This is a genomic window from Streptomyces sp. SP18CS02 (genome assembly GCF_036322365.1).
Lineage (GTDB): Bacteria > Actinomycetota > Actinomycetes > Streptomycetales > Streptomycetaceae > Streptomyces.
The window spans coordinates 226,378-284,048 of sequence record NZ_JAQYXC010000289.1 but is presented as its reverse complement, the minus strand read 5'-3'; the positions used below and the strand labels follow the sequence as shown (position 1 = coordinate 284,048).

39 protein-coding genes, 1 tRNA gene and 1 pseudogene (1 of these 41 running past the window's edge) are annotated in these 57,671 nt (G+C 72.6%); 24 read left to right on the top strand and 17 right to left on the bottom strand.

The window, feature by feature from the left end:
* The 5 genes from rbsK to PUR26_RS21585 form a co-directional block, all read right to left on the bottom strand.
* Nucleotides 1-600, bottom strand: the 5' portion of a protein-coding gene (gene rbsK / locus PUR26_RS21605) for a ribokinase (protein ID WP_329874090.1). The gene continues 282 nt to the left of window position 1, outside the view; the window shows 600 of its 882 coding nt (coding positions 1-600); the start codon lies at nucleotides 598-600; the stop codon falls past the left edge of the window.
* Nucleotides 597-2,231, bottom strand: a complete 1,635-nt coding sequence (locus tag PUR26_RS21600) for an ADP-ribosylglycohydrolase family protein (protein ID WP_329874089.1) — start codon at nucleotides 2,229-2,231, stop codon at nucleotides 597-599. The genes rbsK and PUR26_RS21600 overlap by 4 nt, the downstream gene beginning before the upstream one ends.
* Nucleotides 2,228-3,400 carry an ADP-ribosylglycohydrolase family protein gene (locus tag PUR26_RS21595; protein WP_329874088.1) on the bottom strand — a complete coding sequence of 391 codons (1,173 nt, stop codon included), beginning with the start codon at nucleotides 3,398-3,400 and terminating at the stop codon, nucleotides 2,228-2,230. Before PUR26_RS21595 ends, PUR26_RS21600 begins: the two co-directional genes overlap by 4 nt.
* Nucleotides 3,330-4,667, bottom strand: a complete 1,338-nt coding sequence (locus PUR26_RS21590; protein WP_443077129.1) for an ADP-ribosylglycohydrolase family protein — start codon at nucleotides 4,665-4,667, stop codon at nucleotides 3,330-3,332. Before PUR26_RS21590 ends, PUR26_RS21595 begins: the two co-directional genes overlap by 71 nt.
* Nucleotides 4,668-5,077: 410 nt before the next feature.
* A complete protein-coding gene (locus tag PUR26_RS21585) occupies nucleotides 5,078-6,181 on the bottom strand; it encodes an ADP-ribosylglycohydrolase family protein (protein ID WP_329874087.1) in 1,104 nt (367 codons plus the stop codon).
* 235 nt (nucleotides 6,182-6,416) lie between these two features.
* Between PUR26_RS21585 and PUR26_RS21580 the strand changes: the two genes are divergently transcribed.
* The 6 genes from PUR26_RS21580 to PUR26_RS21555 all read left to right on the top strand — a co-directional run bounded on the left by PUR26_RS21580 (nucleotide 6,417) and on the right by PUR26_RS21555 (nucleotide 16,822).
* Nucleotides 6,417-7,145, top strand: coding sequence for a VIT1/CCC1 transporter family protein (locus PUR26_RS21580; RefSeq protein ID WP_329874086.1), 729 nt, complete (start codon nucleotides 6,417-6,419; stop codon nucleotides 7,143-7,145).
* A gap of 820 nt (nucleotides 7,146-7,965) precedes the next feature.
* Nucleotides 7,966-12,525, top strand: coding sequence for a glutamate synthase large subunit (gene gltB / locus PUR26_RS21575; protein ID WP_329874085.1), 4,560 nt, complete (start codon nucleotides 7,966-7,968; stop codon nucleotides 12,523-12,525).
* Nucleotides 12,518-13,978: a glutamate synthase subunit beta gene (locus PUR26_RS21570; protein WP_329874084.1), complete on the top strand. Its 1,461-nt coding sequence runs from the start codon at nucleotides 12,518-12,520 to the stop codon at nucleotides 13,976-13,978. The genes gltB and PUR26_RS21570 overlap by 8 nt, the downstream gene beginning before the upstream one ends.
* Nucleotides 13,979-14,168: 190 nt before the next feature.
* Nucleotides 14,169-15,122: a hypothetical protein gene (locus PUR26_RS21565; protein WP_329874083.1), complete on the top strand. Its 954-nt coding sequence runs from the start codon at nucleotides 14,169-14,171 to the stop codon at nucleotides 15,120-15,122.
* Between the two features lie 10 nt (nucleotides 15,123-15,132).
* Entirely contained in the window at nucleotides 15,133-15,933 is an 801-nt protein-coding gene (locus PUR26_RS21560) for a hypothetical protein (RefSeq protein ID WP_329874082.1), read from the top strand.
* Complete coding sequence (locus PUR26_RS21555) at nucleotides 15,914-16,822, top strand: inositol monophosphatase family protein (protein ID WP_329874081.1); 909 nt, start codon at nucleotides 15,914-15,916, stop codon at nucleotides 16,820-16,822. The genes PUR26_RS21560 and PUR26_RS21555 overlap by 20 nt, the downstream gene beginning before the upstream one ends.
* 129 nt (nucleotides 16,823-16,951) lie before the next feature.
* On the opposite strand, the gene PUR26_RS21550 is transcribed toward PUR26_RS21555, so the two are convergent.
* Nucleotides 16,952-18,154, bottom strand: coding sequence for an SLC13 family permease (locus PUR26_RS21550; protein ID WP_443077128.1), 1,203 nt, complete (start codon nucleotides 18,152-18,154; stop codon nucleotides 16,952-16,954).
* A 46-nt stretch (nucleotides 18,155-18,200) separates the two neighbouring features.
* Between PUR26_RS21550 and PUR26_RS21545 the strand changes: the two genes are divergently transcribed.
* The 8 genes from PUR26_RS21545 (at nucleotide 18,201) to PUR26_RS21510 (ending at nucleotide 29,883) form a co-directional block, all read left to right on the top strand.
* Complete coding sequence (locus PUR26_RS21545; protein WP_329874079.1) at nucleotides 18,201-24,182, top strand: TIR domain-containing protein; 5,982 nt, start codon at nucleotides 18,201-18,203, stop codon at nucleotides 24,180-24,182.
* Nucleotides 24,183-24,278: 96 nt separating this feature from the next.
* Complete coding sequence (locus PUR26_RS21540; protein WP_329874078.1) at nucleotides 24,279-24,995, top strand: vWA domain-containing protein; 717 nt, start codon at nucleotides 24,279-24,281, stop codon at nucleotides 24,993-24,995.
* Nucleotides 24,992-25,549 carry a HutD/Ves family protein gene (locus PUR26_RS21535; protein ID WP_329874077.1) on the top strand — a complete coding sequence of 186 codons (558 nt, stop codon included), beginning with the start codon at nucleotides 24,992-24,994 and terminating at the stop codon, nucleotides 25,547-25,549. The genes PUR26_RS21540 and PUR26_RS21535 overlap by 4 nt, the downstream gene beginning before the upstream one ends.
* Before the next feature lie 473 nt (nucleotides 25,550-26,022).
* Nucleotides 26,023-26,226 (top strand): cold-shock protein, encoded by a 204-nt coding sequence (locus tag PUR26_RS21530; protein ID WP_003969786.1) that lies wholly within the window; start codon nucleotides 26,023-26,025, stop codon nucleotides 26,224-26,226.
* Between the two features lie 91 nt (nucleotides 26,227-26,317).
* Nucleotides 26,318-27,940, top strand: a complete 1,623-nt coding sequence (locus tag PUR26_RS21525) for a DEAD/DEAH box helicase (RefSeq protein WP_329874076.1) — start codon at nucleotides 26,318-26,320, stop codon at nucleotides 27,938-27,940.
* Between the two features lie 294 nt (nucleotides 27,941-28,234).
* Nucleotides 28,235-28,993 carry an MBL fold metallo-hydrolase gene (locus PUR26_RS21520; RefSeq protein WP_329874075.1) on the top strand — a complete coding sequence of 253 codons (759 nt, stop codon included), beginning with the start codon at nucleotides 28,235-28,237 and terminating at the stop codon, nucleotides 28,991-28,993.
* A gap of 83 nt (nucleotides 28,994-29,076) precedes the next feature.
* Nucleotides 29,077-29,466, top strand: a complete 390-nt coding sequence (locus PUR26_RS21515; protein WP_329874074.1) for a ribonuclease domain-containing protein — start codon at nucleotides 29,077-29,079, stop codon at nucleotides 29,464-29,466.
* Nucleotides 29,467-29,496: 30 nt separating this feature from the next.
* The gene (locus tag PUR26_RS21510; protein WP_329874073.1) at nucleotides 29,497-29,883 is read left to right on the top strand and encodes a barstar family protein; all 387 of its coding nucleotides are present in this window, start codon (nucleotides 29,497-29,499) and stop codon (nucleotides 29,881-29,883) included.
* 66 nt (nucleotides 29,884-29,949) lie between these two features.
* Here the strand turns inward: PUR26_RS21510 and PUR26_RS21505 are convergent, their stop codons facing one another.
* Together PUR26_RS21505 and PUR26_RS21500 are read right to left on the bottom strand one after the other, a co-directional pair.
* Nucleotides 29,950-31,449: an ankyrin repeat domain-containing protein gene (locus PUR26_RS21505; protein WP_329874072.1), complete on the bottom strand. Its 1,500-nt coding sequence runs from the start codon at nucleotides 31,447-31,449 to the stop codon at nucleotides 29,950-29,952.
* A gap of 143 nt (nucleotides 31,450-31,592) precedes the next feature.
* The gene (locus tag PUR26_RS21500) at nucleotides 31,593-32,486 is read right to left on the bottom strand and encodes a hypothetical protein (RefSeq protein WP_329874071.1); all 894 of its coding nucleotides are present in this window, start codon (nucleotides 32,484-32,486) and stop codon (nucleotides 31,593-31,595) included.
* A 234-nt stretch (nucleotides 32,487-32,720) separates the two neighbouring features.
* Between PUR26_RS21500 and PUR26_RS21495 the strand changes: the two genes are divergently transcribed.
* The gene (locus PUR26_RS21495) at nucleotides 32,721-33,494 is read left to right on the top strand and encodes a S1 family peptidase (RefSeq protein ID WP_329874070.1); all 774 of its coding nucleotides are present in this window, start codon (nucleotides 32,721-32,723) and stop codon (nucleotides 33,492-33,494) included.
* A gap of 106 nt (nucleotides 33,495-33,600) precedes the next feature.
* On the opposite strand, the gene PUR26_RS21490 is transcribed toward PUR26_RS21495, so the two are convergent.
* The gene (locus PUR26_RS21490) at nucleotides 33,601-35,340 is read right to left on the bottom strand and encodes a glycoside hydrolase family 35 protein (RefSeq protein ID WP_329874069.1); all 1,740 of its coding nucleotides are present in this window, start codon (nucleotides 35,338-35,340) and stop codon (nucleotides 33,601-33,603) included.
* A 141-nt stretch (nucleotides 35,341-35,481) separates the two neighbouring features.
* Here PUR26_RS21490 and PUR26_RS21485 point away from each other — a divergent pair, with 141 nt between their 5' ends.
* The 5 genes from PUR26_RS21485 to PUR26_RS21465 all read left to right on the top strand — a co-directional run bounded on the left by PUR26_RS21485 (nucleotide 35,482) and on the right by PUR26_RS21465 (nucleotide 42,020).
* Nucleotides 35,482-36,369, top strand: a complete 888-nt coding sequence (locus PUR26_RS21485) for a helix-turn-helix domain-containing protein (RefSeq protein WP_329874068.1) — start codon at nucleotides 35,482-35,484, stop codon at nucleotides 36,367-36,369.
* Between the two features lie 11 nt (nucleotides 36,370-36,380).
* Nucleotides 36,381-36,707 carry a chorismate mutase gene (locus PUR26_RS21480; RefSeq protein ID WP_329874067.1) on the top strand — a complete coding sequence of 109 codons (327 nt, stop codon included), beginning with the start codon at nucleotides 36,381-36,383 and terminating at the stop codon, nucleotides 36,705-36,707.
* A complete protein-coding gene (locus PUR26_RS21475; RefSeq protein WP_329874066.1) occupies nucleotides 36,704-37,687 on the top strand; it encodes an asparaginase in 984 nt (327 codons plus the stop codon). Before PUR26_RS21480 ends, PUR26_RS21475 begins: the two co-directional genes overlap by 4 nt.
* A 227-nt stretch (nucleotides 37,688-37,914) precedes the next feature.
* Nucleotides 37,915-40,398 (top strand): aminopeptidase N, encoded by a 2,484-nt coding sequence (gene pepN / locus PUR26_RS21470; protein WP_329874065.1) that lies wholly within the window; start codon nucleotides 37,915-37,917, stop codon nucleotides 40,396-40,398.
* Between the two features lie 185 nt (nucleotides 40,399-40,583).
* Nucleotides 40,584-42,020: a lysine N(6)-hydroxylase/L-ornithine N(5)-oxygenase family protein gene (locus PUR26_RS21465; protein WP_329874064.1), complete on the top strand. Its 1,437-nt coding sequence runs from the start codon at nucleotides 40,584-40,586 to the stop codon at nucleotides 42,018-42,020.
* A gap of 136 nt (nucleotides 42,021-42,156) precedes the next feature.
* Here the strand turns inward: PUR26_RS21465 and PUR26_RS21460 are convergent, their stop codons facing one another.
* Nucleotides 42,157-43,947, bottom strand: a complete 1,791-nt coding sequence (locus PUR26_RS21460; RefSeq protein WP_329874063.1) for a bifunctional metallophosphatase/5'-nucleotidase — start codon at nucleotides 43,945-43,947, stop codon at nucleotides 42,157-42,159.
* Between the two features lie 120 nt (nucleotides 43,948-44,067).
* Between PUR26_RS21460 and PUR26_RS21455 the strand changes: the two genes are divergently transcribed.
* A complete protein-coding gene (locus PUR26_RS21455; protein WP_329874062.1) occupies nucleotides 44,068-44,763 on the top strand; it encodes an SIMPL domain-containing protein in 696 nt (231 codons plus the stop codon).
* Between the two features lie 333 nt (nucleotides 44,764-45,096).
* Nucleotides 45,097-46,524 carry a pyruvate kinase gene (gene pyk / locus PUR26_RS21450; RefSeq protein ID WP_329874061.1) on the top strand — a complete coding sequence of 476 codons (1,428 nt, stop codon included), beginning with the start codon at nucleotides 45,097-45,099 and terminating at the stop codon, nucleotides 46,522-46,524.
* A 4-nt stretch (nucleotides 46,525-46,528) separates the two neighbouring features.
* Here pyk and PUR26_RS21445 read toward each other — a convergent pair whose 3' ends face one another.
* Together PUR26_RS21445 and PUR26_RS21440 are read right to left on the bottom strand one after the other, a co-directional pair.
* Nucleotides 46,529-47,317: a helix-turn-helix domain-containing protein gene (locus PUR26_RS21445; protein WP_329874060.1), complete on the bottom strand. Its 789-nt coding sequence runs from the start codon at nucleotides 47,315-47,317 to the stop codon at nucleotides 46,529-46,531.
* 82 nt (nucleotides 47,318-47,399) lie between these two features.
* A tRNA-Leu gene (locus PUR26_RS21440) sits at nucleotides 47,400-47,486 on the bottom strand.
* 93 nt (nucleotides 47,487-47,579) lie between these two features.
* On the opposite strand from PUR26_RS21440, the gene PUR26_RS21435 reads away from it, so the two are divergent.
* The gene (locus PUR26_RS21435; protein ID WP_329874059.1) at nucleotides 47,580-48,236 is read left to right on the top strand and encodes an ANTAR domain-containing response regulator; all 657 of its coding nucleotides are present in this window, start codon (nucleotides 47,580-47,582) and stop codon (nucleotides 48,234-48,236) included.
* A gap of 99 nt (nucleotides 48,237-48,335) precedes the next feature.
* Here PUR26_RS21435 and PUR26_RS21430 read toward each other — a convergent pair whose 3' ends face one another.
* From PUR26_RS21430 to PUR26_RS21410, 5 genes and pseudogenes are all read right to left on the bottom strand, one after another.
* Nucleotides 48,336-49,052, bottom strand: coding sequence for an ABC transporter ATP-binding protein (locus PUR26_RS21430; RefSeq protein WP_329874058.1), 717 nt, complete (start codon nucleotides 49,050-49,052; stop codon nucleotides 48,336-48,338).
* A gap of 197 nt (nucleotides 49,053-49,249) precedes the next feature.
* Nucleotides 49,250-50,338: pseudogene (locus tag PUR26_RS21425) on the bottom strand (ABC transporter ATP-binding protein); the annotation flags it as partial.
* Nucleotides 50,339-50,343: 5 nt separating this feature from the next.
* Nucleotides 50,344-52,074: a branched-chain amino acid ABC transporter permease gene (locus PUR26_RS21420; RefSeq protein ID WP_329874287.1), complete on the bottom strand. Its 1,731-nt coding sequence runs from the start codon at nucleotides 52,072-52,074 to the stop codon at nucleotides 50,344-50,346.
* Nucleotides 52,075-52,079: 5 nt separating this feature from the next.
* Nucleotides 52,080-53,012 (bottom strand): branched-chain amino acid ABC transporter permease, encoded by a 933-nt coding sequence (locus PUR26_RS21415; protein ID WP_329874057.1) that lies wholly within the window; start codon nucleotides 53,010-53,012, stop codon nucleotides 52,080-52,082.
* A gap of 135 nt (nucleotides 53,013-53,147) precedes the next feature.
* Nucleotides 53,148-54,383 (bottom strand): branched-chain amino acid ABC transporter substrate-binding protein, encoded by a 1,236-nt coding sequence (locus tag PUR26_RS21410; RefSeq protein WP_329874056.1) that lies wholly within the window; start codon nucleotides 54,381-54,383, stop codon nucleotides 53,148-53,150.
* Nucleotides 54,384-55,472: 1,089 nt separating this feature from the next.
* On the opposite strand from PUR26_RS21410, the gene PUR26_RS21405 reads away from it, so the two are divergent.
* Nucleotides 55,473-57,473: a Xaa-Pro dipeptidyl-peptidase gene (locus PUR26_RS21405; RefSeq protein ID WP_329874055.1), complete on the top strand. Its 2,001-nt coding sequence runs from the start codon at nucleotides 55,473-55,475 to the stop codon at nucleotides 57,471-57,473.
* The last annotated feature ends 198 nt before the right edge of the window (nucleotides 57,474-57,671 follow it).

Below are 57,671 nucleotides of genomic sequence, written 5' to 3'. Positions count from 1 at the left end.
CTCGGCCGCCGACAGCGGGTCGGCGAGACCGGTGAGGACGGCGGCCTCGTGCTCGTTGGGCACCAGCAGATCCGTCGCGGCGAGGAGCTCGCGGGGCAGGGGCCGCGCGGGCGCGGGGGTCAGGATCGTACGGACGCCGTGGCGGCGGGCGGCTTCCGCACCCGCCGTGACGGCCGAGAGGGGGAGTTCGAGCTGGAGCAGCAGGGCGTCGGCGGTGGCGATGAGGGCTTCGTCGCCGGGGGAGAGGGAGGTGACGGTGCCGTTCGCTCCGGGGATGACGACGATCGCGTTGCCGCCCTCGTCGTCGACCACGATGTGGGCCGTACCGGACGGCCCTTCGGTGGTGCGCAGGAAGTCGGTGTCCACGCCGGCGCTGTCGAGACCGGCGCGCAGCCGCGAGCCGAACTCGTCGGAGCCGACGGCGCCGATCATCGTGACGTCGGCGCCGGCGCGTGCGGCCGCGACGGCCTGGTTGGCCCCCTTGCCGCCGGGCACGGTCCGGAACTTGCGTCCGGTGACGGTCTCGCCGAGCTTGGGAGCCCGGCTCACATAGGCGACGAGATCCATGTTGGTGCTGCCGAGCACCGCGATATGGGTCATGAGCGGAGTGCCTCCTGAAGGGTGAGCGCGGCGAGGGTGTCGAAGCCGATGCCGTCGAAGGTGTGGACGGAGGTGGTGAGCCGGTTCTTGAGGGGTGAGGTCCAGCGCTCGGGCATCGCTTCGGGGTGGCCGGCCAGCAGGCCGGCCACGGAACCGGCGGTGGCGCCGTTGGAGTCGGTGTCCCAGCCTCCCGACACGGCGCGGCAGATGGAGTGGGTGAAGTCGCCGTCGGCGTGGGTGAGCGCGGCGGAGAGGAGGGCGGTGTTCGGGACGGCGTGCACCCAGTGGTAGGCGCGGTAGGCGGCATGGAGACGGTCGGCCACGGCGTCGAAGTCGGCGTGGGCGCGGGCCGTGGCGATGCCGAAGCGGACGGCCCGGGCGAGCCTGGAATCCGGGGGGACGACCGTGAGGCCGGCCGCGAGCGACTCGTGCACATCGGCGGTGCCGGAGCTCGCGGTGGCGATGACGGCCGCGGTGAACATCGCCCCGTAGACGCCGTTCGCCGTGTGGGTGAGGGCCGCGTCGCGGTACGCCTGTTCCGCGGCGGCGGCCGGGTCGCCCGGGTGGGTCCAGCCGTGGACGTCGGCGCGGATCCGGGCCCCGATCCACTCACGGAAGGGGTTGCGGCGGGTGGCGGTCAGTGGTGGTTCGAGGCCGGAGAGGAGGTTGCGGTAGGCGATCCGCTCGGCGGTGAAGGTACGGCCGGCGGGGAGCTCGTCCAGCCATAGGCGGGCGACGTCGTCGGTGCCGAACCCCGGGCCGTAGCGCTGGAGGAGCAGCAGATTGAGAAGGGGGTAGTTGAGGTCGTCGTCCTCGGGCATGCCGTCGATGTTCTCGGCGAGCGAGGTGGCGGCGGACCGGCGGTTCCAGGGATGCGCCGCGGCGAGCGCGGGCGGTACGCCCCTGGCGGTGAACCAGTCGTTCAGGGGCCAGTTCCCGGTGGCCCGGGCGAGGGCGCGGATGGCGGGGAGGGGGAGTTTTTCGACGGGTTTGCCGAGGAGGCACCCGGCGGCGCGGCCGAGCCAGGAGGCGTGCAGGCGCTCGGCGAGTCCGGGCGCGGACACCGTGCCCGATGGCGTGGAAGAGCAGGGGAGTGCCGGGGCGGGCGGGAGGGCGGGGCCGGCCCGGAAGGCCGGGGTCTCCTCGGCTTCCGCGGTCCGCCCGCTCCGTCGGGTCCGTCGGGTGGGGCCGGGGGGATGCGTGTGTCCCTGTGGGCCGGGGGGACCGGTCCGCGTGGACGGTCCCGCCGAGGCGGAGCCGGGATCCGGTCCGGGGCTGCGGGGCGGCTGCCCGGTGTCCTCGGACTGCCCGCCGTACGAGGTGGAGCGCCCTGCGGGGGAGGAGCCCGGCCAGTGGGGGCAGGCGCGCTTGATCTGCGCCAGGAGGGTGGGCTCGGCCGGGGCCAACGGGCTGGGTAGAGCGGCCAGTTCGTCCAGCAGGCGCTCGGCGAGGCCGCGCAGGTGCGGGGGCGCGGGGGTGGCCGACGCCCCGGTCGAGACGGGGGCCGGGGCGCCGCCGGCGGCGAGCCAGCGCGCCTCGACGGCGGCGGCGTTGCGGCCGTCCTCGGCGGCCTGGCGCAGTTCGTGCCCGATCAGGTCCTCCGGCTGGACCCAGGTGAGGCGCACGTTCACCGTGTCCCCCCGGCCCGCGGCGCCAGGGTGGCGAACGCCGCCTCATGGGCGCGGCGGCGGGTGGCGTCCCGGGTGAAGACCTCACGCGTCACCCCGGCCAGTACGGCCGCGGGGCCGTGCAGATCGAGGCGGCTCGCCTCGGCGACCCGCTTGGGCCAGTCGGCGGGGATCGGGCCCTCGCCGTGCAGCGCGCCCGCCATGGCACCGGCCATCGTGGCGATCGAGTCGCAGTCCCGTCCGTAGTTGACGGCGGTCAGCACGGTACGGCGGTAGTCGCCCCGGCCGACGAGCAGGGCGCCGAGGGCGATGGGGAGTTCCTCGATGGAGTGCAGCCGGGAGGGACGGCGGGCGGCGAGGGACGGCGCGCGGTAGTCGGGTCCCACCGTGTCGAAGGGGGCCACCGCGTCCCGCAGCGGTCCGAGGGCCGACTCGAAGTCGGTGTGCCGGGAGGCGACTTCGCAGACCGCCTCGATCGCGGCGCGCGTGCCGTCCTTGGCGAGCGCGAGGGCCGCGTCGACGACGGTGTCCGGGGTGGCGCCCGGCAGGCAGGCGGCGGCGACCGCCGCCGCGAACACCCCCGCGGCCTCGCGGCCGTACGAGGACTGGTGGGCGCCGGCGATGTCGAGGGCCTCGGCGTACGCGGCGGGCGGGTTGGCCGCGTTGACCAGTCCGACCGGTGCCATGTACATCGCGGCGCCGCAGTTGACGATGTTCCCGCAGCCCGCCTCGCGGGGGTCCACATGGCCGTAGTGGAGGCGGGCGACCAGCCACTTCTCGGCGAGGAAGACGCGCTGGAGGGGGAGGGCCTCGGCTTCGAGTTCCGGGATCCAGCGAGGGGTGGAGATCAGGTCCGGGACGAGGTGGTCGGCGACGGCGTAGGCGTCGAGGTGATCACGGACCCGGTCGTAGACCCGGATCAGCGCATGGGTCATCAGGGTGTCGTCGGTGACGTGCCCGTCGCCCTTGTGGTAGGGGGCGATGGGGCGGGCGGTGCGCCAGGCGTCACCGTTCCAGGGTCCGACGATGCCGGTGACGCGGCCGCCGTGGCGTTCCGTGATCTGTTCCGGCGTGTAGCCCTCGACCGGACCGCCGAGGGCGTCACCGACGGCGGCTCCGATGAGGCTGCCGGTGATCCGGTCCTCGAGTGTGAGGGTGGTAGGGGTGGTCATGTCGGAATTGTCCACCCGGGGTGGCGAGTTCCGTGTGTGCCAGCCGCTCGGCGAGTTCCACCAGATCGGTGCCCGCGAGGCGGGGGAGCGCACAGCCGGCGAGGGTCCGGCAGGCGTCGCGCCAGGTGGCGGGCACTCCGCCGCCACCGCTCAGCGCACCGGTCAGCGCGCCGGCCAGCGCGGGCGCGGAGTCCGCGACCCGGGAGAGACAGGCGGCGGCGGGCACCGCGTCACCCACCTTGCCGCGGGCGGCGGTGGCGAGCGCGAGGGCGACCGGGACGGTCTCGGCCGCGGCGATGCCGTAGCTGTAGACGTGGTCGACGATCTGGTGTTCCAGCAGCGGGACGATCTCGAAGGCGCTGGAGGTCCCGGCGCCGAAACTGCGGGCGAGCCTGACGGCGTGCTGGGCGTTGCGGCCGATCTCGGTGGCGGGCGGGAGCTGGTCGAGCGCGGCGTCCACGGCGTCGTCGACCGGTGCGCCGCCGAGGGCCGCGGCGACGGCGGAGGCCATGGCGCGGGCGCCGTGGACGCCGTCACCGTCCTGGGTGTAGCGGGCGTCGAACTCGGCGAGTTCCGCGGCGGCACGGGGATCGCCGGAGTGGGCGACCGCGAGAACCGCCGCTCTGACGCAGGCGGCGTCGTCGAAGTAGTGCGGGTTGTCGTGGCCGGTGGCGGGCGGGCGCAGTCCGGTGGCGAGGTTGCCGAGGCCGGCGCGTACGGAGATGCGGGCGCGCAGCGGCAGGACGGCCGACTCGACCTCGGGGGCGCGCTCGGCGGCAGCGGCGATCCCGGCCGCGAGGGAGTTCCAGGCGAGGTCGACGGCGGCGCACATGCGGCGCCCGGCGGGGAGCCCCCGGAACAGGCCGCCCGCCGCGCGGAGCACCGTCTCCGCGGTGAAGGCGGCCCATTCGGCGTCGTCCGACGGGCCCAGGCGCAGGGGCTCGGGCGGCTGGTTGAGAGCGATGGGGACGGGGAGGGTGGTCGTGGCGTTCTGCTCGGCGAACGTGTCGAGCTCGCGGGTGAGCCGCCGGGTCCACTCGGGCATCCGCGCGGCGCGGTGGCGGGCGGCGGGCCAGCCGGAGGCGTCGCCCGCGGCGAGTCCGAGCAGCAGTCCCTCGATCCGGTCGGCGTCCCGCCGGCGCGCGGCCGGCGGGGGCCCTCCGAGGGGGCCGCCCCCCTGCGGGGTGCTGCTGGTGGGGGAGGTGGGGCCGTAGGTCCGTACGGTGGTTCTCTCGCCGGGCGGGTCCGCTTGCGGCGGTGGTGGCACGGCTTGCGCCGTACTCCCCGGACCACGCGCCTCGCCGCCGGGGCGCGTGGTCCGGGCGCCACCGGAGCCCCGCTCGGGCGGCGCTCCCGTGGTGCCCGGGCGGGGGTCGGTCCCTGCGGGCCCGGACAGGGGCCCGGGAGCGGGTCCGGGTGCGGTGGTGCCGGACGGCGATGCGGGCCCCGGGCGTCCCGGTTCCGGGTCCCCGGGCCGCGGGCGGCATGCCGAGTGAGGGGGCCGAGCTGGCTGGAAGGCGTGGGGCTCCGGGCCGGATGCGCGAGGGGGTGACGGCGAGGCGGGGTGCTCTGGTACGGGGTCGGGCGCTCCGGGCTCCGCGGTGCCGGGCCCGCGGGGGCGGCCCGGCGTGGGCGGGGGAGGGCCGGTGGTACGGCGCGCGGGGGGCGTGTCGTGGCTCATGAGGTACCCCTTTTATCGCCTGTGCCGCCTGTGCCGCCCGTGCCACCGGGGTCGTCCGTCCCGCCCGTGCCGCCGGGGCCGTCCGCGTCCTCGTCGTACGGGGTGAGCAGGTCGGCGATGTCCAGTACGTGATAGCCGCGCATCGAGGGCAGGCAGCTGCCGCGCACCGGCCCGATGGAGGCGGCCCACTCCGGGGGGATCGCCGCCGCGCCCGACATCGCACCGGCCAGGGCGCCGGCCACCGCGGCCGTCGTGTCGGCGTCGCGTCCCATGTTGACGGCGGTCAGTACCGAGGTGCGGAAATCGCCGCGTGCCGCCGCGAACGCGCCGAAGGCGAGCCCGACCGCCTCGGGGGCCAGGTCGGTCCACGGGTAGCCGCCGATGACCACCGCCGAGCGGACGGTGCGTTCCCGGGTGAGCGGATCGGGCTGGATCCGCTGGGCCGCGACGACCGCGCGCCGCATCGAGCGGGCCGTCCAGGAGTCCATGGGGACGACCGACAGGGCGGCGCCGATGATCGAGGCCGGTCCCGCGCCGGACATGGCCGCCGCCACGCCCGCCGCGACGGCCTGACCGCCGTAGATGCCCTCGCCGTCGTGGCTCACCGTGCCGTCGATGGCGACCAGCCGCGCCGCCTCGGCGGGACGGCCCGCGGCGAAGACGCCGAAGGGGGCCGCGCGCATGGCCAGGCCGTCGCTCCAGGCGTGCCGGTGCTGCGCCGAGATGGGAGCCGCGAGGCCCCGCCGCAGATTCTCCAAGGTGCCGCGTTCGCTGAAGCCGGCCCCCCGGAACGGCCCCTCGTCGAGATCGGCGATCCAGTGGTGCCACGCCTTCTCGACATGGGGGACGGTCAGGGCCGAGCCGTGCCGGGCGAGCAGCAGTCCGGAGAAGATCGCGTACTCGGTGTCGTCCGTGCCCGCCGGGCTGTCCGTGACGAACCCTTCGATCCGGCCCCATCTCCGGCGGATCTCCGAGGGGCGCATGTTCTCGGCCGGCGCGCCGAGGGCGTCCCCGACCGCCAGGCCGAGCAGCGCGCCCCGCGCACGGTCGCGCAGGACCGCCGTGTCACCAGGGGCGGGACCGCATGCGGTCGACTCCATCGTGTCGCCCTTCCTGAGCACCGGTCCGGTTCCTGCTTCCTGAGCACCGGTCCGGTTCCTGGATCTGTGCCACGCGGGGCGCGGGGGATGTCCCGATCGGCGCGCCTGTCACCCGGCTGACACCAGGTAAGTAAAGCCTGCCTTGCTGGCGAGACCCTTACATCGAGCGTATTTTCGAGGGTGTTGAAGGGGGCGGCTCCCCTCGGGGCCGCCGCCGAGGAGCAAGGGGAGAGCCGTGTCCATCATCGAGACCGAAGCCGCGCTTCACGAGGCGCACCGCGACAACCACACCCACCGTGACGTGAACGGCGGCTGGCTGCGCCCGGCGGTGTTCGGTGCGATGGACGGGCTCGTGTCCAACCTGGCCCTGATGACGGGTGTGGCGGGCGGGGCCGTCTCGCAGCAGACCATCGTCATCACGGGCCTCGCCGGCCTGGCGGCCGGTGCCTTCTCCATGGCGGCGGGCGAGTACACCTCGGTCGCCTCGCAGCGGGAGCTCGTCCAGGCGGAACTGGACGTCGAACGGCGTGAGTTGCGCAAGCACCCCGTCGACGAGATGGAGGAGCTGGCCGCGCTGTACGTGGCGCGTGGAGTGGAGCCCGCGCTCGCCCGCGAGGTGGCCATGCAGCTGTCCAGGGACCCGGAGCGGGCGCTGGAGATCCACGCCCGCGAGGAGCTCGGCATCGACCCCGACGACCTGCCCTCCCCGACGGTCGCCGCCGTCTCGTCCTTCGGATCGTTCGCGCTCGGCGCGCTCCTGCCCGTACTGCCGTATCTGCTCGGCGCGACCGCGCTGTGGCCGGCGGTGCTGCTGGCCCTGGTGGGGCTGTTCGCATGCGGTGCGCTCGTGGCCCGCGTGACCGCGCGCAGCTGGTGGTACAGCGGTCTGCGGCAGCTGGCCCTGGGCGGCGCGGCGGCCGCCGTCACCTACGCCCTGGGCGTGCTGTTCGGCGCCGCGCTCTGATGGTGCGGTGACCCCGCCCGTACGGGCTCCGGTCGCCCGGTCCCGCGCTCCTCGGCCCCCTCGGCCCTTCGCCGCAGGGGGCTTCGGCGCGGGAGGGAACGGCCCGGGGGAGCCGGGGTGCCCGCGCCGGGAGGCCGCGGACCGGGGAGCCGGGCCCGTGCGGGCCGGGCCCCTGCACGCCCGGGCCCCTGCACGCCTGGGCCCCTGTACGCCCGGAAGCCTGCCCGGGTGCGTAGTCCGGCGGCCCGGCGCGTCCACGCCCCGACGGGCTCCGGGAGCCCCCTGCCCGGGGAGCCCGGGTCGTGAAGGCTCCGCGCCTTCGGTCGCCTGCACCCCAGGAGTCCCGGCCTCCCCGGCTTCCCCAGGCGCCCCGGGCCGGCCGGGGAAGCCGGAGGGCAGGGGATGCCGGGACGGCCGGGGATGCCGGGGAAGCCCGGAAGGCGCATCGTTGTTGTGCGCGGTGTTGTGACGAACGTCCAATGGCACGATCCCGCTGCCGGTGAGACACTATGCAACGCGGCACATATATAGCCGTTACTCGGCGGTTTCAATTCCCTGACCACAGGGCATGAGCCGTTAACGCTGTGGGCAACGAAGCCCGCTTCCCATGAGCCGTCGGACGCCGATCCGTCCGCTTGTGACCACACTCCACCGCTACGAGCGGTGTCCGCATGCTGGAATGTGCTATCCGCTTTTCGAGAAGCACCCCATCATGTAACCTGCACGAAATTTCGCGGAGGGCCAACGTCGTCCCTTCGGCAGTGCTCCCCCGGACTCCGTCTGGGAGGTGCCCCCAGCCACGACGACGACGGGAGAGCCGATGCGTTCCGACGCCTGGTCGCCCATGGACGGTCGCCCCGCCCCGCAGGGTATGTACGACCCCCGCAACGAGCACGACGCCTGTGGTGTCGGGTTCGTGGCCACCCTTACCGGTGTAGCCAGCCACGCGCTGGTCGAGCAGGCGCTGACCGTTCTGCGCAACCTTGAGCACCGCGGCGCCACCGGCTCCGAGCCCGACTCCGGCGACGGCGCGGGCATCCTGCTCCAGGTGCCGGACGCCTTCCTGCGCGAGGTCACCGACTTCGAGCTGCCCGAGGCCGGCGCGTACGCCGTCGGCACCGGCTTCCTGCCGACCGGCGACAGCGGGGAGATCGTCTCGCGCATCGAGACGATCGCGTCCGAGGAGGGCCTGAACGTCCTCGGCTGGCGCGAGGTCCCCGTCGCCCCCGAGCTGCTCGGCGCCACCGCCCGCGCCACCATGCCGGCGTTCCACCAGCTCTTCGTCGCCGACGGCGAGAGCACGGGCATCGCCCTGGACCGCAAGGCGTTCCTGCTGCGCAAGCGTGCCGAGCGCGAGGCCGGCGTGTACTTCCCGTCGCTCTCCGCCCGCACCATCGTCTACAAGGGCATGCTCACCACCGGGCAGCTGGAGCCCTTCTTCCCGGACCTGTCGGACCGCCGCTTCGCCACCGCCGTCGCGCTCGTCCACTCCCGGTTCTCCACCAACACCTTCCCGAGCTGGCCGCTCGCCCACCCGTACCGCTTCGTCGCGCACAACGGCGAGATCAACACGGTCAAGGGCAACCGCAACTGGATGCGCGCCCGGGAGTCGCAGCTCGCCAGCGACCTCTTCGGCGGCGACAGGCTGGAGCGGATCTTCCCGGTCTGCACCCCGGACGCCTCCGACTCGGCCTCCTTCGACGAGGTCCTGGAGCTCCTCCACCTCGGCGGTCGTTCGCTGCCGCACAGCGTCCTGATGATGGTCCCCGAGGCGTGGGAGAACCACGACTCCATGGACCCGGCCCGGCGCGCCTTCTACCAGTACCACTCCACGATGATGGAGCCCTGGGACGGCCCGGCCTGTGTCACCTTCACCGACGGCGTCCAGGTCGGAGCGGTTCTCGACCGCAACGGTCTGCGTCCCGGCCGCTACTGGGTCACCGACGAGGGCCTCGTCGTCCTCTCCTCCGAGGTCGGCGTCCTCGACATCGACCCCGCCAAGGTCGTCCGCAAGGGCCGCCTGCAGCCGGGCCGGATGTTCCTCGTCGACACCGCCGAGCACCGGATCATCGAGGACGACGAGATCAAGGCCGGTCTCGCCGCCGAGAAGCCGTACGCCGAGTGGCTGGAGGCCGGTGAGATCGAGCTGGAGGACCTTCCCGAGCGCGAGCACATCGTCCACACCCACGCCTCGGTCACCCGCCGCCAGCAGACCTTCGGCTACACCGAGGAGGAGCTGCGCGTCATCCTGGCGCCGATGGCCCGCACCGGCGGCGAGCCGCTGGGCTCCATGGGCACGGACTCCCCGATCGCGGCCCTCTCCGAGCGCCCCCGGCTACTCTTCGACTACTTCACCCAGCTCTTCGCGCAGGTCACCAACCCGCCGCTGGACGCCATCCGCGAGGAGCTCGTCACCTCGCTGTACTCCTCGCTCGGCCCCCAGGGCAACCTCCTGGACCCGACCGCCGCGTCCTGTCGCAGCGTCACGCTGCCGTTCCCGGTGATCGACAACGACGAGCTGGCCAAGCTCATCCACATCAACGCCGACGGCGACATGCCCGGCATGACGGCCGCCACGCTCTCCGGGCTCTACCGGGTCTCCGGCGGCGGCGACGCGCTGGCCGCCCGGATCGAGGAGATCTGCGCCGAGGCCGACGCCGCCATCGAGGGCGGCGCCCGCCTGATCGTGCTCTCCGACCGGCACTCCGACGCCGAGCACGCGCCGATTCCGTCGCTGCTGCTCACCGCCGCCGTGCACCACCACCTCATCCGCACCAAGCAGCGCACCCAGGTCGGCCTGCTGGTCGAGGCCGGCGACGTGCGCGAGGTGCACCACGTCGCGCTCCTCATCGGCTACGGGGCGGCCGCCGTCAACCCGTACCTGGCCATGGAGTCCGTCGAGGACCTGGTCCGCGCCGGCACCTTCATCGAGGGCCTGGAGCCCGAGCAGGCCATCCGCAACCTGATCCACGCCCTCGGCAAGGGCGTCCTGAAGGTCATGTCCAAGATGGGCATCTCGACCGTCGCGTCCTACCGGGGCGCCCAGGTCTTCGAGGCCGTCGGCCTCGACGAGGCCTTCGTCGAGAAGTACTTCAACGGCACCGCCACCAAGATCGGCGGCGCCGGCCTGGACGTCGTCGCCACGGAGGTCGCCGCCCGCCACGCCAAGGCGTACCCCGCCTCCGGCGTCCCCTCCGCGCACCGCGCGCTGGAGATCGGCGGCGAGTACCAGTGGCGCCGCGAGGGCGAGCCGCACCTGTTCGACCCGGAGACGGTCTTCCGCCTCCAGCACGCCACGCGCTCGGGCCGCTACGACATCTTCAAGAAGTACACGGACCGGGTGAACGAGCAGTCCGAGCGCCTGATGACGCTCCGCGGCCTGTTCGGCTTCACGTCCGACCGCCCCTCGATCCCCATCGACGAGGTCGAGCCGGCGTCCGAGATCGTCAAGCGCTTCTCCACCGGCGCCATGTCGTACGGCTCCATCTCCCAGGAGGCGCACGAGACCCTCGCCATCGCCATGAACCAGCTGGGCGGCAAGTCCAACACCGGTGAGGGCGGCGAGGACCCGGACCGCCTGTACGACCCGGCCCGCCGTTCCTCCATCAAGCAGGTCGCCTCCGGCCGCTTCGGTGTGACGAGCGAGTACCTGGTCAACGCCGACGACATCCAGATCAAGATGGCCCAGGGCGCCAAGCCCGGCGAGGGCGGCCAGCTGCCCGGCCACAAGGTCTACCCGTGGGTCGCCAGGACCCGGCACTCCACCCCGGGTGTCGGCCTGATCTCCCCGCCGCCGCACCACGACATCTACTCCATCGAGGACCTGGCTCAGCTGATCCACGACCTCAAGAACGCCAACCCGGCGGCCCGCATCCACGTGAAGCTGGTCTCCGAGGTCGGCGTCGGCACGGTCGCCGCGGGTGTCTCCAAGGCCCACGCGGACGTCGTCCTCATCTCCGGCCACGACGGCGGCACCGGCGCCTCGCCGCTCACCTCGCTCAAGCACGCGGGCGGCCCCTGGGAGCTCGGCCTCGCCGAGACGCAGCAGACCCTGCTGCTCAACGGCCTGCGCGACCGCATCGTCGTGCAGACCGACGGCCAGCTGAAGACCGGCCGTGACGTCGTCATCGCCGCGCTGCTCGGCGCCGAGGAGTTCGGTTTCGCGACCGCGCCGCTCGTCGTCTCCGGCTGCGTCATGATGCGCGTCTGCCACCTGGACACCTGCCCGGTCGGTATCGCCACGCAGAACCCGGTCCTGCGCGACCGGTTCTCCGGCAAGGCCGAGTACATCGTCAACTTCTTCCGGTTCATCGCGGAGGAGGTGCGCGAACTGCTCGCCGAGCTCGGCTTCCGTACGCTGCAGGAGGCCGTCGGCCACGCCGAGCTGCTCGACACCACCCAGGCCGTCACCCACTGGAAGGCCCAGGGCCTCGACCTGGAGCCGCTGTTCCACGTGCCGGAGCTGCCCGAGGGCGCGGTCCGCCACCAGGTCGCCGAGCAGGACCACGGCCTGGAGAAGGCGCTGGACAAGCAGCTGATCCAGCTCGCGGCCGAGGCGCTCGGCGCCTCCACCGCGGAGGACGCCCAGCCGGTCCGCGGCCAGGTCGCGATCCGTAACATCAACCGGACCGTCGGCACCATGCTCGGTCACGAGGTGACGAAGAAGTTCGGTGGCGCGGGCCTGCCCGACGACACCATCGACATCACCTTCACCGGCTCGGCCGGCCAGTCCTTCGGCGCGTTCGTGCCGCGCGGTGTGACGCTGCGCCTGGAGGGCGACGCCAACGACTACGTCGGCAAGGGCCTGTCCGGCGGCCGCGTGATCGTCCGTCCCGACCGGGGCGCCGACCACCTGGCCGAGTACTCGACCATCGCGGGCAACACCATCGCGTACGGCGCGACCGGCGGCGAGCTGTTCCTGCGGGGCCGCACGGGCGAGCGGTTCTGCGTCCGCAACTCCGGTGCGCTGGTGGTCTCCGAGGGCGTGGGCGACCACGGCTGCGAGTACATGACCGGTGGCCACGCGGTGGTGCTCGGCGAGACGGGCCGCAACTTCGCGGCCGGCATGTCGGGCGGTGTCGCGTACGTCGTCGACCTCGACCGGGACAACGTCAACTCCGGCAACCTGGGCGCCGTGGAGGCGCTGGACGAGAACGACAAGGTGTGGCTGCACGACGTCGTGCGCCGCCACCTGGAGGAGACGGGCTCGACCGTCGCGGAGAAGCTCCTGGCCGACTGGGCCGGATCGGTGGACCGTTTCAGCAAGATCATCCCGACCACGTACAAGGCAGTGCTCGCCGCCAAGGACGCCGCTGAGCTCGCCGGTCTCTCCGAGCAGGAGACCACCGAGAAGATGATGGAGGCGGCGACCAATGGCTGACCCCAAGGGCTTTCTCACCACCGGCCGCGAGGTCGCCAGGACCCGTCCGGTGGGCGAGCGGCTGAAGGACTGGAACGAGGTCTACGTTCCCGGCTCCCTGCTGCCGATCATCAGCAAGCAGGCCGGGCGCTGCATGGACTGCGGCATCCCCTTCTGCCACAACGGCTGTCCGCTGGGAAACCTCATCCCCGAGTGGAACGACTACGCCTACCGCGAGGACTGGCAGGCCGCCTCCGAGCGGCTGCACGCCACCAACAACTTCCCGGAGTTCACCGGCCGTCTGTGCCCGGCTCCTTGCGAGTCGGCGTGCGTCCTCGGCATCAACCAGCCGGCCGTCACCATCAAGAACGTCGAAGTCTCCATCATCGACAAGGCGTGGGACTCCGGTGACGTCACCCCGCAGCCGCCCGAGCGGCTGTCCGGCAAGACCGTCGCCGTCATCGGCTCGGGCCCGGCCGGACTCGCCGCCGCCCAGCAGCTGACCCGGGCCGGTCACACGGTCGCCGTGTACGAGCGCGCCGACCGCATCGGCGGCCTGCTGCGCTACGGCATCCCCGAGTTCAAGATGGAGAAGGTGCACATCAACCGGCGCATCGAGCAGATGCGCGCGGAGGGCACCAAGTTCCGCACCGAGGTCGAGATCGGCCGTGACATCGACGCCGCCAAGCTGCGCCGCCGCTACGACGCGGTGGTCGTCGCCGCCGGTGCGACCGTCTCGCGCGACCTTCCCGTCCCGGGCCGGGAGCTGAACGGCATCCACTTCGCGATGGAGTACCTGCCGCTCGCCAACAAGGTGCAGGAGGGCGACTTCGTGGCGCCCCCCATCACCGCCGAGGGCAAGCACGTCGTCGTGATCGGCGGCGGTGACACCGGCGCGGACTGCGTGGGCACCGCCCACCGCCAGGGCGCGGCCTCCGTCACCCAGCTGGAGATCATGCCCCGGCCGGGCGAGGAGCGGAACGCCAACCAGCCGTGGCCGACCTTCCCCATGCTCTACAAGGTCACCTCGGCCCACGAGGAGGGCGGCGAGCGGGTCTACTCCGTCTCCACCACCCACTTCGAAGGCGACGAGGACGGCAACGTCCAGTTCCTCCACCTCGTGGAAGTGGAGTTCAAGGACGGCAGGCTGGAGCAGAAGGCCGGCACCGAGCGGAAGATCCCCGCCCAGCTGGTCACCCTCGCCATGGGCTTCACCGGCACCGACCAGGCCAACGGTCTGGTCCAGCAGTTCGGCCTGGAGCTCGACGAGCGGGGTAATGTGGCCCGCGACGCGGACTTCGCGACCAATGTCGAGGGCGTCTTCGTCGCCGGTGACGCCGGCCGCGGCCAGTCGCTCATCGTCTGGGCGATCGCGGAGGGCCGCTCGGCCGCCCGCGGAGTGGACCGGTTCCTCACGGGCGCCAGCGAGCTCCCCGCGCCGATCCGCCCGACGGACCGCGCCCTGACGGTCTGACCCAGCGGCCCCCGGGGCCCCCATACGTCCCGTACAACGGCGTGCGGAACACAGCAGCGCCTGCCAAGTCCCCGACCGGACCCATGGCAGGCGCTGCGCCCTTTCCCGGCGACCGTGCGCGTCCGTGCGCCCTGTCGGTACGGCTCCGCGTCTCCTACGATCGGTTGGCCGACCGGGAGGGGGTGCGCCCATGACAGCGGCGCGGGCGGGCCGGATCGAACGCGCTGTGGCCTTCGCGCTGCGCAACTTCGAAGTGGTCTTCGCGGCAGGCATCGGCCTGACCGTCGGTGTGCTGGACATCTTCGGCGACAGGCTCATCGAATCCGACTTCGCCTCCGGCGCCACCCTGGTGGTCCTCGGCGCGCTCGCCGTCGGCTCCCTGTCCGAACGCACCCGGCGCCCGCTCGCCATCCAGGAGGCCATGGCCGGCACCCGCCGGGCCATCGAGGACCTCACCATGGTCCGCTCGCTGTCCGGCAACGAGGTCCGCGACGCGCTGCGCGAGGCCCGGCAGGGCACCAACCTCTGGTACTTCAAGGGCGGCACGGGCACCTATCTGCGCGCCGTCACCCTGCCCCAGTGCGTCCGCGCGGCCAAGGAGAACCGCTCCCAGCTCAATGTGAAGATCGAGATCCTCAACCCGGCCGACGAGCGCGCCTGCAACGCCTACGCCCAGTTCCGCCAGATGTTCTCCGGCTCGCGTCCGCCCGGCACGGCGGCCTGGACCGCCGGGCGTGCCCGCAAGGAGTCGTACGCGACCGTCCTCGCGGCCTGCTGGTACCGCATGCAGCTGAGCACCCTGGACATCGGCGTCCATCTGTCGTCGATCGTGCCCACCCTGCGCTTCGATCTCTCCGACTCCAGCCTGATCATCACCCAGGACGACCCCGCGCGGGTCAACCTCCAGGTCAGGCGCGGGCAGCCGCTCTACGACTACTACCTGACCGAGCTGCACCAGAGCCGGGAGCAGGCCACCACGCTCGATCTGCGCAACGCCACCCTGCTCAGTCTCTCCCCCACCGTCGACGAGACGCGCACGCTCTTCGACGCGCTGGGGCTGCCGCTGCCCCGCACCTTCACCGAGGGAGACGTGGGCGAGATCATCGAGAAGGCCCTGCACGCCGAGGATCCCTACGGGAGGTGAGTCGTCCGCCATGGACCCGTCCGTCCCCGACCCGTTCTTCACCGACCCGTCAGCCGCCGACCTGTCCGTCCCCGACCCGCTCTTCGCCGACCCGTCAGCCGCCGACCTGTCCGTCCCCGACCCGCTCTTCGCCGAGCCCTTCGGCGCCGGCCCGTCCACCGAGGTCCCCACGGACCGGCACAGCGCAGGACTCGCCCTGGCGGACATCGCCTCGGGGAAGCGGCGTCTTCCGGCCGTGCGCCACCCGCTCGGCTTCCTGTGCCTGCCGCTGGTCAGACGAGGTCCGCACGGCATCTGCGTCCACCTCTTCGGCGAGGACCCCGAGGGCCCGGAGGACCCCGAGGACCCCGGCGCCGACGAGCGGTCCGCGGTCCCGCCGTGGCACGCGCACAGCTGGGACCTGCACAGCACGGTCCTGTACGGCGAGGTGGGCAATGTGGGCGTGCGGGTGCTGGACGACCCCGTCGCCCCCACCCACCGCGTCTTCGCGGTGCACAGCGCCCCGGACGGCGTCGACGAGATACGGCCCACCGGACGGCTCGTGCGGGGCGAGCCGGGGCGCATGCGGGTGAGTCCCGCGGGCGAGACGTACACCTTGCGCGCGGGGGAGTTCCACACCACGGTGGTCCCGCCCGGGCGCGCGGCGGCCACCCTCGTACGGGGGCGCTCCCTGACCGGCGGCCGGGACCTGTCCCTGGGCCCGCTCGACGGGCCGCCGCGCCGCACGACCCGCCGCCTGTGCGGCACCGAGGAAACGATGCGGGCCGTGCGGACGGCCCTCGGGAGGATCCATGCCGAACGGTGTGCCTGACCGGGCCGGCCCGGCCGACACCACCCGCCCCGCCGTCGGCCGCGTCGACGGTCCCGCCCCGCCCCACCGATCCCCCTACACGGCCGAGCGGCGGGTCGCCGTCGCGGCCGCCGAAGCCACCGGACAGCTGCTGCGCGGCCACTTCACCGACGCCAGGGCCATCCGCACCAAGGGCGCGCACGGAGACGTCGTCACCGACCTCGACCTCGCCGCCGAGGAGCTCATCCTCGCCCGGCTGCGCCGCCACTTCCCGCAGGACCGGATCCTTTCCGAGGAGGCGGGACTCCTGGACACGGGCACCCGCCGCACCTGGCTCGTCGACCCGCTGGACGGCAGCAACAACGTGGCCATCGGGCTGCCCGCCTATGTCGTGGGCATCGGGCTGTGCGTCGGCGACACCCCGGTCCTCGGCGTCGTCCACGAACCCGTCACCGGCCGCACCTGGCACGCCGTCGCGGGGCAGGGCGCCCACGGGGACGACGGCGCCCGGCTGCCCGGGCCGCGCGGCGAACTGCCGCAGAGCGGACCGGTGCTGGCCTGGACGCAGGGGCACGCGGTGGACCGGGACGACGGCACGGCGGCGGCGCTGCGCGGCGCGCTGGAGCGCCGCTGCCGGCGCGTCCTGCAATTGTGGGCGCCGCTGCTCGGCTGGAGCCTGCTGGCCCGCGGGACCATCGACGGGTTCGTCGGCTACCGCGCCGAGGCCGTCGACCTGCCCGCCGGGGCGCTGCTGGCGGCCGAGGCCGGCGCGGAGCTGCGCACCCTGGACGGGGCCAGGTTCCGCCCGGGTTTCACGGGGCCGGACGCGGGGCGCAGTTATGTCGCCGCCCGCGCGGAGACCCTCACCTACGTACTGGAGGAGGTCGCCGCGGCCCTCGAACGCCGCTGAGCGGGCGCGGCAGGCAGGATCCGGCGGGACCGGAAGGAACCGGAAGGGCGCGCAGGACCGGAAGGGCCGTAACGGCAGGCGAGGGCCGGAAGGCAGGCAGGGTCCGGCAGGGCCGGAAGGGGAGGGGCTCTACGCGGTGGCCGCCAGGGCCACCGTCGCCGCCAGCGTGCCCGTCACGGCCAGCACCAGACTCGTCGTCATGAAACGGCCCAGCGCGATCCGCGTCCCGTGCCACCGGCAGCGCTCGAACCACAGCAGCGTCGCCAGCGAGGCCCAGGGGGTGACCAGCGGACCCACATTGACACCGATCAGCAGACCCAGCAGCTGATCGTGGTGGCCGGCGGGCACCACCGCCTCACCCGCCACGTACGCCGGCAGGTTGTTGAGGGCGTTGGAGAAACCCGCACCCACCGCCGCCGTACGCAGCACCCCCAGCGGGCCCTGGTCGGAGCCGATCGCCGAGGCGAGTATCCGGTCCATGCCGAGCGCGCTGACCGTCTCCACCACCAGGAACATCCCGGGCACCAGCACCAGCAGCCGCCACGGAACCAGCGACCACCGCAGTTCGTCCCGGCGGCGCACCGCGAACGCCACCACCACGACCAGCGCCGCCGTCGAGGACGCCGCCCACAGCGGCACCAGGTCGGCCAGCAGCGCCAGCAGGAACCCGGCACACGCCACCGCGCAGATCCGCAGCAGGACCGGATCCACGGGACGCGGCCGCCGCGGGGGCACATAACTCTCCGCACCACGCCGGCCACGCCGCCAGTAGAAGATCCACAGGCACGCCATCGTGGCGGCGATCGCCGCCAGCTGGGGTCCCCACATCACGGACGCCATCTGTGAGGGCGACAGCGCCACCCGCTCCGCCGCCAGCAGGTTGGTCAGGTTCGACACCGGCAGCAGCAGGCTCGCCGTGTTGGCCAGCCAGACCGTCGTCATCGCCAGCGGCACGGCCGCGATGCCCACCCGGGTGGCCAGCGCCAGCATCACCGGGGTCAGCAGCACGGCCGTCGTGTCCAGGTTGAGCGTGATGGTGGTGACCGAGGCGAACACCACGCACAGCCCGAACAGCAGCGCGTAGCTGCCCCGGCCCGCCCGCGCCACCCAGGTGGCCACCACGTCGAAGACCTCGGCCTTCCCGGTCAGTTCGGCCAGCACGATCACCGTGGCGAGGAAGACCAGCAGCGGACCGATCCTGGACAGCACGTCCGAGGCCGGGCCCGTCGGCAGCAGGCCGGTGGCCACCGCCAGCAGCCCCAGGGCCAGGAGCGTTGCCGCGAGCCAGTCCAGCGGATGCAGGCGTCTGAGGAGGGTCACGGACAGCAGCATAGATTTTCACCCGGACACCGCCCCCCGCGCGTCCTAATCTGGACGCATGCCGAGTGACGACGAAGCGGGGCCGCGGCCGGGAGAGTTGGACTTCTTCATCAGCTATTCACCGGCCGACGAGGCCTGGGCGGCATGGATCGCCTGGACCCTCGAAGAGGCCGGATACCGCACGGCCATCCAGGCCTGGGACTTCGTGCCCGGCAGCAACTTCATCGACTTCATGCACCGGGGGGTCAGCGAGTCGGCCGCCGTCATCGCCGTACTCTCCCGCCACTACGAACGCTCCATGTACGGCCGGATGGAGTGGACGGCGGCGCTGCGGGCCGACCCCGAGGCACCCGAGCGGCGACTGCTGACCGTCCGGGTCGACGACACGCCCGTCGAGGGGCTGCTCGCCACCATCACCTACGTCGACCTCGTCGGCGTGGGTGACACCACCGCCGCCCGGACCCTGCTGCTCAACCGGGTCGAGCAGGCGCTCGACGGGCACGCCCGCCCCGGCCGCCGGCCCGGCTACCCCGGCGACGCCGCCCTCGCCCGGCACACCGGCCGGCCACTGGTCACCCAGGCCCCCTTACCCGCCCAGCGCTGGATCGGCGGCCCCGGCTGGGCCGGTCGCAGACGCCCCTCGCGCGCGCCCCGCTACCCCCTGGGCCCCCAGGACCCGGCCACCCAGGACGCGGTCACCGTGCTCCACCTGGCGGGACCCGACTTCGGGCGGGGCCGCGAACCCGACAGCCTCAGCCGCGAGATCCACGGCGAACTCATCGTCCAGCGGGACAACGGCGCACCCGCCCCCGACCTCCTCGTGGTGACCGGCGACCTCACCGCCTCCGGCAGCCCCCGTGAATGCGACCAGGCCCTCAGCTTCCTGTCCCGGGTGCGCGCCCAGCTCGACCTCCCGCCCCAGCGCGTCATCGTCGTGCCCGGCGCCCAGGACGTGAACCAGGCCGCGTGCCGGGCCTACTTCCACACCTGCGAGGCCGACGAAGTGGCCCCCCAGCCGCCGTACTGGCCCAAGTGGCGCCACTACACGAGGCTGTTCCGCAGCTTCTACCAGGGACTCGACACGGTCTTCGACAGCGACCAGCCCTGGACCCTCTTCCCGGTGCCCGAGCTGGGCACGGTGGTCGCCGGATTCAACTCCTCCATCGCCTACAGCCACCGCCTGGAGGACCAGTACGGCCACATCGGCCGCGACCAGGCCGTCTGGTTCGCCGAGGCCCTGCGCTCCTACGAGGAGGAGGGCTGGCTGCGCATCGGCGCGCTGCGCCACCCGCTCACCTCCGGCGCCCGCCCCGGCGACGCGCTCGGCGGCCCAGGAGCCCTCGACGACACCGACACCCTCACCGAACTCGCCGCACCCCGCCTGCATCTGCTGCTGCACGGACCGACGGGCGGCCCACGCACCACGGGCGGCATCCCCGGCCACACGCGTATCCCCGGCATCGGAGCCGACCCCGAGGGCGGACTGCCCGTCCTCTCCGCCGCCGCGCCCGCCCGCTTCCAGCTCCTGCGCATCGCACCCGACGGGATCACCCGCTGGTACGACCGGGGCCGATCGGGCCCCGACTCCTTTCCCGGCACCTGGCCCCGCGCGGGGCGGCTCTTCCCCATGGCCGACCGGCCCGCGGAGTCCGACCCGGGCCCCGTCCCCGCCGACCGGGACCAGGCCGTCGACGCGCCCGACTCGCTCATCGAGCGGGTCAAGGAGGTGTGCCTGGCCCGCCGTGCGGGCGTCCGGCTGCGCGACGTACCGCGCCGCGGCCCGGGAGACATGGCCCAGCTCATGGCCACCTGGCGCGAGGAGGGCGTCGTACGGCAGCTGCGGATCGCCGTCCACTCGGGCACCCCCACCGACGACCACCTCGACCGGTTCGTCGCACAGCTGCACGCCGCCGGACCCGGCGCCGAGGCCGAGCTCGTCCACGACGGCCCGGCCCCCGGGGCCGCCCTGCGCGAGCGCGCGGTCCGGCACGGCGTCCGCGTCCGCAGCTTCCTCGAGTTCCAGGGCCTGCTCGACCTGCGCGGCTACGTCACCGGGCAGACCGGCCGGCTCTTCGCCAGCGAGCAGTACGCCCCGGCCCGGTACCTCCCGCAGCGCTACCACGACGCCGACCGCCCCGACGGAGCCGAGCACGACGACCTCGTCGAGGACCTGCTGGAGCTGCTGGAAGCCGACCACGGCCGGTTCGTGCTGCTCCTCGGCGACTTCGGGCACGGCAAGACGTTCGCACTGCGCGAGCTCGCCCGGCGCGTCCCCGAGCAGCTCCCGCACCTCACGCCGCTGCTCATCCCGCTCAACACCCTCGACCGCGCCCACAGCCTGGAAGGGCTGGTGGCCGCCCACCTCGCCGGTCACGCCGTGGACACCATCGACCTGCGCGCCCTGCGCTACATGCTCGCCCAGGGCCGCGTCGTCCTGCTCTTCGACGGCTTCGACGAGCTCGTCAACCGGGTCAGCTACGACCGCGCCGCCGACCACCTGCAAGTGCTCCTGGACGCCGCCGTCGACAACGCCAAGATCATCGTCAGCAGCCGCACCCAGCACTTCAGGTCGCACCAGCAGATCCTCACCGCGCTCGGCGAACGCGTGGGCCTGCTGCCCCAGCGCCGCATCCTGTCCGTCGAAGGGTTCACCCCGGCGCAGATCCGGGCGTACCTCCTCAAGACGTACGGCGACGAGGAGGCCGCCACCCGCCGCTACCGGCTCCTGGAGAACATCCCCGACCTGCTCGGCCTGTGCCGCAACCCCCGACTGCTGTCCTTCGTCACCCAGCTCGACACCGACCGGCTGCGCGCCGTCGCCGGCGCGGGCCGCGCCCTCAGCCCCGCCCGCCTCTACGAGGACATCTTCACCTCCTGGCTCCAGTACGAGCAGGAGCGCGGGCGTGGCGGGCCCGGCTCCCTGCCCGGTCTCACCGCCGCCGAACTGTGGGCCGCCGTCACCGCCCTCGCCCAGCGGCTGTGGGAGAGCGGACGCACCGCCCTGCGCCTGGACGAGCTCACCGAGGCCGTCGCCGCCACCCTCAGCCGCGTCACCGAGGCCCCGCACACCGGCCCCGAACTGGGCCACGCGGTGGGCGCGGGCAGTCTCCTGGTGCGCACCGAGGAAGGGCTCTTCCACTTCATCCACAGCTCCGTCGAGGAGTGGCTGATCGCCCGCGAGGCCGCCCGCCGGCTGGACCGGGGGCAGTACGGACTGCTCCACGCCCGCCCGTTGAGCCGGCTGGCCGTCGAGTTCTTCTGCGACCTCGCCGACCACGAGCGGTGTGTCCGCTGGGTGCGGCGCACCCTCGACGCCTCCCGGGCCACGGAGGACGCCACCGGTACTGCAGACGCCATCGGTACCACCGGCACCGCAGACACCACCGAAACCGCAGGCGCCACCGGCGCCACCGGCTCCGCGGACAGGGGGAACAGCGCAGGCACTCCCGGCGGCGTCACCCCCGGCGCCCGCGTCACCGTCGGCGACGCCGCCCGCGCCAACGCCCTGCGCATCGCCGAGCGGCTGCGCGTACCCGCCCACACCGATCTGCGCGGCGCCCGCCTGGCCGGCGAGGACCTCTCCCACCGCGACTTCGCGGGCGTCGACCTCACCGGCGCCGACCTGACCGACGCCCGCCTCGTCGGCGCCACCCTCACCGAGGCCGACCTCACCGGAGCGCGGCTCGTCGGAGCCCGCCTCGACAGGGCGGACCTGCGCGGCGCCGACCTCACCGGCGCCGACCTGCGCCGCGCCCGCCTGACCCGGACCGACCTGCGCGGCGCCCGGCTCACCGGCAGCAGCTGGTACCGGGCCGCCCTCATCGACCCCGTGCTGGACGACGCCACCCGCGCCGCGCCCGAACTGCGCAATGCCGCGATCGCCCCCGGCATGCCCGTCGACGCCGGATTCCGCCCCTCGACGGTCGGCGTCCCGTACGGCTTCGGCATGCGCACCGGCCGGCTGCCCGAACCCATCGCCTACAGCCCCGACGGCGAACTCCTCCTGGTCGGCAGCGACGACGGCGGCGTCCTGGTGTGCGCCGCGGACGACGGCCGCGCCCTGCGCACCCTCCAGGGCCACGCAGGGCGCGTGTACGCCGTCAAGCAGGCCCCCGGCGTCATCGCCAGTGGCGGCTCCGACGGCACCGTCCGGCTGTGGGACCCGGTCTCCGGCAGGAGCCTCCACCGGCTCGACGTCCACCCCGACGGCGTGTGGCCGGTCGTCCTGAACGACGACGGGACCCTGCTCGCCACCGGTGACTCCGAGGGCCTCGTCACCGTCTGGGACGTGGCCACGGGAGAGCCCGTGCACCGGCTGCCCGGCCATCTCGCGCCCGTGTACACGGCGGTGTTCGGCCCGGACGGCCACACCCTGGTGACGGGCGACGCCGCCGCCGACGTACGGCTGTGGTCCCTGCGGACCGGGGGCTGCACGGGTGTGCTGAACGGCCACCGGGGCGCCGTCTACCGGGTGTGCCACAGCCCGGACGGAAGCCTCATCGCCACCGGCGACCGGGGCGACGGCCGGGGCGGCACCGTACGGATCTGGGGAGCCGGCGACGGGCGGCTGCGCCATGAGTTCCCCGGCCACGGCGGGCGCGTCTACACCCTCGCCTTCCACCCGGAGGGACGGCTGCTGGTCAGCGGCGACACCGACGGCACCGTCCGGCTGTGGGACCCCGTCGTCGGCACCCCGCTCGGCACCCTGGAGCGCTGCCCGGGCGGCGTCTACCAGGTCGTCTTCAGCCGCGACGGGAAACTGCTCGCGGGCTGCGACAGCGCCGGCACGGTCCGGCTGTGGACCGTCACCGGCACGCCCCGCCAGGGCCACGTCGTCACCCTGCACGAGCGCCAGCCGTCGCCGCACCGGGGCTCGGTGTGGGCCTGCGCCTTCCATCCGCGGGACCACCAGCTCCTGACCGTCGGCAACGACGGCGGCGCCCGGATCTGGGAGGCCGGCACCGGGCAGGGCAAGCGCATCCTGCGCGGTCACGGCCGGCGCGTCACCGGCGTCACCTTCAGCGCCGACGGCAGCCGCCTGGCCACCTGCGGCAGCGACGGCGCCGTGCGCCTGTGGGACACCCGCACCGGGTGCCGCACCCACGAGCTGGCCGGCCGGGGCGATCGTCTGGTCTCCGCCGCCTTCAGCCCGGCCGGATCCGTCCTCGGGACGGCGAGCAGCGACGGCGCGATCTGTCTCTGGAACCAGGACGGCGACTTCCTGCGCGAGCTGGACGCCGAGACCGAACACATCTGGGCCGAGGCGTTCAACAAGGCCGGCGACCTGCTGGCCACGGCCAACGACGACGACACCGTCTGCCTCTGGTACCGCTCCACCGGGGCACGGGTCGCCACCCTCTCCGAGCACCGCGGCCGGGTCCGCTCCATCGCCTTCCACGGCGACGGTGAGGTGCTCGCCACCGGCTGCGACGACAGCCGCGTACGGCTCTGGCAGGCCCGGGAGGGCCGCCTGTCGGCCGAACTCCGCGGCCATGAGGACCGGGTGTACGGCGTCGCCTTCGGCCCCGGCGACCAGTGGCTCGCCAGCGCCTCCTGGGACGGCACGGTCATCGTCTGGCGCGACGGCGAGGCGCGGCTGCGGCTGAGCGCGGGCGGCGGCAAGCTCTGGACGGTCGCGGCCCACCCCACCCGGCCGGTGCTGGCCGCGGCCGGCGACAGCCGCACCATCACCCTGTGGAACGCCGACACCGGTGCCCGGCTCGCCGAACTGACCGGCCACACCGGCCGCGTCCTGTCGATCGCCTTCAGCCCCGACGGCACCGCCCTGGCCGGCGGCGGCGAGGACGGAACCGTACGGCTGTGGGACCTGCCCGCGGACGGCGGAGCACCCTCGCCGCGAGCCACCCTCATCGGCGTACCGGAGGGCTGGGCGGCGCTCACCCCGTCCGGCGGCTACAAGTACGAGGGCGATGTGGCCGGCGAGTTCTGGCACGTCGTCGGCATGACCCGGTTCGCCCCGGGGGAGCTGGACGCGTTCCTGCCGGGCGTCCGGCGGCTGGCGCTGGGGGAGGAATTGTGACGGTCACGTAAGGTCGTCAGCCCCGTCAGCCCCGTCAGCCCCGTCAGCCCCGTCAGCTTTGCCACTCTTGTCCGCCGGTACGAACGGAGCACCCGTATGGCCCTCAGCCTCCGCAAGGTCGAGGAGACCGCCCCGGCGCTGGTCGACCTCTACAAGGCCGCCGGCGTCTCACTGCGCAAACACGGGCTGAGCGGTGAGCGGGCCGCGGTCTACCTGGTGATCGACCACTCCGGCTCCATGAGGCCGTACTTCAAGGACGGCAGCGTGCAGGCGCTGGCCGAGCGGGTGCTGGGCCTGTCGGCGAACCTCGACGACGACGGGCGGGTGCCGGTCGTCTTCTTCTCCACCGGCATCGACGCCGAGACCGAGATAGCCCTCGCCGACCACCGGGGCCGCATCGACCGGATCGTGGCGGGCCTCGGCCACATGGGCAGGACCGGTTACCACCTGGCCATGGACGCCGTGATCGACCACTACCTGGACAGCGGCACCACGGCCCCGGCCCTGGTCATCTTCCAGACCGACGGAGGGCCCAGCAACAAGCTCGCCGCCGAACGGTACGTGTGCAAGGCGGCCGAGCTGCCGCTCTTCTGGCAGTTCGTCGGCTTCGGCGACCCGGGGAGCCGGCAGTTCGAGTTCCTGCGCAGGCTCGACGAGCTGTCCGTCCCGGCCCGGCGGGCCGTGGACAACGTGGGCTTCTTCCACGCCGGCCAGGACCCCCGGCGCGTTCCGGACCAGGACCTCTACGACCGGCTCGTCGGCGAGTTCCCCGCCTGGCTGGCCGCCGCCCGCGCGAGAGGCATCCTGCGATGACGGTACGGGTCCTGCGCGCGGCCGGCCGGAGGGCCGTGCCGTGGAAGAACGGCGGCGGCATCACCCGGGAGATCGCGGCCGCGCCCGAGGGCGCCGCGGTGGAGGCCTTCGCCTGGAGGGTCAGTCTCGCCGACGTCGTCGCCGACGGGCCGTTCTCCGTCTTCCCCGACGTGGACCGCATCCTCACGGTCGTCGCCGGAACGGGCATGGACCTCACCGTCGGAGACGGCTGCCGGGTGCTCGCCGAGCGCCACGCCCCGCGCTGCTTCCCCGGGGACCTTCCCACCGAGGGGCGGCTCCTGGAGGGGCCGGTGGTCAACCTCAACGTGATGGTCCGGCGGGGAGCCGTCGCGGCGACGGTCGCCGTCGTCCGGGGCGGCCGGCCGGTGACCGTGCCGGACGGCGCGACGGTGCTGGTCGTGGCCCTGGGCGGGACCGCGCGGCTCGGCGGGACGGAGTTGGCCCCGTACGACGCCGCGCTGTGCACCCGCTCACCGGGCGAGCTGCACGCGCGGGGTCACGCGGCGGTCATCACCCTCCACCCCCTCGGCTGACGCCCCGCCGGCCCGCCGGCCCGCCGCTCCCCGCGGAGGCGACCGGTCCCGCCCCGCCGCTCCCCGCGGAGGCGACCGGTCCCGCCCCGCCGCTCCCCGTGACCGGTCCCGTCCCGCGGAGGCGGGCGTCCCGGTGCCCGCCCGCCCGGCGCGTCGGCGGCCGGCCGGTGCCACGGCGCCGCACGCCCCACGTGGCTGTGGCGTGCCTCACATGGCGGCCGGAAGATGATCCCGCTCCCGCCCGAACAGGCCCGCCTCCAGGGCGGGTTCGGGTCCGGGCCGGGTGTACGGGAGGGGGCCGGGGCGAGGCCGCCGCCATCGGCCGCGTGCGAGGCCGTCATGACGTGCTAAAGTTGCGGCGTTGCAGTTTTGGTACCCATGAACTTTATGTGCGCCTGACGGGAATGTTCCTCAGGCGCTTTATTGTTTTCCGGCTTCTCCGGATGGGACCGCGACCTATCTAGGAGATAAAAATGGCTACTGGAACCGTGAAGTGGTTCAACTCGGAAAAGGGCTTCGGCTTCATCGAGCAGGACGGCGGCGGCGCCGACGTCTTCGCCCACTACTCCAACATCGCCACCTCGGGCTTCCGTGAGCTCCAGGAGGGCCAGAAGGTCTCCTTCGACGTCACGCAGGGCCAGAAGGGCCCGCAGGCGGAGAACATCGTCCCGGCCTGATCACCGGACGCGTATCTCGCAGCCGGGACCCGCACCGCGCAGCGGTGCGGGTCCCGGCTTGTGCTGTCCTCAGGCCCAGGAAGGCTTTTCCATGACGACTCGCAACGAACGCCCCGCCCGCAAGCGCCCCGCCGGTTCCACCGGTGCGAAGGCGCCCGGCCGCAATTCCGGCACCGCCAAGGCGCCCGGCCGCAATTCCGGCCGTCGCGGCGCGACCGCGCCCCCGCCGCCGCGGGAATTCACGCTGCCGGAGACCGGCACCCCCGCACTGCCCGCGGTCGCGGCCTTCGACGAGCTCGACATGCCCGCCGCCCTCCTCAAGACGCTCGCCGCCCAGGGCGTCACCGAGCCGTTCCCGATCCAGGGCGCGACGCTGCCGAACTCCCTCGCGGGCCGCGACATACTCGGCCGCGGACGGACCGGTTCCGGCAAGACCCTCGCCTTCGGCCTCGCCCTGCTCGCCCGCACCGCGGGCCGCCGCGCCGAGCCGAAGGCCCCCCTCGCGATGGTCCTGGTGCCCACCCGGGAGCTCGCCCAGCAGGTGACCGACGCCCTCACCCCGTACGCCACCTCCGTACAGCTGCGGGTCGCCACCGTCGTCGGCGGTCTCTCGATCAGCAAGCAGGCCGGTTCGCTGCGGCGCGGCGCGGAGGTCCTGGTGGCCACGCCCGGCCGGCTGAAGGACCTCATCGAGCGCGGCGACTGCCGTCTCGACCAGGTGGCCGTCACCGTCCTGGACGAGGCCGACCAGATGGCCGACATGGGCTTCATGCCCCAGGTCACCGCGCTGCTGAAGCAGGTCGAGCCGGGCGGTCAGCGGATGCTCTTCTCGGCCACCCTCGACCAGAACATCGACCGGCTGGTCAGGATGTTCCTGACCGACCCCGTCGTGCACTCGGTCGACCCGTCGGCGGGCGCGGTCTCCACCATGGAGCACCACCTGCTGTACGTCGCCGACGAGACCGACAAGAAGGCCGTCACCGCGCGCATCGCCGCCCGGGACGGGCGGGTGATCCTCTTCCTGGACACCAAGCGGTCGGTGGACCGGCTCGTCAAGAAGCTGCTCGCGAGCGGTGTCCGCGCGGCGGGCCTGCACGGCGGCCGTTCGCAGCCGCAGCGCAACCGGACCCTGGAGCAGTTCAAGAACGGCCAGGTCACCGCACTCGTGGCGACCAATGTGGCGGCCCGTGGCATCCATGTCGACGACCTCGACCTGGTGGTCAACGTGGACCCGCCCGTCGACCACAAGGACTACCTGCACCGAGGCGGGCGCACCGCCCGTGCCGGTGAGTCGGGCAGCGTGGTCACCCTGGTCCTGCCGGAGCAGAAGCGTGACATGAGCCGCCTGATGACCCACGCGGGCATCGCCCCGCGCTCGGCCCGGGTGAAGTCCACCGACGAGGAGCTGTCGCGGCTCACCGGTGCCCGCGAGCCGTCCGGTGTGCCGGTCGTCATCGAGGTGCCGCAGCCCGTGCAGGCCCCCAAGGCCCCGCGGACCTCGCAGCGCCGCCGCTCCGGCCGTACGGGCAACGGCTCGGCCGCGGCCACGGGCGCCAACGGCGGCGGGAACGGGTCCGCCGTACGCGGCCGGGGCGGGAGCCGCAGCGCGAACGGCGCGTCCCAGGGCGCGGCCCCCGGCCGGAACCGGAGCGGCGCCGGCCGGCCCGGACGCGGTTCCCAGGGCGGAGGCGGCGGCCGCCGCACCGCCGCCTAGGAGCGGGTGTCCTGTCGGTCAGGCCCGGCAAGATCGGCGAGACACCCCCTGGGGAGTGTCTTCACCATGGCGTCGTCAGCCAGACGGGATGGTGAAGACACGACCTGGTCCGCGGCCGCTCATCCATACGACGAGGTCATCGCCCCCCGGGGGCGGTGACCTCGTCGTATGCCCTGGCCGATCGCGCGGACGTCCCCGGCGGCGGCCGGCCGCCCGGGGCCGGGGCGACCGGGCCGAGGGGCCGCCCGCCCCCCGTTTCACCGCCCCCGTCCTCCGCGCCCTACGCTCGCCGCCATGACCCTCGATCTCACCGTCCTCGGCACGGCCTCCCCGCATCCCGCGCCCGGACGCCCCTGCTCGGGCCATCTGCTCACCGGCGGCGGGGCCACGATATGGGTGGACGCCGGGCCGGGCACCTTCGCCGAGCTGCAGCGCCGCACCGATCCCGCCCGGCTGGACGCCATCTGGATCTCCCACCTGCACGCCGACCACAGCGCCGACCTGCTCAGCGCGCTGTACGCCTTCGCCTACGGCGGCCTCACCCCGCCCGCTCCGGTGCCCGTGTACGCCCCGCCCGGCTGCGCCGAGCGGATCGCCGGGTTCCTGGGGCGGTCCGGCCCGGCGGACCTCCCCGGCGTCCTCGGCTTCCACGACCTGTACGACGGTCACGAGGCCCGGCACGGCGGACTGCGGCTGCTCTCCCGGGCGGTCGCGCACGACACGGAGGCGTACGGGCTGCGGGCCGAGTGCGAGGGCGCCGTCCTCGCGTACACCGGTGACAGCGGCCCCTGCCTCGCCCTGACCGAACTCGCGCGCGGCGCCGACCTGCTGCTGAGCGAGGCGGACATCGACCGGCCCCTCGAAGGCGAGCCCCAGGTCCACCTCACCCCCGAGGACGCCGGGCGGCTCGCCCGGGAGGCGGGCGCCGGACTGCTGGTGGTCACCCACGTCGGCCCCACGCTCACCCGGGAGTCGGCCGCGCGCCGGGCCGCGGCGGTCTCCGGAGGGCCCGTGGAAACGGCGTGTGAAGGCCGGGTTCACCGTCTCCCCTGATAAGTGCGCAACGCGTTAACGTCCGGAAAACTGTGCGGAGTTGTCGTTGACACGTCAACCTCTACGCGCGTCATCATGAGCCCATGCGAATCCCCCCACGGTTCACTCTGCTCGGCGGCGCGGCCGCCCTCCTGTCCACCCTGCTCGTCGGCGGCACCGCCACCGCCGCGGCGCCGGTCACGGCCGCCGCGGTCGGTGACATCTGCTACTCCGACCTGCCCTCCCAGGCCCACGACACGCTCGACCTCATCGAGGCGGGCGGGCCGTTCCCGTTCCGCCAGGACGGCACCGTCTTCCAGAACCGCGAAGGCATCCTGCCGAGCAAGACCACCGGGTACTACCACGAGTACACGGTCATCACCCCGGGTTCCTCGACCCGCGGCGCCCGTCGCATCGTCACCGGCAGCGCCGAGCAGGACTACTACACCGCCGACCACTACGAGTCGTTCGACCTCGTCGACCACGGCTGCTGACCGGCCGCCGGCCGTCGATATCCTCCGCCCATGACCATCACGTACGTCATCGAGGGCCGCGAGATCACCGACCTGGACAGCTTCTGGCGGGTGATCGGCGAGGCCGTGAACGGCCCCGGCGGCTCCTTCGGCCGCAACCTCGACGCGTTCGCGGACTGTCTGGGCGGAGGGTGCGGCACGCCGGACGACGGTGACTTCACCCTCGAATGGCGCGACCACGACCTCTCCCGCCGGGCCCTCGGCCACGCCGAGACGGCCCGGCAGCTCCGGCTGCGCCTCGGCCGCGCCCACGCCTCCCACCACGAGAGGCTCCGGGCGGAACTGGCCCGGGCGGAGGCGGGGGAGGGCCCCACCGTCTTCGACCAGCTGGTGGACATCATCACCGAACAGGCCCCCGGGACGCTCCGGCTGAGCTGAGCCGAGCCGAGCCGCGTCGACGCCGGAGGGCCGGACCGGCGGTGGCCGGCTCCCGTGGACGGATCCTCACCGCCGGCGCGGCAGCGTGTGCTCCAGCCGTCGCCGGGCGGATTCGTCCCGTACGTGTTCCAGCGCGGCCAGCGCGACGGCCCGCGCCGGACCGTCCGGTTGCGGCCCGCCGAGGATCCGCTCCAGGACGTCGACGGCGCGCACGTCCTGACGCCGCGCCAGGCCCCGGGCCGCCTCGGCCGCCGTGTCCCCGTCCGGGTCGTCCAGACGGGCGGCCAGGGCCTCGCGCACCGCGCTCGAAGCGTCCGGCGCCTCGGCGAGCGCGCGTGTCGCCGGCACGCGTACCCGTGCCTCCCGGTCCCCGCTCAGCGCCATCAGCGCCCGGACGCCCTCGTCATGGCCCTCCGGCACCAGGCCGGTCAGCGCGAGGGCCACCCGGCGCCGTACCGCCGGATCCGGGTGTCCGGCGTGGCGCAGCAGTTCGGGCAGCGCGGCCGGATCGCCCTGGTCGCCGAGTGCCCCGACGACGGCGGACACCGGCTCGGCGTCGACCGCCTCCCGCGCCAGTTCCCGCAGCAGCGGCAGGGCCCGCGCCGCGAACGGCCGCCGGCCGCCCGAGAAGCCGAGCCGTGCCAGGACGTCCGCGCCGAACGCCTGCCGCAGCGGGTCGTCACTCGCGCACCACGCCACCGCCGCCCGGAACGTCTCCTCGTCGCCGCGGCCGCGCAGCGCGGCCACCGCCTCGGTCCAGTCGTCCCGCTCCGGGGCGCCCCACCGCAGGGCCCGCCCGGCCAGCGTCTCCGGCGGCGCGGCCACCCCCGAGACGGCCTCCAGCAGGGTGGCGACGGCCGCGTGCCCGGTCTGCCGCTCCTGCCCTCCCCGGGGCACGCCGTCACGCAGCAGTTCGACGACGACCGTGACGCCGCCGTCCTCCTCGACGCGCCGGGTGACGGTCTCGTGGCCCGGCCCCCAGGTCTCGGCGATGCTCTCCCGCAACGCCTGTTCGGGGTCCACGTCGATCCAGCGCCGTGCCTCGGCCAGCGCCTCCCGGCGGCCGGCCGCGCCGTGTGCCAGCAGTGCCCGCACCACCGACGGGGACCCGCGCCGGGCCGCGGTGACCAGCGGCGGCTCGCCGGACGGTCCCGGCAGCGACGGATCGGCGCCGTACTCCAGCAGCGCCGCCACGGTGTCGGCGAACCCGTTCAGCACCGCCCAGGTCAGAGCGGTGAACCCGCCGCCCTCCTTCTGGTCGGCCGGTGCCCCGGCCGCGAGCAGGGCCCGTACCACCTCGGTGCGACCCCAGCAGGCCGCTCCGCACAGCGGCAGCTCGTCGCCGTCCTCGCCGCTGCCGCGGCCGGGGTCCGCCCCGGCGGCGAGCAGCAGCCGTACGATCGCGGGGTCGTCGCCCGACGCGGCGAGGTGGAGGGCGGTGCGGCCCTCGGCGTCGGCCGCCTCGGCCGGGACACCGGCCCGCAGCAGACGTACGACGGCGTCGGCGTCGCCGCTGTGCACGGCTTCGGACAGCTCCTGGCCCCGCGTGGTCGGATCACTCGTCATGCCCCCGACCCTCGCGCCCCGGGCACCCGTCCGCAAAACCGTTTTTCCGGCCGAGTCCGCTCGCCCCGCCGGCCCCGCCGGCCCCGCCGGCCCCGCTCGCCCCACCGGCCGCGGCGGCGTCCGGTCCGGCCTGGGCGGGAGGCCTATGTGTCGCACTCCAGGACCGTGTGGCACAGGCCGCAGCGCGCCCGGATCCGCCCGCGCACCGGAACGCGGATGCGCTGGCGGCAGGTGGGGCAGGGGAACGACACCCGGGGCGCCGCGCGGCCGCCCTCGAAGGCGTAGGCGGTACCGGGGGAGGCGTCCGCGCCGGGATGGTCCAGGGCGTGGCGGCGGTCTCTCGCGTAGCGGTGGCGGCTCACCCGTCCGGCGGTCGTCAGTGGCGGCTGCCGCTCGTCGCGCAGGGCCAGCGCCCGGCCCTCGGTGTACGCGCTGTACCCCTGCGGACTGGTGAACCAGGTCGAGGGGTCCTCACCGAAGGCCAGCGAGCGCTTGGCGAGCACGTAGCCGAACTCCTCGGGCGTCAGATAGCCCAGCTTCTGGCTCGACACGCCGTCCTCGCGGTAAGCGTCCAGCAGAAGCCACCCCGCGCCGAGATACGTTGTCGCCGTGTCCGTCAGGATCTCGTTGTCCCGCGTGCCGGGAAAAGCCAGGCCCAGCCGGTGCAGGAGCACATGCGTGATCTCGTGGGCGAGGGCCGCCCCGATGTCCCTGCGGTGTGTCCGGAAGCGATCGTTCAGTTCGATGAAGTACTCCGGTCCGGCGGCGAGTTCGACGCCCGCCGCGTGCTCCATCTCGCGGAAGCCGACGATCATCCGGGCATCCGGCAGCCGCAGCTGCCGCACCAGCGCGCGAGCCACCCGCTGCGCCCCCAGATGGAGGTCGTCATCGGCGGCGAAGGCGACGTCCGCCGGGGCGACGCCCACCGCGTACGCGTACAGGCCCTCGGGGGAGAGCCGTCTGTACAGCGCCGTGATCGCCGCCCGCACGGTGTCGAGGTGCGGGTAGCCGTGCACGACCTCGCTGCCGTTCGCCACGTCCCGTACCCCCAAGTGCGACGCCGACCCGATTCCACTGTACGGGCAGGGAGCACCCCTCCGCCCCGGTCGCGACGGCGGGTGAGTATGGCCGAAAAGAGGCCCTTGTGGCGCCCGCGATCACCTCCGGATAATCCGGACCACGCCTTGACGAGCCCATGTCACCGACTGCCTGGCGGCACGGGTTCCGTCGTGTGCGAAAGGCACGCACAACCCCCCACGAAAGGCAGAGAGTTGAAGAAGCTTCTCAGCGTCCTCAAGAGATGTGCAGCGGTCAGTGCCGTCATACTCGCCGCGGTCAGTCTCCAGCCCGCCAACGCCACCGCGGCCCCCAAGCCCGTGGTCGGCGGCACCCTCGCCACGCAGGGCGAGTTCCCGTGGATGGTCCGGCTCTCGATGGGCTGCGGCGGCGCGCTCTACACCCAGCAGATCGTGCTGACGGCCGCCCACTGCGTCAGCGGCTCCGGCAACAACACCAGCATCACCGCGACCGCCGGTGTGGTGGACCTGCAGAGCACCGCCGCCATCAAGGTGAAGTCCACCAAGGTCCTCCAGGCCCCGGGCTACAACGGCACGGGCAAGGACTGGGCGCTCATCAAGCTCGCCCAGCCGATCAACCTGCCCACCCTGAAGATCGCCACCACGACGGCGTACAACAGCGGCACCTTCACGGTCGCCGGCTGGGGCGCGGCGGTCGAGGGCGGCGGCCAGCAGCGCTACATGCGCAAGGCCCAGGTGCCGTTCGTGTCCGACACCGTCTGCAAGCAGGCGTACGGCAGCAGCCTCGTCCCGAGCGAGGAGATCTGCGCCGGCTACACCCAGGGCGGCGTCGACACCTGCCAGGGCGACTCCGGCGGCCCGATGTTCCGCAAGGACAACGCCGGTGCCTGGATCCAGGTCGGCATCGTCAGCTGGGGCGAGGGCTGCGCACGGCCCAACTACCCCGGCGTGTACACCGAGGTGTCCACCTTCGCCGCCGCCATCCAGTCCGCGGCGTCGACCCTGTAGCACCCGCTGAGCCCACGGAGGGCGGGAGACCACCGCGGACCCGGTGGTCTCCCGCCCTTCCCCCCGCTCCGCGCCGCCCGGCCCGCCCGCTCCGCCCCGACGGCCCTCAGGCCAGCCGCACCGCCGAGCCGGCGTCCTCCAGCTCCAGCACCCACACCTCGTTGGCGCCCTCCCGCAGCACCGGCCCCGGGACGAACAGCGACCGCTGGGGCCCCGCCGACCAGTACCGCCCCGGGCAGAAGCCGTTGACCCACACGAACCCGCGCGTCCAGCCCGGCAGTTCCAGCGCCGCGTCCCCCGCACCGGACAGCCGTACGACGAAGCGGTACAGGCCCGGCCCCCGCCCCGCCACGGGCGCGAACGGCACCTTCGCCACCGCGCCGGGCGTGAAGGCGTCCAGCCGCAGGCCCCGCGCCCGTACCCCGTGCAGATACTGGCGCTCGTGACGGACCCCGCCCGTGATGCCCTTCGCCTCGCCCAGCCGGGGCCCGTAACCGACCCGGCCCAGGGACTCCACCCACAGCTCCACCACGGCCGGGCCCGCCACCGGCTCCGCCAGGGCCGCCTCCTCGGCGTCCAGCACCCCCACCCGCTCCCCGTCCACGTACACCACCGCACGGTCCCGCAGCCCCGTGACGGACAACGGATACGGCCGGCGGGGCCCCGGGACCTCCACCCGGTAGCGGACCAGCCCGCGATCCACCCCCAGTTCCTCGAACGACGGCGGCACCGGCCCGTCCCACTCCCCGTCGCCCAGCGCCTCCAGGACGGCGTCCATCGACGCCCACCCCGACGGCGCCGCCGACACCGCGGCGGACAGCCGCACGGGCGGCGGCGGCACATCGGGCAGCGGCCCGTCCGCGTACCCCTCCAGCACCGCGCGGAACAGCCGGAACTTCTCCGTCGGCAGACCCGCCTCGTCGACCGGCGCGTCGTAGTCGTACGACGTCACCGTCGGCTCCAGCGCCCCGTCGTGCAGAACACCCGACCGGTTCGCCCCCGCCCAGCCGGCGAAGTTCGTCCCCCCGTGCGCCATGTAGACGTTCACCGACGCCCCGCACTCCAGGATCTCCCGCAACGCTTCCGCCGCGTCCCCCGGATCCCGTACGGCGTGCTCGTCCCCCCAGTGGTCGAACCAGCCGCACCAGAACTCCATGCACATCAGCGGCCCGCGCGGCCGGTGCCGCCGCAGCGTCGCGAACGCCTCACGCGCCCCCGACCCGAAGTTCACCGTGGCCAGAACGCCCGGGATCGAGCCGCCGGTCAGCATGTGGTCCTCCGGCCCGTCCGAGGTGAACAGGGGCACGCCCACCCCGCAGTCCTCCAGCAGGTCGGCGACATGCCGCGGATAGCCCGCGTCGGAGCCGTAGCTCCCGTACTCGTTCTCCGCCTGCACCATGAGCACCGGACCACCCCGGTCGACCTGGCGCGCCACGACCTGCGGCAACAGCGTCCGGAACCAGCGCCCCACATGCACCAGGAACTCCGCGTCGTCCGTCCGCACCCGGCGTCCCAGCCGTCCCGTCAGCCAGTGCGGCAGACCACCGTTCTCCCACTCGGCGCAGATGTACGGGCCCGGCCGCACGATCGCCCACAGCCCCGCCGCCGCCACCGCGTCCAGGAAACGCCCGAGCGCCCCCACATCCCGGTAGCACCCGGGCTCCGGCTCGTGCACGTTCCACGGCACGTACGTCTCCACGCAGTTCAGGCCCATCGCGCGCAGCGTCGCCAGCCGGTGCCCCCACTGCTCCTCGTGCACCCGCACGTAGTGCAGCGCCCCGGACAGCAGCCGCACCGGCCGCCCGTCCAGCAGGAAGTCCTCATCACCCACCGTGAACTCCGGCACGATCGCACCCTCCGTCGGTCGCTCGCCGCGAGCCACCCTCGCCCCCTGGCGGCAGGCCCGTCCATGGACAAAGATCGGCGCTGTTTGGACGTAAACGATGCACACGCAGCCGTGACCTGTCATGAGCGGAAGGGGTGACGGATGTACCACACCTGGATGCGCTACTTCACGCCGAGCCCGCCGCATCTGCGCCTCGGCCTGGTCTGCCTCGGCGTCGGCCTCCAGCACGGCGTCCTGCCCACCGTCGGCCCCCGTACCCTCGACCACCACGTCGCCGTCCTCATCAACGCCGGCAGCGGCTGGTACCGCGGCCCCGACGGACGGCGCACGGCCGTCACCGCCCCCGCCCTGCTCTGGCTGACCCCCGGCGTCCCCCACCACTACGCCCCCGATCCCACCGGCGGATGGGACGAGAGCTTCGTCGACTTCACCGGACCCGCCACCACCACCTACACCGAACTGGGCTACATCGAACCCGACCGCCCCGTCGTCCCGCTCTCCGACGCCACCGCCCCCCGCACCGCCGTCGGCCGCATCGCCAGAGCCGCCCGGCGCGGCAACCCCCTGCTCGAAGTGGAGACCGCCGCCGCCGTCCACGAACTGCTCGTCGCACTGCGCCGCGCCCGCGCCGACACCACCGCCGAGGGCGCCCCGGTCCTCGACGCCCTGGCCCGCGACGCCTTCCGGCCCCTCACCGTCGCCGAGCACGCCGCCCGGCACGGCATGACCGCCGCCGAACTGCGCACCGCCGTGCGGCGCGGCGCCGGCTGCAGCCCCAAGGACTACCTGCTCGGCATCCGCCTGGGCCGCGCCAAGGAACTCCTCACCACCACCGACCTGCCGGTCGCCGCCGTCGCCAGACGCGTCGGCTACGACGACCCCGCCTACTTCTCCCGCCTCTTCACCCGCCGGGTCGGCACCGCCCCCACCCGCTTCCGCGCACAGCAGAGCCGCTCGGTACCCGGCGGCTGGAGCACCCGCGTCCCCGATCCCGCCCACCCGCCCACCCTCGCCACGGGCCCCGTCTAAGCTCGCTGACCATGAGCACCAGCGACATCGACGAATCCGTCCGCACCGAACTGACCCGGCTGCGCGAGAGCATCGACAACATCGACGCCGCGGTCGTCCACATGCTGGCCGAGCGGTTCAAATGCACCCAGCAGGTCGGCCACCTCAAGGCACAGCACCAACTCCCCCCGGCCGACCCCGACCGCGAGGCCCGCCAGATCGCCCGGCTGCGCCAGCTCGCGGAGAGCGCGAACCTCGACCCGGCGTTCGCCGAGAAACTGCTCAACTTCATCATCGCCGAGGTCATCCGCCACCACGAGACGATCGCCGGCGGCTCCGCACCCCGGGGACGGCCGTGACCCCGCCCGCCCGCGTCACCGTCTTCACCCTGGGCGGCACGATATCCGCGCGGGGCGGGGACTCCTCCCGGCTCGGCGGCGCCCAGGTGCTGGGGGCCGCGGCCCTCCCGGACGGCGTACGGACCGAGCTGCGGGACTTCCGGCGCCTGCCCAGTTCCTCCCTCGCCTTCGAGGACCTGGCCGCACTCGCCGGCGAGGTCCGCGAAGCGGTCGACGCCGGCTCCGGTGTCGTGGTCGTCCAGGGCACCGACACCCTGGAGGAGACCGCCTTCCTGCTCGACCTGACCTGCCCGACGACCCGACCGGTCGCCGTCACGGGCGCCATGCGCCGCCCCGACCTGCCGGGCGCCGACGGAGCCGCCAACCTCGCCGGCGCCATCGCCGTCGCCGCCGACCCCCACTGCCGCGGCCTGGGCGTCGTGGCCGTCCTCGCCGACGAGATCCACGCCGCACGGCACGTACGCAAGACGCACACCACCTCCGTGGCCACCTTCGCCTCCCCGGGTGCCGGACCCCTCGGAACGATCGTGGAGGGCACCCCCCGGGTCCTGCTGCGCCCCGCGCGGCCCCTGCACCCGCGCCCCCTGCGGCTGCGCCACCCGGCGCGGGTCGCCCTCGTCACGCTCTCCCCGGGCGACCGGGGGGAGCTGCTCGAAGCGGTGGACGACCGGTTCGACGCCGCGGTCGTCGCGGCCTTCGGCGCCGGGCACGTACCGGCCTGGCTGGTCGACCCCCTCACCGCCCTCGCCGCCCGGATGCCGGTCGTCCTCGCCTCCCGCACCGGCTCCGGCCCGCTGCTCAGCCACACCTACCGCGGGCCGGGCTCCGAACACGACCTCCTCGGCCGGGGCCTCATCCCGGCGGCCGACCTCGACGCCCCCAAAGCCCGGCTGCTGCTCCACGCGCTGATCGCCGACGGCGCGGGCCGCCCGGAGATCACCGCCGCCTTCGCCGCCCTCACCGACGGCCCGGCTGCCTGAGCCGGCCCGGCTCCCTCACCCGGAGCCCGGTCGGCCCCGGGGGGCCTGAGGCCGGCCGCCCGGCCGCCAGCGGCCCCGGGCGGACCCGCACCCGGCCGCGGGACGGCCGCTCCCCGCCGACGCGGACGAGGGCCACGACCCCGCGACCGGCGGGCCCGGGCCCCTCCGGCACGCTCAGAGCGGAACTCCCGTGCCCACTGCCCGCCTCATCGGGCAGCATGGCCCCCATGCCCGTACTGAAGCGCGACGAAGCGCAGACCCGAGCCCAGCTCCTCGACGTCCACCGGTACACGGTCGACCTCGACCTCACCACCGGCGACGACACCTTCGACTCCGCGACCCTCATCCGCTTCACCGCGCGCACCGCCGGGGACACCTTCGTCGAACTGAGGCCCGCCACCCTGCGCTCCGCCACCCTCGACGGGCAGCCCCTGGACCCCGAGACCCTCGACGACAACCGGCTTCCCCTCACCCTGACCCCCGGCGAACACGAGCTGCGGATCGACGCCTCGATGCGCTACTCCCGCACCGGCGAGGGCATGCACCGCTTCACCGACCCGACCGACGGCGAGACCTACGTCTACACCCAGCTGTTCCTCGACGACGTCCAGCGGGTCTTCGCCGCCTTCGACCAGCCCGACCTCAAGTCCGTCTTCGAGCTGGGCGTCACCGCTCCCGACGGCTGGACGGTCCTCGCCAACGGCATCACCACACGCGGGGACGACGGCCGCTGGACGGCCGCCGCCACCCCGCTCATCTCCACCTACCTCGTCGCCGTCGCCGCCGGGCCCTGGCACTCCGTGCGCACCGAACACGCCGGACTGCCCTTCGGCATCCACTGCCGCCGCTCCCTCGCGCCCTACCTGGACGCCGACGCCGACGAGATCCTCGACGTCACCCGCCAGTGCTTCGACCGGTTCCACGAGAAGTTCGACGAGCCCTACCCCTTCGACTCGTACGACCAGGCCTTCGTCCCCGAGTTCAACGCCGGCGCCATGGAGAACCCGGGCCTGGTCACCTTCCGCGACGAGTTCGTCTACCGCTCCGCCGTCACCGTCACCGAGCGCCAGACCCGCGCCATGGTCATCGCCCACGAGATGGCCCACATGTGGTTCGGCGACCTGGTCACCCTCAAGTGGTGGGACGACATCTGGCTCAACGAGTCGTTCGCCGAATACATGGGCTACCAGATCATCAACGAGGCCACCACGCGCTTCCCCGACACCTGGGTCGACTTCGGAGTCGTCCGCAAGGCATGGGGCTACGACGCCGACCAGCGCCCCTCCACCCACCCCGTCGCACCCGACCCGGAAGCCGTGCCCGACACCGCGTCCGCCCTCCTGAACTTCGACGGCATCTCCTACGCCAAGGGCGCCTCAGCCCTCCGGCAGCTCGTCGCCTGGATGGGGGAGAAGGAGTTCCTCGCCGGCATCAACACCCACTTCGCCCGGCACCGCTTCGGCAACGCCACCCTCGCCGACTTCATCGACAACCTCGCCTCCGCCACCGAACGGGACGTACACGGCTGGGCCCAGGCATGGCTGCGCACCACCGGCGTGGACACCCTCACCCCCGCCTACGACCCCGCCACCGGCACCCTCGCCATCAACCGGGCCGGCAGCCGCCCCCACCGCATCGTCGTCGGCGTCTACGACCACGACCTCGCCGACGCCGACCGCCTGGTCCTGCGCGACCGCCTCGACGCCGACGTGCCCCAGGAAGGCCCCGCACGCATCCCCGGCCCCCGGCCCGCCCTCGTCGTCCTGAACGACGGCGACCTCAGCTACGCCAAGGTCCGCCTCGACCCCGCCTCCTGGGACACCGCCGTACGCGCCCTGTCCGGCATCCCCGGCCCGGTGACCCGCGCCGTCGTCTGGAACGCCGCCCGCGACATGGTCCGCGACGGCGAACTGGCACCCCTCGCCTACCTCGACGCCGCCCGCGCCCACCTGCCCCACGAACCCGACCTCGCCATCGTCCAGGGCGTCCTCGGCTTCGCCCACACCGCCGTCGCCGACCGCTACCTGCCGGCCGACCGCCGCCCCGCCGCCCTCGCCCTGCTCACCGACCTCACCCGCGACCTGATCCGCCGCACCGAGGACGGCAAGGACCCCGGCCTGCGCCTCACCGCCGTACGCCACTACATCGACGCCGCCGACCGGCCGGGCGTCCTGGAGGGCTGGCTCGCCGAAGGCAGCGTCCCCGGCGGCCCCGAACTCGACCCCGAACTGCGCTGGCGCATCCTCGGCAGGCTCGCCGTCCTCGGCGCCGTCGAGGAGAACGCCATCGCCGCCGAACTCGACCGCGACCCCAGCGCCACCGGCCAGGAGGGCGCCGCCCGCTGCCGCGCCGCACTGCCCACCCCCGAGGCCAAGAAGGCCGCCTGGGAACGGATGTTCGCCACCGACGACCTGTCCAACTACCTGTTCACCGCCACCGCGGAAGGCTTCTGGCAGCCCGAACAGGCCGAACTCGTCGGCGCCTACGTACCGCGCTTCTTCCCCGACGCGACCGCCCTCGCGGCCCGCCGCGGCCCCGCCATCGCCACCGCCGCCGGCCGCAGCGCCTTCCCCGCCCACGCCGTCGACGCCGACACCCTGCGCCTCGGCGACGAACACCTCACGAGCGGCGACCTGACCCCGGCCCTGCGCCGCCAGCTCGTCGACCGGCTCGACGACCTGCGCCGGGCCCTGCGGGTCCGCGAAGGCTGACCCGCCACCCCGCGCACACGGCCGCCGGCCGGGACGCCATAGCAGCCCCGGCCGGCCAAGCCCCGCCACTGCCCGCCCACGTACCCCTTTCGGGTTGAGATGGCCCCGCACCGGAACCAAGCGCACCGGAACCGGTACACGCTGTCACCCGCACGTACCGCACTCGTGGAAGGCAGCCCCGTCCGATGACCGGCACACCCCAGCACGAACCCTCCCCCGGCGCCCAGGGGACGCGGGGGGACACCGAGCTCCTCGACCTGGTGGGTATCGGCATCGGCCCGTTCAACCTCTCCCTGGCCGCCCTCGCCCACGGCGCACCCCGCGACCTGACCACCGCCTTCTACGACCAGCGCCCCGCATTCCACTGGCACCCCGGCATGCTCGTCGAGGGCGCCACCCTCCAGGTGCCCTTCCTCGCCGACCTGGTGACCCTCGCCGACCCCTCCAGCCCCTGGTCGTTCCTCAGCTACCTGCGCAGCCGCGACCGGCTCTTCCCCTTCTACTTCGCCGAGCGTTTCCACATCCAGCGCGCCGAGTACGACGCCTACTGCCGCTGGGTCGGCGACCACGTACCGGACCTCCACTTCGGCCACCAGGTCGACGCCGTCCGCTGGAACACCGAACGCGACGCCTTCGAGGTCGACTACACCAAGGTCGACCCCGACGGCGAGGCCGAAGCCCTCGGCCGGGTCCACGCCCGCCACATCGCACTCGGCGTCGGCAGCGAACCGTACGTCCCCGACCCCCTCAGACCCCTCGTCGAAGCCCCCACCGTCCCCGTCATCCACTCCGCCGACTACCTGGAACACCGCGAACGGCTCCTCGCCGCCGAACACGTCACCGTGATCGGCTCGGGCCAGTCCGGCGCCGAGGTCTTCCTCGACCTCCTGCGCGCCCGCCCCGTCGGAGCCGAACGGATCCACTGGCTGGCACGCAGCGAGGCATTCGCCCCCATGGAGTACTCCAAACTGGGACTGGAGCACTTCACACCCGACTACACCCGCTACTTCCACGCCCTGCCCGAACACGTACGCGGCGACCTCGTCCCCCGCCAGTGGCAGCTCCACAAAGGCATCGACGCCCGCACCATCGCCGCCATCCACGACGAGCTCTACCGCCGCACCCTGCACGGCGGCTGGCCCGACGCCGTCCTCACCCCCGGCGTCCGGGTACGCACCGCCGGCCGCGTCGCCACCACCAAGGTCGAGCTGCACATCGAACACGTCCAGCAGGGCACCCGCGACCGCATGACCACCGACGCGGTCGTCCTCGCCACCGGCTACCGCGAACGCCCCCTGGACCGGATCCTCGCCGGACTCGACCCCTACCTGCGCCGCGACTCCGCCGACCGCCCGCGCGTCGACGATCGGTTCCGGCTCGACCTCGACCCGTCGGTCACCGGCTCGGTCTACGTCCAGAACGCCGAAACCCACACCCACGGCGTCGGCGCCCCCGACCTGGGCCTGGCCGCCTGGCGCAGCGCCACCATCCTCAACTCGCTCACCGGCGAGGAGCTGTACCCCCTGCCGAGCCGCACCGCGTTCACCACCTTCGGCCTCGAACGGCCCGGGGCGCCCGCCGTACCCCGCCAGGCCACCGCGCTCACCCCGCTCGAACGCTAGCCCGCACCGCGAGGCCCCCCCGCCACGCCACTGCACACCACGCCGCCTCACACCACGCCGCCGCACACCCGGCCGGAAAGCCGGGTGCCCGGACCCCCGCACAGGCGGACATCCGGGCACCCGGCACCCGAAGGCATCACTCGAAGACCGCGGCACCCTCCCGGGTCAGCCTCCAGCCCACCGACGCGAACTCCGCCGGGTCCACCGTCCCCTTCGCCCGCACCCACTGGATGATCGTGTTGCGGATCTCGTCCGAGTTCGACCACACCTGCTGCGCACCCGCGACATGCGGAAACGCGCCGCCGCCACTGGCCCGGTAGTTGTTGACGGCCAGCACGAACCGCGCCGCCGGGTCGACCGGCTTCCCCTCGAACGACAGGTTCACGATCCGCGAACCGGACGGCCGCGCGATGTCGATCTCGTACGTCAGCCCGTACACCGCGTCATAGTTGTAGTCCGGGATCCCCTCCGCGTTGGTCAGCTTCGACGTGTCGACCGGCGCGCCCGCCAGCGTCCGCACGTAGTACCGGGCGGAGAACTCCAGATAGTCCTTCAACTGCGCGCCCGTCAGCAGACGCGCCTCCAGGGTGTTCTCGAACGGATACAGCCCCGCCGCGTCCTTGATGGTGACCTGGCCGGCCGGGATCCCCGCCGTCCGGGAGAAGCAGGACGCCTGCGAGAGCACGGGCAGCGACGCGTACGACCCGCCCGCCAGCGCCGCGCGCACCGTCTCCGCCTGCACATGGTTGATCAGATCGATGATCGGCTCGTCCCGCCACGGCGCCGCGGCCGTCGACATGGCCGCCGTCGAGGAGCCGATGACCTGATTGACGTACGCGACGACCTTCCGGTGCTCATCACCGAGAAGCCGAGTGATCTTCGGGTCCTCGGCGACCGTGTTGGAGTCGAGCACCTTCGCGGCGACCCTCTCCACCGTCCAGCGTCCCTTCGACCACACCAGGTCGAAGTCGAACAGGGTGAGCCGCTGGCCCCACTTCAGCGGCTCGGACAGCACGACCTCCTTGCCGCTCGCCTTGTTGGCCACCCGGTACTCGGGAATCTCGGTGTGGGCGTGCCCGACGAGGATCGCGTCGATGCCCGGCACCTGCTCGGCCACGAGAGCGGCCGCGTTCTCGATGTACGGCAGCTGGTCACCGTACGACGACGTACCGCTGGAGCCGGAGTGCGCCGAGACGATCACCACGTCCGCCCCCATCGAACGCAGCTTCGGCACCCACTTGGCCGCCTGCTCCTCCAGACCGGGGAAGACCATCCGGCCCGTGACGTTCGCCTTGTCCCAGATCGCGATGCCAGGATTCGTCAGCCCGAGGACCGCGACCCGCACATCCCGCCCGTGCGGCGTACACAGCCGGTGCATGCTGTACGGGGCGAAGGCCGGCCGCAGTGTCTTCGCGTCCAGCGCGTTCGCCCCCAGGAGCGGGAAGTCGCACTGGTCCTCGAACTTCCGCAACACCGGTATGCCGTAGTTGAACTCGTGGTTCCCGAGCGCCGCGGCGTCGTAGCCGATGGCGTTCATGGCCTGCGCCATGGGGTGCACGGGGCCGTGCGCGGCGGTGATCGGGTCGACCTTGGCGTAGTAGTACGACAGCTGGGTGCCCTGGATCGTGTCGCCCGCGTCGATCAGGAGCGTGTTGCGGCGCCCCTTCTCCTCACGGACCTGGTCCACCAGGGTGGAGATCTTCGCCAGACCGACGTCGTTGTGCGCCTTGTCGTCGAACTCCCGGTCGGTGAAGTAGTCCCAGTTGAAGACGTTCCCGTGCAGATCGGTGGTCCCCATGACGGTGAAGGAGTACCGCTTCGGCGGGCGCCCCTTGGCCTGAGCGGGGACGGCGACGGCCCCGGTGAGGGCGGCACCGGCCCCGGCGGCGGCCGAGCGCTCCAGGAACGTCCTACGGTCCAGCGGCATTTGATCTCCTTCGTTCAGTGCACAACGCGCGTAGATTCTGACGCAGAGGCGGCATCCTGGAATAGTCCTGCCAGGTTTCGATCCGATGACCACCCCGTGCCCCCGAGGGAGCCGCCTGCCATGACCAATGACCTGCCGTACGGAACCACCGAAGCGCCACGGCTGGCCGTGTGCGGCGAAGCCCGGCTGGAGGTGGACCCCGAGATCGCCCGCATCGGCATCACCGTCAGCGCCCGGGGCACCGACCGCCGCAGCGCCCTGGACGACCTGACACGCCGTAACAACACGGTGCTGGAACTCGTCAAGTCCTACGGGGAGGCCGTCGAGAAAGTGGAGACGGGCGCGTTCTCCATCAGCCCCGAACTCACCCGGCACGGCCGCGGCGAACGCATCCGCGCCTACCACGGCCGCGTCCACATCACCGCCGAACTCTCCGACTTCACCGCACTCGGAGAGCTCACCACCCGCGTCGCAGACCTGGACCTGATCCGGGTCGACGGCCCCTGGTGGGCGCTGCGGCCCGACTCGCCCTCCCACGGCGAGGCCCGGCGACAGGCGGTCAAGGAAGCCGTTCAGCGGGCCCGCGAATACGCCGAAGCCCTGGGCACCCGCCTCGCCGCCCTCGTGGAACTGGCCGACCTGGGCGCGGAGAACCCCGCGCCGTACGGCGGGCCGCCCCCCGCCGCCGGCGGCATGCGCATGGCGTTCGCGGCGGAAGCCACCGAAATGGCCCCGCCGCTCGACCTGGAACCCCAGCGCCAGACCGTCACGGCCCAGGTCAACGCCCGCTTCACCATGCACCCCCCCGAGCTCTAGGCCGTGCCCGGGACCGGACCGGACGGGGAACCCCCGACCCCGGCCGATCCGCTCCCGCCCCGGACGGCCCCGGCAGCCCGCCCCGCGAGGCATCGCTGCCGGGGCCCGGGCGCCGCCTCGGAGCCGCCGCCCCCGCCGCACCGCAAAGGCATACGACGCCACCCGCCGGAGCCTCCACCGAAAAGGATTCGACAGCCATCCCGCCCGAGTGGAGCGCTCATCGGAGCGCCGCCCCGCACAATTCAACACTTGTCAATAAGGCTTCACGCAAAGGTTGTTGAGTAGTCACGCCCGACCAATTCTCTACCCGCGGGTAAGCCCTAGGCTCGAAGCATGCGCCGAGCAAAGATCGTCTGTACCCTGGGGCCCGCCACCGACACGTACGACCAGATCAAGGCACTGGTCGAAGCCGGAATGGACGTGGCCCGCCTCAATCTCAGCCACGGCGGTTACGCCGATCACGAAGAGCGCTACCACCGCGTGCGCAAAGCCTCCGACGAAACCGGCCGAAGCGTCGGCGTACTCGCCGACCTTCAAGGCCCGAAGATTCGCCTCGGCCGCTTCCGCGAAGGACCCGTACTCCTTGAACGCGGCGACGACTTCACCATCACCGTCGAACCCGTGGAAGGCGACCGCCACATCTGCGGTACCACCTACGAAGGACTCGCCGCCGACGTCACCGCCGGTGAACGCATCCTCGTGAACGACGGCCGCGTGGCCCTCGACGTCGTCGCCGTCGAAGGGCCCCGGGTCCACACCCGCGTCGTCGAAGGCGGCATGGTCTCCGACAACAAGGGACTCAACCTCCCTGGCGTGGCCGTCTCCGTCCCCGCACTCTCCGACAAGGACGTGGACGACCTCCGCTGGGCCCTGCGCACCGGCGTCGACGTCATCGCCCTCTCCTTCGTACGCTCCGGACGCGACATCGAGGACGTCCACCGGATCATGGACGAGGAAGGCCGCCGCATCCCCGTCATCGCCAAGATCGAGAAGCCGCAGGCCGTCGACAACATCGACGACATCGTCGCCGCCTTCGACGGAATCATGGTGGCCCGCGGAGACCTCGGCGTGGAGATGCCGCTGGAGCAGGTACCCATCGTCCAGAAGCGCGCCGTCAAGCTGGCCAAGCGCAACGCCAAGCCCGTCATCGTCGCCACCCAGATGCTCGAATCGATGATCGACAACTCCCGGCCCACCCGCGCCGAGGCGAGCGACGTCGCCAACGCCGTCATCGACGGCACCGACGCCGTGATGCTCTCCGGCGAGACCAGCGTCGGAAAGTACCCCGTCGAGACGGTCAGGACCATGAGCCGGATCGTCGAAGCCGCCGAAGAGGACGTACTGGCCAAGGGCCTGCCCCCGCTGACCGAACGCAACAAGCCCCGCACCCAGGGCGGTGCCGTCGCCCGCGCCGCCGCCGAGATGGGCGACTTCCTCGGCGCCAAGTTCCTCGTCGCGTTCACACAGTCCGGCGACACGGTCAAGCGGCTCTCCCGCTACCGCTCGCCCATCCCGCTGCTCGCCTTCACACCGGACCCGGCCACCCGCTCCCAGCTCACCCTCACCTGGGGAGTCGAGACCTTCCTCGGCCCGCACGTCGACTCCACCGACGCGATGGTCGCGCAGGTCGACGAGCAGCTCCTGAGGATCGGACGCTGCCGGAAGGGCGACATCGTGGTCATCACGGCCGGCTCCCCTCCCGGTGTCGCGGGCACCACCAACCTCGTCCGCGTCCACCACATCGGCGAGAGCCTCAAGTAGCCGCTCAGTACTTCGGCCCGACGTGCGCGTCCATGAGCGCGACGGACGCGCGTCGGGCGACGGAGACGGTGTACGGATCGCCCCGGCGGGTGCAGTGCGTCCACTCGACCCCCAGTCCGTCGAGAGTGTCGGTGCAGAGCCGACGGATGTCGTCGGACGCATTGGTGAAGAAGTACCTCGGGTACTCGTACCGCTTCCGCTCCCCGCCGACGACCCGGGTCGCCCAGTTGGTGATCCGGCAGCCGTCGGAGTGGATGAGCCCCCGGACGAACTCCCAGGGGAAGGCGTCGACGATGCCCTGCTGCCAGCCCTGGAGGACGATGGGCCGCTCATGTTTCTTGCCGGGGCCGTGCTGGGGGAAGAGGCAGAACAGATGCCGCGAGTAGATCTTCACCTCCTGGCAGCCCTTCCGCTGCACTGTGGAGACGGAGTTCCCGCGCAATACGGCGCGCATGGCGTCCACGCACGCGTTGATGAGCCCAGGCCAGCTGTCGTCGCACGTGATGGAGAGGCTGGGCACTCTCATTGACCGGTTCTGGACGATGTGCCCGTCGCCCAGATACAGCCCCAGGAGGTACGCGTACGCCTCCTCGTTCAGGTCCCGTCCGTCACAGCGCGGGCACTTGGGGATGGAACGGCCCGGACACTCGCCGCGTTTCGCGCGGTCCACGTGCTTCCAGTAGCTGATCGTGCCGGTGGGGACGTTGAGCGTGCGTGCCACATCCGCGTTCCTGGCGCCGCCGCGCAGCAGGGTGAGCGCGTGCTGTCGTACGTCTGTGCCGTGAAAGTACATGCGCTCACTCTGCGCAACGCACGGTGTCCATGGGTAGCAAAAAGCGGACAATCACGCGAAGGTGAGCGTCCGCTTCAGGAGATGGTGCCGGGTATGGGATTCGAACCCACACGTCCTTTCGGACAGAGGTGTTTGAGACCTCCGCGTCAGCCAGTTGCGCCAACCCGGCGAGGTTGCCAGTCGGAGTGTACCCGGTGACCAGTGGAGCCAGCAGCTAGGTAGGCTTCTTCATGCAGTACCACGCCCCGAACGAGGAGCCCCCGTGAGCGCCCCCGAGTCGCCCCAGCCCGTCGCAGCCGACGACGACACGTCGCACGTCCCGCCGATGACGACCCGCGTCGTCATCGCCGAGGACGAGGCCCTCATCCGCCTCGACCTCAAAGAGATGCTCGAAGAAGAGGGCTACTCGGTCGTCGGCGAGGCCGGTGACGGTGCCCGGGCCGTGGAACTCGCCCGGGAGCACCGGCCCGACCTGGTCATCCTCGATGTGAAGATGCCGGTCCTCGACGGGATCTCGGCCGCCGAGCAGATCGCCGGTGAATCGATCGCCCCCGTGCTGATGCTCACCGCCTTCTCCCAGCGCGACCTCGTCGAGCGGGCCCGGGACGCCGGTGCCATGGCGTACCTGGTCAAGCCGTTCAGCAAGAGCGACGTCGTTCCCGCGATCGAGATGGCGGTGTCGCGGTTCGCCGAACTGAAGGCCCTGGAGAAGGAGGTCGCCGACCTCTCCCAGCGGCTGGAGACCCGCAAGCTGGTGGACCGGGCGAAGAGCATCCTGCAGACGCAGTACGGGCTGTCGGAGCCCGCGGCCTTCCGGTGGATCCAGAAGACGTCGATGGACCGGCGCATGTCGATGCAGCAGGTCGCCGAGGCGGTCATCGAGGACGCCGAGGAGAAGAAGGCCGCGAAGGGGCAGTAGCCCCCGGACGACGTGCAGGAGGCCCGTCCCCGCGGATCGCGGGGGCGGGCCTCCTGCCTTGTGCCTGCGGCACGGTGTCCAGGGCACCGTGCCCGCGGCTCAGTCCTCGCCGAGGTAGGTCTTGCGGACCTCGTCGTCGTGGAGCAGGTCCTCGCCCGTGCCGGACAGCTTGATGGAGCCGACCTCCAGCACGTACCCGTAGTCCGCCAGGGAGAGGGCGGCCTGCGCGTTCTGCTCGATGAGCAGGATCGTCATGCCCTCCGCCTTCAGCGTGGAGATGGTCTCCATGATCTTCTGCATCATGAGCGGGGAGAGGCCCATGGACGGCTCGTCCAGCATCAGCAGCTTGGGCTGGGACATCAGCGCCCGGCCCATGGCGAGCATCTGCTGCTCACCGCCGGAGAGGGTGCCCGCGGCCTGCTTGCGACGCTCGCCCAGGATGGGGAAGAGGTCGTAGGCGCGCTGGATGTCCTTCTCGATGCCTTCCTTGTCGCTCCGCAGGAACGCTCCGAGCTGGAGGTTCTCGGCGATGCTCAGGCGCGGGAAGATGTGCCGGCCTTCGGGGGAGTGGGCCATCCCCAGCGCGACGATCTTGTGAGCGGGAATGCCGCCGAGGGGCTTCCCATCAAAGATGATCTTTCCGCTGGTCGGCTTGAGCAGTCCGGAGAGGGTGCGCAGCGTGGTGGTCTTGCCGGCGCCGTTGGTGCCGATGAGGGTGACGACCTGGCCGGCCTCGACGGAGAAGGAGATGCCCTTGACGGCCTCGATCTTGCCGTAGGCGACCCTGAGGTCCTCGACCTCCAGGAGAGCGGTCACTTCGAGTCTCCTTCAGTGGTGCTGGGCGCTTTCCCGGTCGGGGACGAGGGCGTGGTGTCCTCCGTGTCCCGCGCTTCGGCCGTGTCCGGCGCTTCGTTCCCGGCGTCGGCCTCGGTCGCCGCGGCGGCTTCCGGGTCCGTGTCGGCCGTGCTTTCGGCGGGGGCGTCGGCCCCTGCCTCTGTGGCGGTCCCGGTGTCAGCCTCGGCTTCGGGCGCGGGCGCGGTCTCGGCTTCGGGCGCGGGCGCGGTCTCGGCCTCGGTCCCGGCTTCTGCCTCGGCCTCGGCGGGGGCGTCGGCCTCTGCGTCCGCCTCCGTGGCCGCCTCGGTCTTGGCCTCGGGGTCCGCCTCGGCCGGAGCCTCGGTCTTGGCCTCGGGGCCCGCCTCGGCCGGAGCCTCGGTCTTGGCCTCGGTCTCCGCGTCGGCCGCAGCCCCGGCGTGTGCCTCGGCGGCCTCGACCTCGGCGGCCTCCTCCGCGCCCGGCGCGCCCTCGAAGGGCGTTCCGAGGTAGGCGGCGATCACGCGCTCGTCGCCCTGGACGACCGAGGCGGTGCCTTCGATGAGCTTCTCGCCCTGGACGAGGCAGGCGACCCGGTCGCACAGGTTGAAGATGAAGCGCATGTCGTGCTCGATGACGAGGACGGCGATGCCCATGTCCCGGATGGCGAAGATGAGCTCTTCGGCCGCCCGGGTCTCCTGCGGGTTCATGCCGGCGGTGGGCTCGTCGAGGAGCAGCAGGCCGGGGTCGCTCGCGAGGGCCCGGGCGATCTCCAGCTTGCGCTGCTCGCCGTAGGGCAGGTTGCGGGCGAGGTGGTCGGCCTTGTGCTCCAGGCCGATGAACTCCAGGAGTTCCATGGCGCGGGCGTGGGAGGCGGCTTCGGCCTTCTTGAAGCCGGGGCCGCGGACGAGGGCGGACCAGAGTCCTTCCTTGGTCCGGGTGTGCCGGCCGACCAGGACGTTCTCCAGGACGGTCATGTTGGCGAACAGCCGGATGTTCTGGAAGGTGCGGGCGATGCCCGCCTTGGTGACCAGGTGCGGCTTGGGCGGCAGGACGGTGCCCTTGTAGCTGACCTTGCCCTCGGTGGGGACGTAGAGCCCGGTGAGGCAGTTGAAGAAGGTCGTCTTGCCGGCGCCGTTGGGGCCGATGAGGCCGACGATCTCTCCGGCGTTGACCGACAGGTCGACGGAGCGTACGGCGGTGAGGCCGCCGAACCGCATGGTGACGCCGCTGGCCTCGAGGACGGCCTGGGTCGTGGTGGTGCTGGTGGTGGTGCTGGTCGTGGTCGTCATGTTCTTCACGCCCCCGCCTTGGCGACGCCGACGGCGGAGTCGGGGAGTCCCTTTTCCGGTGTGTCGGTCTGGTCGGTCTCGTGGTACTCGAGCTGGGCGCGCCGGTTGGCGATGAGCCCCTCGGGGCGGAAGCGCATGAGCAGGATGAGGGCGATGCCGAAGCCGAGCAGCTGGTAGTCCTGGAGGAACTGGAGCTTGGCCGGGATCATGTAGAGGAGCGTGGCGCCGAGGAGCGGTCCGCTGATGGTGCCCATGCCGCCGAGGATGACGGCCGCCAGGAGGAAGGCCGAGTTGGGCGGTACGGGGCCGGCGAACTGGTACATCTCGGGGACCACGGTGTGCTGGACGTGTGCCTGGACGGTGCCGGCGAGGCCGGCGAGCGTGGCGCCGAGGGCGAAGGCGATGAGCTTGACGCGGAAGCCGTTGATGCCCATGGCGGTGGCGGCGGTCTCGTCCTCGCGGATCGCGACCCAGGCGCGGCCGATGCGGGAGCTGCCGGCGCGGCTGAAGACGAGGACCACGAGGATCGTCGCGAGCAGCATGAGCAGGTAGTAGTTGGCGTAGGCGCCGAGTTCGATGCCGAGCACGGTGTGGGGCTGCCCGAAGTTGAACCCGAAGAATTCGAGGTCGGGGATGTTCGGGATGCCGTTGGGGCCGTTGGTGATCTGCGGGCCGGAGACGCCGTCGAGGTTGCCCATGGCGATGCGGAAGATCTCTCCGAAGCCCAGGGTGACGATGGCGAGGTAGTCGCCGCGCAGGCGGAGTGTCGGGGCGCCGATGACGACGCCGAAGATCAGCGACACGATGGCGCCGGTGAGCACCGCGGCCCAGAAGGGGAAGTGCAGGTCGAAGGCGGAGGCCGTCGAGCCGGAGACGAGGGCGGCGGTGTAGGCGCCGACGCCGAGGAAGGCGACGTATCCGAGGTCGAGCAGGCCGGCGAGGCCGACGACGACGTTCAGGCCGAGTGCCACGGTCGCGAAGATGAGGATGTTGACCGCGACGAGCGTGTACTGGTCGGTGCTCTGGGTGAAGGGGAAGGTCGCGGCGGCGACGAAGGCCGAGATGACGGTGACCTGGCGGTACTTGGCCGTGACGGCCGAGAGCCGGGCGACGAGACCGGCCTTCATGAGCGCGGCGACGGCGAACCCGACGGTGATCAGGTAGCCGGTGAAGAGTTCGGCGTACTCGGTGTCGATGCCGTAGGTGATCACGAAGAGGCCGACGGCGAACGCGGCGACGATGATCAGGATTTCGGCCCAGGAGGGGAGGGCCTTGGGCTTGGCGGCCTTGCGGGTGTCGTCGGGGAGCAGGAACGCGGCGGCGAGGGGTATCGCGGTGGCCACGGCGGCGACGTAGCCGCCGGGCTCCAGGTTCACGACGCCGCCGAGTTCGACGGTGATGGCGACGAGGGTGAACCAGGTGGTGGCGAAGCCGCCGAGGGCGAGGAGTTTGAGGGCCTTGGTGGTTCCGGCGGGGGCCAGCCAGCCGAGGCCCTTGATGCCGAGGGCCGCGAGTGCGTACAGGGCGATGAGTGCGCCGGCCGTGAGGGTGAGGACCTGCAGGCCGCCGGGGTAGCCGGTGACGGTGAGGTCGCCGGGGAACGCGTCGGTCCAGGTCCAGGCCAGGAAGGTGCTGGCGACGGTGGCTGCGCCGCCGAGAGCGGTCACCCAGCGCAGTGCGGTGGCTCGGGAGACGTCCTGTGCGGCATCGGCCGTCTTGGTGGTGTCGGTGGTCATCGTTCTCACGCCCGATCCGCGACGCGCTCACCGAGCAGGCCCTGCGGCCTGACGAGGAGTACGACGATGAGGAGTACGAAAGCCCAGACGTTGGACCAGGCGCCACCGCCGAGCTGCTGCATGCCGGGGATTTCCTCGATGTAGGCGATCGACAGGGCTTCGGCGAGGCCGAGCACCACGCCGCCGACCATGGCGCCGTAGATGTTGCCGATGCCGCCGAGCACTGCGGCGGTGAAGGCCTTCAGGCCGAGGATGAAGCCCATCTCGAAGTTGATCTGGCCCTTGTCCAGGCCGTAGGCGACCGCGGCGACCGCTGCGAAGGCGGCGCCGATGGCGAAGGCCATCACGATGATGCGGTCGGTGTTGATGCCCATCAGCTTCGCTGTGTCGGGGTCCTGCGCGGTGGCCTGCATGGCGCGGCCGCTGCGGCTCTTGGAGACGAAGAGGCCGAGGGCGAGCATGCACAGCGGGGCGAGGACGAGCACGAAGGCGTCGGCGCGCTGGATGGCGAGGTTGTCGAAGATCTTGAAGGAGTCCCCGGTGAACTCGGGGAAGCTCCGGGCCGCCTTGGCTTCGGGGTAGAAGCCCCAGACGATCTGCTGCAGGGCGATGGACAGACCGATGGCGGTGATGAGCGGGGCGAGCCGTGGTGCGGTGCGCAGGGGCCGGTAGGCGAAGCGCTCCGCGGCCGTGGCGACGGCGACGGAGGCAATTGCGCCGCCGATGATCATGAGTGGTATCGCCACCAGGAGACTGGTTCCGCTGGGGAGCCATATGTAGGTGGTGAGGGCGCCGAAGCCCCCGATCATGAAGATCTCGCCATGGGCGAAGTTGATGAGCTGGACGATGCCGTAGACCATGGTGTACCCGATGGCGATGAGACCATAGAGGGCGCCGAGGGCAAGGCCGTTGGCCAGCTGTTGCGGCAGTTCGTTCACCGCAGGGCCTCCGATGAGCTTGTCGGATATGAGTCCGCGCGAGGGCGCTGTTTGCGCCCTCGCGCGGCTGAGTTCAATTCGGTGGGTGGTGGGGGAGGGGCCGCTGGGCCGGTTCCTCCCGGGTCGGTCGTCCGGTCAGTCCTCGAAGGTCGCGGACTTGACGTCGGTCCAGTCGGCACCCTTCACCGAGTAGACGGTGAGCTGCTTGTTGGTGGTGTCGCCGAACTCGTCGAACGAGACCTTGCCGGTCACACCGTCGAAGGAGACCTTGGACATGGCCTCGACGACCTTCTTGCGGGCGTCGGCCGGCACCTTGCCGTCGTTGTCCGCGACGACCGCCTTGACGGCCTGGATGATGCTCCACGCGGCGTCGTAGGAGTAGCCGCCGTACGCCGCGTACGGGTCCTTGTAGCCGCCGGCCTTGTAGTCCGCGATGAACTTCTTGGCGGTCGGGAGCTTCTCGACCGGGTAGCCGACGGAGGTCGCGAGGTCGCCGTCGTTCGCCACGCCGGAGGCCTTGATGAAGGCCGGGTCGTAGATGCCGTCGCCACCCATGGTGGGGATCTTGGCCCCGGTCTTCTTGATCTGGTCGGAGAGGAGGCCGCCCTCGGGGTACTGGCCGCCGAAGTAGACGGAGTCCGCGCCGGAGGCCTTGACCTTGTCGGCGGTGGAGGAGAAGTCGGTCTCCTTGACCGTGACGTGGTCGGTGCCGGCGATGGTGCCGCCGAGGCGCTCGAACTCCTTGGCGAAGATCGAGGCGAGGCCGGCGCCGTAGGTCTGCTTGTCGTCGACGACGAAGACCTTCTTCTTCTTGGCGTCGTTGTACAGGTACTGGGCGGCGAACTTGCCCTGGACGACGTCGGTGGTGGCGGTACGGAAGTAGGTGGCGAAGGTCCGCTTCTTTTCGCCCTTGCCCCAGTTGTCGCCCTGGCTCAGGGCCGGGTTGGTGTTGGCCGGGGAGACCTGGGTGAGGTTGGCGGTGTTGAAGACGCCCTGCATCGACTGGGAGACGCCGGAGTTCAGCGGGCCCACGACGCCGAGGACGTCCTTGTTGCCGACCAGTTTGGTGGCGTTGGCCTGACCGGAGGCGGGTACGGCCTGGTCGTCGAGGGCTTCGATCTTGAACTCGACGCCGGGGACCTCGTTGTTCTTGTTGGCGGTGTTGACCGCGAGGTCGACCGAGTTCTTGATGCCCTGGCCGAGCGCGGAAAGCGATCCGGTGAGCGGTGCGTCGACTCCGATCACGACGGTGGTCTTGCCTCCGTCGTTCCCGCCACTGCCCTTGCTGTCGTCGCGCGACCCGCAGGCGGTGAGGGTGAGTGCCCCCGTGGTGATCACGGTGGTGAGTATGAGCAAGGAACGGTGTCGCACGAGTGAATCCTTTCCCTGGCGCGGCCTCCTCGAACTGAGGTGCCGTTTGGTCGCCGGGCCGTACTGGGGTGCTGAAGGGGCTGTGAAGCAGACGCGCCCGGCGGCGCGGTGACTGGCGGTGACTCTAAGCGCAGCTGATGGAGTCGGGGACCGGTGAAGGACAGGATGTGACTGTCTTGTTATGCCGGAGGGGAGAGCTCGTGGTCAGTGTGTGTACAGAAGCGGGCTTTCCGGTCGTCCCCCAAGTGTTCACATGCTGAGAACGCCCAGTTCCGCTCAGGGGCTTGAGTGGATCTTGCTGCTGACGCGCCGGAGGCCGCGGAGGGGTCGGCGGGCTCTTCGGCGGGCGCGGCCCGCGGTGGGGGCGAGTCCGATCTCTCGTTTCGCGATTGTTACGCAGTGTTACGGCATGGAGTGTCGATCCGATCGAGCGGGGATCGTCCTCGCAGGTCCCGGCACCGGCTTCCGGGTAACGCCCTCCGGATTCCGGTCGCCCGGAGGGGTGGTCCGGCACTCATCGTGGCGGGTGGCACCCGGTTCCCGGGGCCTCCGCTCGCGCCGTCGGCCGCCTCGCGGCGCCGCCCGGCCCTTCGCCTCGGCAACCGCGGTGCCGGAAAACGTTCTTCGCGCTCCCCGACGTCCCGAGCCTCGGCCGGAAGGGTGTCACGGGTCGTCAACTGCGCCTCGGGCGGACCCGTCCGGTTCCGGACCCCTGCCGTCCCCGTGCCACCGCTCGCCGCCGCCGCCCGGTGGGGGGTGCCGGCGGGTTCCGCCGTGCCCGTGTGCCCGGCCGTGGCCGTCCGCCCCGGTGAGGCGGGCCGACGGCGGCCCGAACGGCCGTCCGCCGTCGGTGTGGTGGGCGGTGTGTGCGTCGCAGGTCCGGCCGAGGCGCGCGAAGTGCCCGTCCCTCTGCCCGTGAACCTCATGAAGGAACGCTAGGTGGTGACCATGGGTGACACAACAGCCGCTTGGGAAAAGGAAGTTGCGGTCTGGTGCGACAGATGTGGAAGCGGTGGAATGTGTGCGCGCTTCCCGCGTGATCGTCACATTCTCCGGCCTCTGGAGGCAGGCACGATGGTGAGATCCACGATGGCGAGAGCCGTCGGAACAGGTTCCTTCCGCACCGTCCGGCGCTTCGGCGTGGCCGTGCTGGCGGTCTCGCTGGTCGCGGTTCTTCCCCCGCCCGCGGCGACGGCCGGACCGGCCCCCGGGCTGAGGATCGTCGATGGTTCCACCCAGCCGGTCTTCTCCCGCGCGGACGCGGTCCACCAGCTCGTGGACATCCGGACGGAGACGGACAGCGACGGCGACGGCGAGCGGGACACCGTACGGATGCGGATCCTGCGGCCGAAGGAGACCGACGCGGGTCTGCGCGTCGCCACCGTCATCGAGGCGAGTCCCTACTGGGGCGGCGGCAACGACGTCCCGTTCCACGACGTCGACGTGGAGGAGGACGGGCTGCCGGCCGGTGCGCGGCCCGGCGGGCCCGAGCGGCTGCCCGGCCTGCTCGCGGCCGCCCCGGGCCGGCTCGCCGAGGCGCCCGCCGCTTCGGGCACGGACGCCGCGGTGGCGGCCGGAGCCTCCGCCCCGGCCGTCGTCTTCCCCGGCTACACCGACAACTACTTCCTGCCCCGCGGCTACGCCGTCGCACAGCTCGACAGCATCGGTACGGGCGGATCGACCGGCTGCCCCACGTCCGGCGGCCATGAGGAGACGCTCGGCGCGAAGGCGGCGGTGGACTGGCTGAACGGCCGGGCGAAGGGCTGGGACCCGCAGGGGCGGCCGGTCACCGCCGACTGGTCCACCGGCAACGCCGCGATGATGGGGATCTCGTACAACGGGACCCTGCCCATCGCTGTCGCGGCCACGGGCGTCCAGGGGCTGAAGGCGATCGTGCCGATCTCCGGGATCTCCTCCTGGTACGACTACTACCGGGCGAACGGCGGCGTCCTCGCGCCCGGCGGCTTCCAGGGCGAGGACACCGACGTCCTCGCCAAGGCCGTCTACAGTCGCGCCGACCGGCAGATCTGCGCACCCGTGCTGGACCGGCTCACCGCGCGGCAGGACCGCGCGAGCGGTGACCACTCCCGGTTCTGGCGGGAGCGGGACTATCTCAAGGACGTACGGAGGATCGAGGCCGGGGTCTTCCTGGTGCACGGACTCAACGACTGGAACGTGAAGACCCGGCAGGCCGGACGGCTCTGGGAGGAGCTGGGGCGCAGCGGTGTGCCGCGCAAGCTGTGGCTGCACCAGGCCGGGCACAGCAACCCGATGCCGCTGCGCATGGAGGAGTGGCTGACCCAGCTGCACCAGTGGTTCGACCACTGGCTGTACGACGTGGACAACGGTGTGACGCGAGAGCCGCGGGTCGATGTCGAGCAGGCGGACTTCACCTGGCGTACGCAGCCGGACTGGCCGGCGCGGGGCACCCGTGAGGTGACGCTGCGGCTGAACGCGGACGGGCTGTCGCCGCTGCCCGGCCGGCCCGTGCGGCAGACCATGACGGACACGGGCCGCACCGTCCGGGCCGAACAGCTGGTGGCGGACCCGGACGCCGTGAACCCCGGCCGGCTCGCCTACACCACCGGGCCGCTCCCCGCCGACCTCCGGCTCAGCGGCGCGCCGTCGATGTCGGTCCGGGCGTCGGTGGCCGGGACGTCGCCGTATCTGACGGCGCTGCTCGTCGACTACGGGACGGCCACCAGGGCGACCGCGGGGACGGTCGCGGACACCACGGCGCCGGTCTGCTACGGCCAGGGCGTCCCGGGCGACACGGGCTGCGCGTACCGGACCCGTCACCGCACGGAGACCGCCGACTTCAAGATCGTCACGCGCGGGTGGCTGGATGTCCGCAACCGTGACTCCCTCGCCCGCCAGAGCCCGGTCGTGGAGGGGCGAGAGTACCGGCTGGAGTGGGACATGCAGCCCCAGGACCACGTCTTCGGCAAGGGGCACCGGCTGGGCGTGGTGCTCATCTCGACGGACCACGACTACACGCTGCGCCATCCGGCGGGGACGAGGACGACCGTCCGCGCCGGGGCGGCCCGTATCACCCTGCCGGTGGCGCCCGTCGCACCCGCGGGGCGTTAGGGCCTCTCGTTCCGATCTCGCCCGTCGTCCCAGCGACCACGCGCCCGTCCCGGCCGGGCCTCGCCCGGAGCGCCGACGGGCCCGCCGGACGCGCCCCGGCCGGCGCGGGCTCGCCCGCCCCGGCGGCGGCCGGCCCGGGGGCTCCGAGCGGCTTCCGGCCCGGCCGTCGTCCGCGTACGGCGGCCGTCCGGGTACGGG

Excerpts from the sequence above, each read along its gene's own strand:
- PUR26_RS21595 (WP_329874088.1), bottom strand. The coding sequence starts at position 3,400 with ATGACCACCCCTACCACCCTCACACTCGAGGACCGGATCACCGGCAGC.
- PUR26_RS21585 (WP_329874087.1), bottom strand. The coding sequence starts at position 6,181 with ATGGAGTCGACCGCATGCGGTCCCGCCCCTGGTGACACGGCGGTCCTG.
- gltB (WP_329874085.1), top strand. The coding sequence starts at position 7,966 with ATGCGTTCCGACGCCTGGTCGCCCATGGACGGTCGCCCCGCCCCGCAG.
- PUR26_RS21570 (WP_329874084.1), top strand. The coding sequence starts at position 12,518 with ATGGCTGACCCCAAGGGCTTTCTCACCACCGGCCGCGAGGTCGCCAGG.
- PUR26_RS21565 (WP_329874083.1), top strand. The coding sequence starts at position 14,169 with ATGACAGCGGCGCGGGCGGGCCGGATCGAACGCGCTGTGGCCTTCGCG.
- PUR26_RS21560 (WP_329874082.1), top strand. The coding sequence starts at position 15,133 with ATGGACCCGTCCGTCCCCGACCCGTTCTTCACCGACCCGTCAGCCGCC.
- PUR26_RS21555 (WP_329874081.1), top strand. The coding sequence starts at position 15,914 with ATGCCGAACGGTGTGCCTGACCGGGCCGGCCCGGCCGACACCACCCGC.
- PUR26_RS21550 (WP_443077128.1), bottom strand. The coding sequence starts at position 18,154 with ATGCTGCTGTCCGTGACCCTCCTCAGACGCCTGCATCCGCTGGACTGG.
- PUR26_RS21545 (WP_329874079.1), top strand. The coding sequence starts at position 18,201 with ATGCCGAGTGACGACGAAGCGGGGCCGCGGCCGGGAGAGTTGGACTTC.
- PUR26_RS21540 (WP_329874078.1), top strand. The coding sequence starts at position 24,279 with ATGGCCCTCAGCCTCCGCAAGGTCGAGGAGACCGCCCCGGCGCTGGTC.
- PUR26_RS21535 (WP_329874077.1), top strand. The coding sequence starts at position 24,992 with ATGACGGTACGGGTCCTGCGCGCGGCCGGCCGGAGGGCCGTGCCGTGG.
- PUR26_RS21530 (WP_003969786.1), top strand. The coding sequence starts at position 26,023 with ATGGCTACTGGAACCGTGAAGTGGTTCAACTCGGAAAAGGGCTTCGGC.
- PUR26_RS21525 (WP_329874076.1), top strand. The coding sequence starts at position 26,318 with ATGACGACTCGCAACGAACGCCCCGCCCGCAAGCGCCCCGCCGGTTCC.
- PUR26_RS21520 (WP_329874075.1), top strand. The coding sequence starts at position 28,235 with ATGACCCTCGATCTCACCGTCCTCGGCACGGCCTCCCCGCATCCCGCG.
- PUR26_RS21515 (WP_329874074.1), top strand. The coding sequence starts at position 29,077 with ATGCGAATCCCCCCACGGTTCACTCTGCTCGGCGGCGCGGCCGCCCTC.
- PUR26_RS21510 (WP_329874073.1), top strand. The coding sequence starts at position 29,497 with ATGACCATCACGTACGTCATCGAGGGCCGCGAGATCACCGACCTGGAC.
- PUR26_RS21505 (WP_329874072.1), bottom strand. The coding sequence starts at position 31,449 with ATGACGAGTGATCCGACCACGCGGGGCCAGGAGCTGTCCGAAGCCGTG.
- PUR26_RS21485 (WP_329874068.1), top strand. The coding sequence starts at position 35,482 with ATGTACCACACCTGGATGCGCTACTTCACGCCGAGCCCGCCGCATCTG.
- PUR26_RS21480 (WP_329874067.1), top strand. The coding sequence starts at position 36,381 with ATGAGCACCAGCGACATCGACGAATCCGTCCGCACCGAACTGACCCGG.
- pepN (WP_329874065.1), top strand. The coding sequence starts at position 37,915 with ATGCCCGTACTGAAGCGCGACGAAGCGCAGACCCGAGCCCAGCTCCTC.
- PUR26_RS21465 (WP_329874064.1), top strand. The coding sequence starts at position 40,584 with ATGACCGGCACACCCCAGCACGAACCCTCCCCCGGCGCCCAGGGGACG.
- PUR26_RS21460 (WP_329874063.1), bottom strand. The coding sequence starts at position 43,947 with ATGCCGCTGGACCGTAGGACGTTCCTGGAGCGCTCGGCCGCCGCCGGG.
- PUR26_RS21455 (WP_329874062.1), top strand. The coding sequence starts at position 44,068 with ATGACCAATGACCTGCCGTACGGAACCACCGAAGCGCCACGGCTGGCC.
- pyk (WP_329874061.1), top strand. The coding sequence starts at position 45,097 with ATGCGCCGAGCAAAGATCGTCTGTACCCTGGGGCCCGCCACCGACACG.
- PUR26_RS21445 (WP_329874060.1), bottom strand. The coding sequence starts at position 47,317 with ATGTACTTTCACGGCACAGACGTACGACAGCACGCGCTCACCCTGCTG.
- PUR26_RS21420 (WP_329874287.1), bottom strand. The coding sequence starts at position 52,074 with ATGACCACCGACACCACCAAGACGGCCGATGCCGCACAGGACGTCTCC.
- PUR26_RS21405 (WP_329874055.1), top strand. The coding sequence starts at position 55,473 with ATGGCGAGAGCCGTCGGAACAGGTTCCTTCCGCACCGTCCGGCGCTTC.